The sequence below is a fragment of the Microvirga sp. Mcv34 genome (genome assembly GCF_024519725.1).
Taxonomy (GTDB): Bacteria; Pseudomonadota; Alphaproteobacteria; order Rhizobiales; family Beijerinckiaceae; genus Microvirga.
This window is the reverse complement of the sequence record NZ_JALJRK010000011.1, coordinates 60,700-102,578: the sequence shown is the minus strand read 5'-3', so window position 1 is coordinate 102,578 and position 41,879 is coordinate 60,700. Positions and strand designations below refer to the sequence as shown.

Genomic DNA, 41,879 nt, shown 5'->3' with positions numbered 1-41,879 from the left:
CCTACGCGATCAGACCCCGTGGCAAAACGCTTGACGAAAAACACAGTCGCTGAGGAGCGGAGCGTCTCGAAGGACGAGGGCGCCTCCTGTGCACTCTGGACGGTCCTTCGAGACGGCGCTGCGCGCCTCCTCAGGATGAGGTCAGAGGGTGTTGGTACAGATGGCGAAGATTGCTGGGACTGATCTCGGGATCAAGTCCGGAGAACGGCCATGACGCGGAAGGCGCCGCCCGGGCCGTGATGTGGAGGATGTCATCCCCCCTCCCGGGCGAGAGACGGAAAGCAGTGGCTGTCACGTCACTCTTGCGAAACGTTGCCGACTGGAAAGGCGGCGCAGCTGGCGGCGCAGCCAGATCCAGCTGCCGGTGACCAGGAGGCCCAGGAGCGCCACCGACGTGACGAGGTTCAGGATCGCAAGGGCGAAACCGCCCCAATTGCCCTCGTGGATGAGACGCGGCCAGCTGCGGGCCATGGGAACGGCTCCTTCGCGGCTGAGGGCATAGGTTCTCATCTCCCCGTCTTCGGCCATGCGGGCCGCGAGATTGCGGCCGAGAGGCCGGATCCAGCCCAGAGACGACAGGTCGTGTTCGACCGCGAGCACGCGCACGGCCTCCCGCAGGGGCAGAGGCGGCCCGGAGACGCCGGCAGGCGCCGGAGCGGGCGCCAGGGAGATGCCGAAGGCGAGAAGCAGACCGGTCAGGGGACTGAGGATCACCAGCGGCAGCAAGAACCAGGCCATGCCTTTGTGCCAGCCCGACAGGGTGTTGCGCAGCCTCGGCCAGCCCATGAATATCCCGAGCCCGATGAGCGCCAGCATGGCCACCGTCGAGGCGGTCACCAGCCATCCGGCCCGCAGGAGCAGGTGCTCATGGATCTGACGCGCCGCGCCGAACAGGTCGGAGAGCGATCGTGTCGACGGGTCTGCAGGCTCCCCCGTCCCGAGATCGACCGTCACGGTTCCGCCGGGCTGCACGGCGTTGATCGTCAGCGTGTTCTCGTTCGGGCGCAAAAAGAGCGCGCGCGCCGTGCCCTGGGGGTCGTAGCGCTGGAGCAGCCCTTCGACGGTCTGCACCGAAACGGAGCCAGGCTTGATGGCGCTCTGCACCACGATGGGTTCGAAGGAGAGGATCAGGCCGGTCACGATGACGGCCAGCAATGGCAGGGCGAACATCAAAGCCACCCACCGGTGCAGGCGCAACAAAAGGGATTTGCTCATAGGGGATTCAGCTCCGGGCACGAGAACGCCATGATCGTGCCGACCGGGCCGAAGCTCAAGTTAAGGTTCCGTCATGTCGGCGCCAGCAACGTCAGGATGCACTACGCGAGCGCGGCGTCTGCGCGCCTCAGGCCCGTCCCCGCGCACTCTTCGCCGTCTTGACCCGGTGCTCGATGAAGTTGCGGATCTCCCGGGTGCGTCGCTGGGGGTCGAGGACTTCTGCGTCGATGCCGTGCCGCCAGGCAAGATCGAAGCGGGCGGGATCCTTGTCGAGGGTGCTCAGGTCCTGCGCATAGGCCACGGCATCCTCGGCGGTCCGGCAGAAGCCTTCCCTCACCAGGATCTCGGTCCGGCGGCCCAGGATGACGGCGAGTTCGCTCAAGGAGAATTCGGGGTGATATTGCACGCCCCAGAACACGCCCCCGTCCTGGCGGATTTCGGCGGCCTGGACGGGCGAGACGGCATTGCCGGCGAGCACCGTGCAGTCGCCCGGCAGGGCCGTCACCATGTCGAGGTGGATGGCCGGCGCGTCATAGGCTGCGGGCCGTCCCTCGATCAGGGGATGCTCCCGGCCTGCCTCGGTGGCCGTGATCCTGCGGGCGAGGCCCACCTCGCGCCCGAGCGGATTGGGCCGCACGTCCCCGTCCGCCGCGACGGCCGCCACCTGCAGGCCCCAGCAGGAGCCGAAGGACGGGGTGCGGGACGCATAGACCGCCCGCATCAGGTCGATCTGGCTCAGGATATCAGGGGTGCGGTCGTAGATGTTGAGATGTGACCCGGTCAGCACGATGCCGTCATAGGACTCGAGCCCGGCCGCATCCGGCAGGTTCGCCCCCGGGTCAGCCGGAAAAGCGATGTCGCAGACGGCCTCTCCTTCGATCGTCTGAATCACCGCCGCATACGATTCAGACGGCATAAGTCCATAGGCCTCCCTGTGGGCCTGCCTTGCGCCTCGCGTATTGCCCTCGATCACCAGAAACCTTAAGGCCATGCGTGTCACCCGCTTTCTTTCGTGCCGGTTTAGCCGAACGGCACACGGCCGCAAGCGCAATAAGGTCCATCCTCCGATGAAGGTTCTGCAATCGCTGCGGCAAGGGCTCTGGGGGCAGGCCTATCTGCTTCTGGTCCTGACCACGCTCATGTGGGCGGGCAACGGCATCGCCGGCCGGCTCGCCATCGGCGAGGTCTCGCCTATGGTGCTGACCTGCCTGCGCTGGGTGGTCGTGGTGGCGATCTTGATGCCGCTCGTGGGACGGCAGCTCGTGGCCGAGCGGGCGAAGTTCAGGGAGCGGTGGCTTTTCACGCTCATGATGGGCGTGTCGGGCTTCACCGCCTTCAACGCGCTCTTCTACGCCGCCGCCCACCACACCAGCGCGGTCAATCTCACCATCTTCCAGGGCTCGATCCCCGTCTTCGTGCTGCTGGGCATGATCGTCGTCTTCCGCGCCCGGGCGATCCCGCTGCAGATCATCGGCATGATCGTGACCTTGATCGGCGTGATCACGGTGTCCGTCAAAGCCGATTGGGAGATCCTGAAGACGCTGGCGATCAATATCGGCGACGTGTGGATGCTGATCGCCTGCGTGTTCTATTCCGTCTACACGCTGGGCCTACGCTACCGTCCGGCAATGCCGGGCCTCGTGTTCTTCGCCGCCATGGCCCTCGTGGCCTTCGTCAGCTCCCTGCCCCTGGTCGGCGTGGAGATGCTCCAAGGCACCGCGCAGTTTCCCACGCCGAAGGGCTGGCTCATCCTGCTCTATGTCGCGCTCCTGCCCTCGCTGCTGTCGCAGATCTTCTTCATCCGCGGCGTCGAGCTGATAGGCCCGACCCGGGCCGGGCTCTTCGTCAACCTGGTGCCGGTGTTCGGCGCCCTGCTCGCCGTGGTGCTGCTCGGCGAACCCTTCGCCATCTACCACGCGATCGGACTGGCCCTGGTGCTCGGCGGCATCTGGCTCTCCGAGCGGCGGCGGTAAGTACGCTCCACTGTCATTGTTATAGGTTCCGGGTTCGCCTCCGGCGCCCCGAAAGGACGGTCACGTCTTACTAATCCGCGAACACCACGGTCTTGCGGCCGTTGAGGAGAATGCGGTCCTCCAGGTGATAGCGCACGGCGCGCGCCAGCACGCGGCGTTCGATGTCGCGGCCCTTGCGCACGAGATCCTCCGCCGAGTCGCGATGCGTGATCGGCTCCACGTCCTGCGCGATGATCGGGCCTTCGTCGAGATCGGACGTCACGTAGTGGGCGGTCGCGCCGATCAGCTTCACGCCGCGGGCATGGGCCTGGTGATAGGGCTTGGCACCCTTGAAGCTGGGAAGGAACGAGTGGTGGATGTTGATGCAGCGGCCCGCGAGCTTCGCCGCGAGCCCGTCCGACAACACCTGCATGTAGCGCGCGAGCACCACGAGGTCGGCCTTGGAGTTGCGGATGATCTCCCAGACCTGCGCCTCCTGTTCGAGCTTGGTGTCCTTCGTGACGGGAAGGCAGTGGAACGGCACGTCGCCCAGATCCACATGGCTGTAGGTTTCCGCCGGATGATTGGCGATGACGCCGACGGGCTCGAAGTCGAGCTCGCCGATGCGCCAGCGATAGAGCAGGTCCGCGAGGCAATGGTCGAACTTCGAGACCAGCAGCATGACGCGCTGCTTCCGGTTCTGGTCGCTCATCGTCCACGTCATGCCGAAGCGCTCGGCGAGCGGCGCGAAGCCGCTTCTCAGCGCCTCGATGTCGCTCTCTCCCGTCACCGGGTTGAACACGACACGCATGAAGAAGCGGTCCGTCTGCGTGTCGTCGTATTGCTGCGCGTCGAGGATGTTGAGGCCCGCATCGGACAGGTGACCTGCCACGGCCGCCACGATGCCGGGACGGTTCGCACAGGCGAGCGTCAGGACGAAGCGTTGCGACGGAATCGGTGCCATGATGCGTCCCTTAATCCCTGTGGTTAGAACCGTACCGCGCGGGCGCGCTTGACCTGCGGGATCGCTTCGATCCGGCGCAGGAGCTCGTCCGACACGGGCTCGTCCACCGACACGAAGCAGATGGCATCGCCGCCCGGCTTGTCGCGGCCGAGCGCGAAGGTCGCGACGTTCACGCCGGATTCTCCGAGCAGGGTGCCGAAGCTGCCGATGAAGCCAGGCTTGTCGTCGTTGCGCACGTAGATCATGTTCGGCGCGAACTCGGCATCGACCATGATGTCGCGGATTTCGGTCACGCGCGGCTTGCCGTCCTGGAACACGGTGCCGCCCGCATGGCGCGCCATATCCTCCGCGTCGACGATGATGCGGATGAAGCTCTCGTAGTCACGGGCCGCGCTCTCGCGCTTGACCTCCTCGACCGTGATGCCGCGCTCGCGCGCGACCACGGGCGCCGACACCATGTTGATGTCCTGCAGGAAGGGACGCAGCACCCCGGTCACCGCCGCCGAGGTGAGCGCGCGGGTGTTCATCTCCGCGACCGCGCCCTCGTATTCGATGCGGATGCCCTTGATCGGCGCTTCCGTGAGCTGGCCCAGGAAGGAGCCGAGCTTGTCGGCGAGCGCGACGAACGGCTTCAGGCGCGGCGCTTCCTCGGCCGTGATGGACGGGAAGTTCACGGCGTTCTGAATCGCGCCCTGCAGCAGGTAATCCGACATCTGCTCGGCGACCTGCAGGGCCACGTTCTCCTGCGCTTCCGTCGTGGCCGCGCCGAGATGCGGCGTGCAGACCACGTTCGGATGGCCGAAGAGCGGATTGGAGGTTGCCGGCTCCTCGACGAACACGTCGAAGGCCGCGCCCGCCACATGGCCGGAATCGAGCGCCGCGCGCAGCGCGACCTCGTCCACGAGGCCGCCGCGGGCGCAGTTGACGATACGCACGCCTTTCTTGGTCTTGGCGATGTTCTCGGCCGAGAGCACGTTCTTCGTCTTCTCGGTCATCGGCACGTGCAGGGTGATGATGTCGGCGCGGCGAAGCAGGTCGTCCAGCTCCACCTTCTCGACACCGAGTTCGACCGCGCGCTCCGGCGACAGGAACGGATCGTAGGCGATCACCTTCATGCGCAACCCGATGGCGCGGTCGGCCACGATGGAGCCGATATTGCCGCAGCCGATCACGCCGAGCACCTTGGCGGTCAGTTCCACGCCCATGAAGCGGTTCTTCTCCCACTTGCCGGCCTGCGTCGACGCATCCGCCTGCGGGATCTGGCGCGCGAGGGCGAACATCATGGCGATCGCGTGCTCGGCCGTGGTGATGGAATTGCCGAAGGGCGTGTTCATGACGATGATGCCCTTCGCCGTGGCGGCGGGGATCTCGACATTGTCGACACCGATGCCGGCGCGGCCGATCACCTTCAGGTTCTTCGCCTGTTCGAGGATCTTCGCCGTCACCTTGGTGGCGGACCGGATGGCGAGGCCGTTGTAATCGCCGATGATGGCGGCCAGTTTTTCCTTGTCCTTGCCGAGGTCGGGCTGGAAATCGACCTCGATGCCGCGGTCCTTGAAGATCTGCACGGCGGCGGGGGAGAGAGCGTCGGAAATGAGAACGCGGGGAGCGGGCATGGTGCACCTCAGATGTGCCGCCCCTTCTACCCTCCCCTTGAGGGGGAGGGTCGGCTCGAAGAGCCGGATGGGGTGAACGGCGCAGTCGGTTTGATTAGCTATGCGTTTTGTCCGAAGGCGACGATGACGGGCGGCGCTGCCACCCCACCCCGCCGCCCTTACGGGCGTCGACCCTCCCCCTCAAGGGGAGGGTGAAGAACCTCAAGCCGCTTTCGCGAGCTTCGCCTTTTCCTGCGCGAAGGCCCAGTCGAGCCAGGGCGTCAGGGCTTCGAGATCGGATTGCTCGACCGTCGCGCCGCACCAGATGCGGAGGCCTGGAGGCGCGTCGCGGTAGGCGCCGATGTCGAGGGCCACGCCCTCCTTCTCGAGCGCCGCCGTGATGCCCTTGGCGACCTGCGCGACTGTCTCGGGACCTTGTGCCACCACCTCTGGGTCGGCGATCACGAGGCACACGCTAGTGTTGGAAGCGGTTTCCGGAACCTTGGCGAGGTTGGCGATCCAGGGTGTCTTCGCGACCCAGTCGAGGATGACCTTCGCATTGGCGTCGGCCTTGGCGACGAGCTTTTCTAACCCGCCCATGGACTTCGCCCATTCGAGCGCGTCGATGTAATCCTCGACCGCGAGCATGGACGGCGTGTTGATGGTCTCGCCCTCGAAGATGCCCTCGATAAGCTTGCCGCCCTTGGTCATGCGGAAGATCTTCGGCAGGGGCCAGGCGGGCTTGTAGGTCTCGAGCCGCTCCACCGCGCGGGGCGAGAGGATGAGCATGCCGTGGGCCGCTTCGCCGCCCAGAACCTTCTGCCAGGAGAAGGTGACCACGTCGAGTTTCGAAAAGTCGAGCTTCTGCGCGAAGGCCGCCGAGGTGGCATCGCAGATGGTCAGGCCCTCGCGGTCGGCCGCGATCCAGTCGGCGTTCGGCACGCGTACGCCCGAGGTGGTGCCGTTCCAGGTGAAGACCACGTCGCGGTTCTTCGTGTCGACCTGGGAGAGGTCGGGAAGCTCGCCGTAGGGTGCATTGACGACGCGGGCGTCGGACAGCTTGAGCTGCTTGACCACGTCCGTGACCCAGCCCTCGCCGAAGCTTTCCCAGGCCAGCATGTCGACCGGACGGGCCCCGAGCATCGACCACAGCACCATCTCGACGGCGCCGGTATCGGAGGCGGGCACGATGCCGATGCGGTAATCGGCCGGCACGTCCAGCACCTCGCGGGTGAGGTCGATGGCGAGCTTCAGCCGCGCCTTGCCGAGCTTCGCGCGATGCGAACGGCCGAGGCTGTCGGTTTTCAGGTTTGCTAAGGACCATCCGGGGCGCTTCGCGCAGGGGCCGGACGAAAAGAAAGGCGCGCGCGGACGCGCGGCGGGCAGGTTCGTCATGTAATCCATCCTTACAGATGGGCGCCTCTCGGTGGGGAGAGGTGTCCCGCCAACCGGTATGATGGAACTGACGAGGCGGGTCAAGGCGATTTGGCACCGACTTTAGAGCATGCCGCCGCGCGCCCCAGATTGTCTCCTAAAGGAAGCCCTCTTTCATTCATTGCATTTCGCACAGCATGAAATGCTCACTTCAAGCCGGAGGAAACCAAGCGCGCTCCCGTCGGGCAAACCAAAGGCCGCCGGGATCCTCGTCCTTCGCTCCGTTGGCGAGCCATTCGCGCACAACATTCTCGATGATCTCGTCCGACCGTGAACCATATTGCGGCTGCGCGATCCATTCGTGCTCACCCTCAAGCCCACCGCCGACGACCGGCACGGCGCCGCGCGACAGCAGCTCGGCGATGCAGCGACGGACATAGTCCGTCAACGCCTCGCCTTCGAGACCGAAACCATGCCGGCCATCCGGCACGATCTGCCACATCCCCACTGCATCGATGGGCAATTCGTTGGCCACCATCTTGATCCATTCGCTCATGGAGCGATCGAAATATTTATGCCTGAGTTCCTGTGTCATTGCTGATGCACTTTGTAACCGCTTCTTAGAATGGGATGATTATTCTGAATAACATCGACCGTGATGCCATTCTCTTCACTTCGCCTCACACCAAAAATGGACCCATCTGGCCGCCGATACCAGAGACCTCGATATCCCACGGGAGACTGAACAACCTGCGAGCCCGGCGTAAGGGCCTCAAGTAAGCTGTCGAACTCCGAAGATGTTACGGTACGTGTCCGATCGGATGTACTCCTATACCGCATCCCGACATGCTGCCCGTCGGGCATGAGGATTTCCTCCATTGGTCCACGGACGGGCTCCGGTCTGCGCAATTCCCTCAAGCGAGCCGCAGCCTGCATGGCTGCAGCTTCATTGGCGAGGATGGCCCCCTCGACTCCCTCGTAGATGCTCGGCGTCGGTCGCCAGTTCGGATCATGTCGTTGGACCTCCTGCACCAAAGCCCGCGCACGGGCAGCCGACACGTCGAGGCGCACCTCTTGAGCTGGCGTCGTCTCGTAGGCTCGACCGCGAATGACACGAGTGCTGCCACCTTGTCTGGGACGGTTGGAAACGAAGTCGATACGCGAAGCACCCTCGCTGCCTCCTCCGTCGGTCCAACGCCCGCCGCCGGGATTCCCAGCAGGCACGCGCGGCTGGCTCGGGTTGAACCGCTTGAGCATGAGGAACAGGCGCAGGCGCCGAAGTTCCAATTGAGCGCGCGAGAGCGCGTGACGGGCTGCCTTCCAATCCTCCTCTAAAGTCCACAAATCCATAAAAAATCCGTTCAAAAAATATGAATGGATTCTTAGAACAAATAGTGAACATTGTCAAGCTTGCGGCACCTTGTGAGTCTGGCCAAACTCCTGACCTCGCCTCTAAAAAACATTCAGATTACGAAATCGTAATACAAAACATCGTGTTCGCTGCGTTATGTTCGCAGCGCTTGGCATGTATTATGCTAGGACCACTTCCGACAATTACGACCAAGAAGCCAATAAGGTCGAACGACTGAGTTAGGAGCGAGCATGCGTGTGTCCGGTCAACTCGCTGTCATTGCCGTGCTGGGGGCAGCAGGCTTTGGCGGCTGGTACGCCTACAAGGGCGGCCATCTGGCCAATGTGCCCGTGATCGGCGCGTATGTGAGCCAACCCGCAGGCCAGCAGGCCTCCGCTCCCGGAGGCCGCGGACGCGGCGGACCGACCGGCCCCGCAACCGTGGACGTAGACACGGTCAAGACCGGACGCATCGTCGAGACACGGGAATCCGTCGGCACGGTCCGTGCCTATGAATCGATCACAGTGACCGCCAAGGTGGCAGGCATCGTCGGCGAAATCGGCTTCAACGAGGGCCAGAAGGTCAAGGCCGGCGACATGCTGATCCAGTTCGACGCCGCCGAGCGCCGGGCCGAGATCGAGCAGACCATCGCCGAGGGCGGCCGCGCCGAGGCGCTCCGCAACGAGGTCGCCATCAAGCTCGACCGCGCCCGGGCGCTCAGCCGCACCGGCGCCGGAACCGGAGCGCAGGTTGACGACCTGACGGCCCAGATGAAATCGCTTGAAGGCTCCATCGCGTCGGCCCGCGCCCAGCGCAAGGCTGCGGAAGCCCGGCTCGAGGACCTGATCATCCGCGCGCCCTTCGACGGCCGCGTCGGCACCCGCTCCGTCTCCCTCGGCGCCTATGTGGCCCCGGGCACCCGCATCACCTCCCTCGACGACCTGTCGAAGGTCCGCCTCGACTTCGCCGTGCCGGAGAATCTCCTGGGCCGGCTGAAGCCCGGCCAGACGGTCAACGCCACCTCGGCGGCCTACAAGGGCCGCACCTTCAAGGGCAGCGTGTCGACCATCGATCCCCGGGTGGACCAGACGACCCGCACGGCGCGCCTGACGGCCGGGTTCGACAATCCCGACGAGGCCCTGAAGCCCGGCATGTTCCTGTCGGTGGCCCTGGAGGTCTCGAACAAGGAGGACGCGGTCGTGGTGCCGGAAGAGGCCGTCGTCAGCGAAGGCCTGCGCCACATCGTCTATCCGATCAAGGACAGCAAGGTGGAGCGCCGCGTCATCACCATCGGCCAGCGCCAGGGCGGCAAGGTCGAGGTGGTCGACGGGCTCAAGGCCGGCGAGACCATCGTCGTCCTGGGCGTCCAGCGCGTGCGCCCCGGGGCCGAGGTCGTCGCCCGCCCGGTGGGCTCCGCCGCCCCGGCGGCTCCCGTCCCGGCGGCCAACCGGGAGCAGCCCTCCCGCTCCTCACTGAACGTGCCCCAGGCCATCGGCGCTGCGCAGGCGGCCGAGCGGAAATAACGCGCCCTGCTTCTCTCCCCCTCGTGGGGAGGAGAGTTACGTCGAGTTTCGTTGCAAGTTCCTCGCTATCACCTGAATCGACCAGAGCCATGCAGGTTTCAGACCTCTTCATCCGCCGCCCTGTCTTCGCTGTCGTGGTCAGCCTGTTGCTGATCGTGGGCGGCCTCGCATCGCTCATAAACCTGCCGGTTCGCGAGTACCCGCAGGTCGACCGCCCGGTCGTGTCGGTCTCCACCGTCTATCGGGGGGCCTCGAACGAGGTGATCGAGAGCCGGGTGACGGAGATCATCGAGGGCGCGGTCGCGGGGATCGAAGGCATCCGGCAGATCACGTCGCAGAGTCAGAACGACCGCTCGTCGGTCTCGATCGAGTTCGAGGTCTCCCGCGATCCGGAAGCCGCCACCTCCGACGTGCGCGACGCCATCTCCCGCGTCACCGGACGGCTGCCGGACGGCGCCGACACGCCCGTCGTCCGCAAGGTCGATGCGAACGCCTCGGCCATCCTGTGGGTGGGCGTCACGTCCACCAGCCTCGACGCGCTCGAGCTCAGCGACTTCCTCAAGCGCGTCTATGTGGACCGCCTGTCCACCGTGCCGGGCGTGGCCAACGTGAATCTCAGCGGCGAGCGCCGCTTTGCCATGCGGATCTGGGTCGACCGGCCGGCGCTCGCCGCGCGCGGCCTTACGGTGCAGGACCTCGAAACCGCCATCAAGCGCCAGAACGTGGAGCTGCCGGGTGGCCGGATCGAGTCCAGCCAGCGCGAATTCACCGTCAAGACCGATTCCCGCCTCGCGACGCCCGAGCAGTTCCAGCAGGTGATCGTCACCAGCAAGAACGGCTATCTGGTCCGGCTCGGCGAAGTCGCCCAGGTCGAGGTCGGACCGGAGGACACCCGCTTCGAGTTCTACCAGTCCGGCGAGACCGCCATCGGCCTCGGCGTCGTGCGCCAATCGACCGCCAATACGCTGTCGGTCGTCGACGGCGTGCGCAAGGAGCTGGAGGAGCTCAAGGCCTCCCTGCCGCCCGGCACCACGGCGGAAGTCGCCTATGACGAAAGCCAGTTCATCCGCGCCTCCATCGAGGGCGTGCTGCACACGCTCGTGGAAGGCGTCGCGCTCGTGATCCTGGTGATCCTGCTCTTCCTGCGCGACTGGCGCTCCACCATCGTGGCCATGGTGGCAATCCCGGTCTCGATCACCGCGGCCTTCATGGTCATGGCCTTCTTCGGCGCGTCCATCAACGTGCTGACCCTGCTCGCCATCGTTCTCGCCATCGGCATCGTGGTGGACGACGCCATCGTGGAGATCGAGAACGTGCACCGGCGCATCGAGGAGGGCCAGCCGCCGCTGCTCGCCTCCTTCGACGGCGCGCGCGAAATCGGCTTCGCGGTGATCGCCACCACGGCGACGCTCATGGCCGTGTTCGTGCCGCTCGCCTTCATGACCGGCAATACCGGCAAGCTCTTCCGTGAGTTCGGCATCACGCTCGCGGCCGCGATCTTCTTCTCCGGCGTCGTGGCGCGCACGCTCACCCCGATGATGTGCTCCAAGCTCATGGTTCCCGCCCACGGCCGGATCCAGCGCATGACCGAGCCGCTCTTCGAGAAGATGAACGGCGGCTATCGCTGGCTGCTGTCGCGCGCCCTGCGCGCGCCCGTGATCATTCTCTTCGTCGGCGTCCTGGTGTCCCTATCGGCCTATGGCCTGTTCCAGTCCCTGCCGAAGGAATTCGCCCCGACCGAGGATCGCGGCGCCATCATCGTGCGCCTCCAGGCGCCTGAAGGCGCGAGCCTCGACTATACCCGCGACCGGGTGAAGGAGGTCGAGAGGGCCCTCATGCCCCTGCAGGAGCAGGGCCTCGTCGCCTCGATGCTGAGCCAGGTGGCCCCGGGCTTCGCCCGCCCCTCCCCGGTCAACGAGGGCATCGTGATCGTCCGCCTCGTGCCCTGGGAGGAGCGGACGCAATCCCAGCAGGACATCGTGCGCCAGATGACCCCGAAGGTATCGAGCTTCCCCGGCGCGCGCGTCTCGGTGGTCAACCCGCCCGCCTTCGGTGGCGCCGGCGGCTTCGGCCAGCCGATCCAGTTCGTGCTCGGTGGGCCCGATTACGAGACGATCCGCGGCTGGCGCGACATCGTCATGCAGAAGGCCCAGGAGACCGGCAAGTTCGTCAACATGGACTCCAATTACCGCGAGTCGCAGCCCGACATCCGCGTGCAGATCGACCGCCAGCGCGCCGCCGATCTCGGGGTTTCCGTTCAGGATATCGGCAACACGCTCCAGCTGATGTTCGGCGAGACCGAAGTCTCGACCTTCGTCAGCCGCGGCGACGAATATCCGGTGATCATGCGGGCCCGCGCCCAGGACCGCGCCACGCCCAACGACCTCACCAACACCTTCGTGCGCGCCGCCAACGGCGAGCTCGTTCCGCTCTCCTCCTTCGTGTCCCTGACGGAATCGGCCGCCCCGCAGGCGCTGAACCGGTTCGACCGCCTGCGGTCGATCACGATCCAGTCCTCGCTGACGCCGGGCGTCTCCATCGGCGAGGGCCTGGACATCCTCCAGCAGATCGTGCGCGACAACCTGCCGGCGGAGGTGCGCATCGGCTATACGGGCCAGTCCAAGGACTTCCTGGATTCGACCGGCGCGATCTACCTGACCTTCGCCATGGCGCTCCTGGTGGTGTTCCTGGTGCTGGCCGCGCAGTTCGAGAGCTGGATCAATCCGTTCATTATCATGCTCACGGTGCCGCTCGCGGTGACGGGCGGATTGCTGGCCCTGTTCATCACCGGTCAGACGCTCAACATCTACAGCCAGATCGGCATGATCCTGCTCATCGGCCTCATGACCAAGAACGGCATCCTGATCGTCGAATTCTCGAACCAGCTGCGCGAGCGCGGATATTCGGTGCGGGATGCGGTGATCGAGGCGTCGGTCCTGCGCCTGCGGCCGATCCTGATGACGTCGATCGCCATGATCGGCGGCGCCGTCCCGCTCGCCTGGTCCACCGGCGCCGGCGCCGAGGCGCGCAACGCCATCGGGTCGGTGATCGTCGGCGGCGTCACGGTCTCGACCATGCTGACGATGCTCGTGGTCCCGTCGATCTACCTGCTGCTCGGCGGCTTCACCAAGCCCGCCACCTATGTGAGCGAGCTGCTCGACAGGCTCCGCGCCGAGACGGGCCAAGTCGCCCACGGCGACGACATCCCGTCGCGGAGGAAAGACGTGCCGCCGGCGCAAGCGGCGGAGTGACGCCGGGTCTTTCGGCCTTGCCGGGAAGCCTTAGGCTCTCTCCGCACAGGGCCGGTGATGATTTGGGTAACGAGCCCCGGACGATCCATACAATGAAAAAAGCCCCGGCGATCATCTCGCCGGGGCTTTTGCTTTGAACCAGGAACGGTGTCGTGCCTTAAGCCGCAGCCTTCGACGCCGCCTGGGTGACGGCCTCCACCACGTCGTCGACCACGCTGTTGACGAGGTCCGCGTTGTCGCCCTCGCCCATGACCCGGATGACGGGCTCTGTGCCGGAGGGGCGGATCACGAGGCGGCCGGCATTGCCCAGAATCTCGCGACCGGACTCGATGGCCTTGATGACCGAGGCTTCCTGTAGGGGCTTGCCGGACTTGTAGCGCACGTTCTTGAGCACCTGCGGCAGCGGCTCGAAGCAATGACAGACTTCCGAGACGGGCTTGCCGAGGCTCTTGACCACCGCCAGGAGCTGGAGGGCCGCCACGAGGCCGTCGCCCGTGGTGGTGTAGTCGGACATGATGATGTGCCCCGACTGCTCGCCGCCGAGATTGTAGCCGTTGGCGCGCATGTGCTCGAGCACGTAGCGGTCGCCGACCGCGGTGCGCACGAGGCCGAGGCCCAGGCCGTTCAGGTAGCGTTCCAGGCCGAGATTGGACATGATCGTCGCCACGATGCCGGCCTGCGCCAGGCGGCCGTCCTCCTTCCAGGAGCGGGCGACGACGCCCATGAGCTGGTCGCCGTCGACCTTGTGGCCCTTCTCGTCGACGATCAGCACACGGTCGGCATCGCCGTCGAGAGCGATTCCGACATCCGCGCGCAGCTCGCGCACCTTGTGGATCAGGGCATCCGGCGCTGTGGAGCCGACATCGTGGTTGATGTTGAAGCCATTGGGCTCGACGCCGATGGACACGACCTCGGCGCCCAGCTCCCACAGGGCTTCCGGAGCGACCTTGTAGCCCGCGCCGTTGGCGCAATCGATCACGACGCGCATGCCCTCCAGGTCGATCTGGCGCGGCAGGGTGCGCTTGGCGAACTCGATGTAGCGGGCCTGCACGCTCTCGATGCGCTTGGCGCGGCCGAGGGTGGCGGAATCGGCGAGGCGCCGGGTCAGGTCGGAATCGATCAGGGCTTCAATCTGAAGCTCCATCTCGTCGCTCAGCTTGAACCCGTCGGGGCCGAACAGCTTGATGCCGTTGTCCTCGTAGGGGTTGTGAGAGGCGGAAATCATGACGCCCAGGTCGCAGCGCATGGAACGCGTCAGCATGGCGACCGCCGGGGTCGGGATCGGGCCGAGCAGGAGCACGTCCATGCCGACCGAGGTGAAACCGGCCTGGAGGGCCGATTCGATCATGTAGCCGGACAGGCGCGTATCCTTGCCGATCACGACCCGGTGGCGGTAATCGCCGCGCTGCTGGAACATGAGGCCGGCCGCCTGTCCGACCCTGAGGGCCAGATCCGGTGTGATGATGCCGTTGGCGCGGCCCCGAATTCCGTCCGTCCCGAAGTATTTACGCACGTGCTTTGTCTCCGCATTCCGTAGCGCTAATCCGCGCTTTGGCTTTTTCAAAGCAACCTCCCTGAATTCGGTCAAGGCTTCAGGGCCAATGCGCGCCATCACAAGTGATAAGCGATTGTTACAGCCTTCGGCCCGGCCCTTAGGGAGTATTAGATCTTTGAGGTAAACAAAAAAGAACGCCCGCCGGGCGGCGGACGTTCTGGATTCGACAGATTGACGGACCGTTAGGCCTGCGGCTGGGGCTCCATGCCCCCGTCGCTCTCCCGCGGACGGCCACGGCCGGCGGTCGGCACGGCGGAGCCGCGGCTGGGGGTGATGGCCTCGCCCGTGTCGCGCACCGGCGGCTGGCCATCGAGGAGGTTGCGGATCTCCTCGCCGGTCAGGGTCTCGTATTCGAGCAGTCCGCGAGCCAGGGCCTCGAGGTCGTGTGCCTTCTCGGTCAGGATCCGGCGGGCGTCGTTGAGCCCGTCCTCGACCAGGCGGCGGACCTCCGAGTCGATCTTCTGGGCCGTGGCCTCCGAGACGTTCTGCTGGCGGCCCATCTGCATGCCGAGGAACACCTCGTCCTGGTTCTCGCCATAGGCGACGGTGCCGAGCTCGGGCGAGAAGCCCCAGCGGGTCACCATCATGCGGGCGAGGCGGGTCGCCTGCTCGATGTCGGACTGGGCGCCCGAAGTGACCTTGTCCTTGCCGAAGATCATCTCCTCGGCGATGCGGCCGCCCATCATGATGGCCAGGCGCGAGGTCATCTGCTCGTAGGACATGGACAGCTTGTCCCGCTCGGGCAGCTGCATGACCATGCCGAGCGCGCGGCCGCGCGGGATGATTGTGGCCTTGTGCACTGGGTCGGTGGCCGGGACGTTGAGCGCCACGATGGCATGGCCGGCCTCATGATAGGCGGTCAGGCGCTTCTCGTCGTCGGTCATGACGAGGGTGCGGCGCTCGGCGCCCATCATCACCTTGTCCTTGGCGTCCTCGAACTCGCGCATGGTCACGATGCGCTTGCCCCGGCGTGCGGCCAGGAGAGCCGCCTCGTTGACGAGGTTCATGAGGTCGGCGCCCGAGAAGCCGGGAGTGCCGCGGGCGATGATCTTCAGGTCCACGTCGGGGGCCAGCGGCACCTTGCGCACGTGAACGCGCAGGATCTTCTCGCGGCCGACCACGTCCGGGTTCGGAACGACGATCTGGCGGTCGAAGCGGCCCGGGCGCAGAAGCGCAGGGTCGAGCACGTCCGGACGGTTGGTGGCTGCGATGATGATCACGCCCTCGTTGGCCTCAAAGCCGTCCATCTCCACCAGGAGCTGGTTGAGGGTCTGCTCGCGCTCGTCGTTGCCGCCGCCGAGGCCGGCGCCGCGATGGCGGCCGACCGCGTCGATCTCGTCGATGAAGATGATGCAGGGGGCGTTCTTCTTCGCCTGCTCGAACATGTCGCGCACGCGGGAGGCGCCGACGCCGACGAACATCTCGACGAAGTCCGAGCCCGAGATGGTGAAGAACGGCACATTGGCCTCGCCGGCGACCGCGCGGGCGGTCAGGGTCTTACCGGTGCCGGGGGGGCCGACAAGCAGCACGCCGCGCGGGATGCGGCCGCCGAGGCGCTGGAACTTCTGCGGGTCGCGCAGGAACTCCACGACCTCCTGCAGGTCTTCCTTGGCCTCGTCGATGCCGGCGACGTCGTCGAAGGTGACGCGGCCATGGGCCTCCGTCAGCAGCTTCGCCTTGGACTTGCCGAAGCCCATGGCCCGGCCGGCGCCGCTCTGCATCTGGCGCGACAGGAACACCCAGGCGCCGATGAAGAGCGCGATGGGCAGGATGTTCATGAGAACCGCGATGAACCAGGGGGTCGAATCCGACTGCGGACGGGCGGTGATCTGCACGCCCTTCTGCTGCAGCTTCGTCACCAGCATCGGGTCGCTGGGCGCATAGGTCGTGAAGGTGCGGCCGTCCGTGTAGGTGCCGCTGATCTCCGGACCGGAGATGACGACGCTGGTGATGCGTCCCGCATCGGCCTCGCTGAGGAGCTGGCTATAGGCGATATCGCTGCCGCCGCCCCGTTGGCCAGGGCTCTGGAAAAGGGTCACGAGCGCCAGCACCAGGAGGAAGATGACGACCCACAAAGCGAAGTTGCGGAAATTTGAATTCATCGGATCAGGTTCTGCCCCAGAGGGAGATGATGCGCGAGGAGGTCTCCCCACGCGGTTAAACTCAATGTAGGCACACCGTCTCGCCTTGCCAAGGGAATGCGGCACCTATACGGCGCGATCCGATTACGTTGGCTAAGAGATTTGGCTAACGGCCTCGCCGCCTCGGCGGTTCCGGCCTGATGGTGACCCGGCCCGCGCGGTCCAGCCGAACGAGCGCCCCGGCGACCGTGAAGCTCAGGGGCTCCCCGGCCCCGAGGGCCTCCCTCAGGCGCTCCACGCCGGCTTCGATCCTGTTCAGGCGGCTGTTTTCGAGCCCGAGCCCAGCCCCGATAAGGGCCTGCTCCAGTACCCGCAGGGCGATTTCGAAAGGCTCGCTTGCAAGGATGCTGCCGTCGAACGCCAGGGGGCTGCCCTCGCCGGAGAGCCCTGCCCTCTCCAGGGCCTCCTGGGCCTTGAGGTCGAGAGCCTCCTCCGCCCGGGCGACGCGTTCGGCGAAGCGGGCCAGCCGCGTGGCATCGAGCCCCTCTGCCGCCAGGAGCGGCATGAGTCCGCGCCAGCGCACACGGGCATAGAGCGCATTGGCATTGGACGGATCCTCGACGAAGCGCCAGCCTTGGCTCCGGCAGAGGTCGAGGAGGCGCGCCTTCGGCCATCCGAGCAGCGGCCTCACGTGGACGAGGCCATGACGCTCCGTTTCCCGCCGCATGCCGGCGAGCCCGGACAGGCCCGAGCCCCGGGCAAGGCGCATCATGACCGTCTCGGCCTGATCGTCGAGAGTATGGGCCGTGACCAGATGAGAAGCCCCTGCCGCATGGGCATGGTCGGCGAGGAGCCGATAGCGCGCCTCGCGGGCGGCCTCCTGGATGCCCGTCGCGGGCTTGTCTCCCATCCAGGCGATTGTCCGGTGCGGCAAGCCCAGGGCACCGGCTTCACTGGCGACGAAAGCGGCCTCCTCGACGGCGTCCGGCCGGAGGCCATGGTCGATCGTGGCGACGAGAACGGGGGGCCGGAGGCCGGCCGCGCGCCAGAGGGCGAGCAAGTGCATCAGGGCGGTCGAGTCGGGACCGCCGGAAACGGCCGCGACGATGCCCGAGGCCTGGTTCAGGGAAGCAAAAAGGCGCTCCAGCCCTTCATACGAAAGCGCATCGTCGGGGGGCGGAGGCACGGCCATCGGTCGGCCTTCGTCGAAAATCGTCAGCGGCTCAGCTGCACTTGATGCGCTTCTGCTCGCGGTCGGATGCCTGGCGGACGGGAGCCGAGGCCTGGGGATACTTGCGGTCGAGCTCTGCGAGGACCGCGCAGGCACGGTCCTTGGCACCGAGTCCGTTCAGGGAGATGCCGAGCCGCAGCAGCGAGTCCGGCGCCTTGGCGGCGTCTGGATGCTCAGCCGTGACGTTCAGGAACTGCTCTGCGGCCTCGCGGTAGCGGCCGCGCTGGAGATAGGTCTCTCCGAGCCAGAAGGTCGCCTCGGGCACCAGCTTGTCGCGGGGATTGGACTGGAGGAAACGGCGAAATCCCATTTCGGCCTGGTCGTACTGCTTCTGCGTGAAGGAGGCATAGGCCGCATCGAAATCGGAACGCGGGTTGCCCACGCTCGTCGCCGCGACGCTCGGGCCGGGACGCTCGGCAAGCGCCCCTTGGGGGAGTCCGCCCATGCGGTCATGTCCGCCGCCATCCATCGGCGCACCGTCGAGGCCTTCCTCGTCCTGCTCGATCAACTCGGCCAGCTGCCCGCCGGGCAGCGGCATGGGACGATTCGCGTCCGCCGTCAGGGGGGCGGAGGGAGGCGTTGCGCCGAGCGGACGCGGGGCGCCGGGAGCATCCGGCGCTTCCGAGGGATCGAACACGTCGCTCCGGCGCTGCGGCTGGGCCGGCGCCGGCTGGGCGGGACGCGAGGGCGTCGCGGTCGGCGGCGTCGAGGATCGCGAGCCGCCGCTGCGCTCCTGGAAGCGGAACTCCACGTCCTCCTGGAACTTGCGGAGCTGCTCCTTGAGCTGGCGGTTCTCGTACTGGAGCTGCTCCATCTGGCCGGAGAGCTGGCGGAACTGGCTCTCGAGCCGGTTCAGGCGCACGATCGCGTCGGCCGCATCCTGCGCGGCGGCAGGAAAGACCGAGGTTGTGGCCAGAGCGAGGGCAAAGGCTGAAAAGACAAACAGGCGTTGAAACATGCTGGGATACCGTGAGGGTCCTCGAACGAGGAGGCCGATAACACAAAAGCGCCGCCACGGCGAGAATGTGGCGGCGCTCTGCGAGTTCACGAGGGCTTGAAGTCGAGCATCGGACCCACAAGTGGACACCACTTTTGGGGTCGAATCCGATGTTCTCCCTCTTGGCTGGCGCATCGTTCGGGCACGGAAAACCGGGTCCACTTTTCCGCACGGTGCGCTAGGTGAGGCCTTATGCCCCGGCGCCGCCGCCGAGCACGGTGACCGCGCGGCGGTTCTGCGACCAGCAGGAGATGTCGTTGCAGACCGCCACCGGGCGCTCCTTGCCGTAGGACACGGTGCGGAAGCGGTTGCCTGGGATGCCGCGGGAGATCAGGTAGTCGCGGACGACCTGGGCGCGGCGGGCGGAGAGCGAGTAGTTGTACTCGCGGGTACCGCGCTCGTCCGCATGGCCTTCGAGGATGAAGGTGTATTGCGGGTAGCGCTGCAGCCACTGGGCCTGCTTGTCGAGAGTCGCGACGGCCGTGGGGGTGAGGTCGGTCGAGTCGGTCTCGAAGAACACGCGGTCACCCACGTTGACGACGAAATCCTGGGCGCTGCCCGGGGTGGCGGCGCCACCGGCGCCGAAGCCCCCGGCTCCGTCGGCCATTCCATCTTTGTTGGACGAACACGCCGCCGCCCCGAGGGCGAGGACGATAGCAGCGGCGAACTTGACGGCGCGCAGCGTCATCATTGGCAATACTCCTTACACATACGTTTGCCGAACGTTGTGTCTTTCATATCGGGAGGATGGTTAAGGGAGGGTTCCGTCAACCGCGAAGGGACTCTGGGGGATTAAGGTGAATTATGGCCAAGTTGTGGTAGTTGGAGTTAGGGTTAACCAAGTGTGAACGGTTTCAGGCGTGTCGTTTATTCCTACCCTTAGGTAAGTAAAAACAGGCGGACGAAGCTGGGCTGCTGCCAATTGCCAGTTTCGTGCGTTGAGAGGTCATGAACATCGTGACGACCCAGCCCGGAAGCCATGCGCATCCTTATCGTAAAGCCCTGGACGACCTGCGCCTCGAGCGCGCCTTCTCGCGCATCGCGGACAGCGACCTGCGCCAGGGCAACGCCGTGGCCCTGCTCCGGGACTCGCGCGAAAACTATCCGGCCTGGCTGAAGGCGATCCGGTCGGCCACGAGGGTCGTCCATTTCGAGAACTTCATCATCGCCGACGACGAGACCGGCCGCGAATTCGCCGAGGCGCTGATGGAGCGCGCGTGCGCCGGCGTGAAGGTGCGCGTGCTCTACGACTGGCTCGGCTCCTCGTTCCGCGCCCTGCCCCATTACTGGCGGCGGCTGCGGGAGGCGGGCGTCGAGGCCCGCGTCTTCAACCCGCCCCGCCTGACCGACCCATTCTGGATCCGGCGCAACCATCGCAAGCTGATCACCGTGGACGGGCGCATCGCCTTCGTGTCCGGGCTGTGCATCTCCGACAACTGGGTCGGGCGGAACGGCGCGGAGCCGTGGCGCGACACCGGCCTCTCCCTCGAAGGCCCGGTGGTCGCCGATCTCGATGCGACCTTCGCCGAGAGCTGGGTTCTCGCCGGCATGAGGGCGATCCCGAAATCCGAGCTGCCCCATGCGGACCTGATCGCGCAGGCGGGTTCGGTCGCCGCCCGGGTCATCAGCGGCGAGCCGGGCATGTTCCGAACGTACCGGGTGGACCAGTTCATCGCCGCGACGGCCCAGCGCAACCTCTGGCTCACGGACGCCTATTTCGTCGCCACCACGTCCTACGTGCAGGCCCTGGGCGAAGCGGCCCGCGACGGGGTGGACGTGCGCCTCCTCGTTCCCGGATCGAGCGATGTCCTCGCCCTTCAGCCGGTGGTGCGCGCCGGCTACCGCTCTCTGATCGAGGCCGGGATCAGGGTCTTCGAGTGGAACGGCTCGATGCTCCATGCCAAGACCGCCGTGGTCGACGGCCGCTGGGCGCGCGTCGGCTCCACCAACCTCAACATCGCCAGCTGGGCGACTAATTGGGAACTCGACGTGGTGGTCGAGGATGCTCACTTCGCCGAAGCCATGGAGGCCATGTACCTGGAGGATCTCGCCAATGCGACCGAGATCGTTCCCGGCTGGCAATCCAGGCGCCGCCAGGCCCGGAACATGCGTTCGCGCCGCGGTCATCGCTTCAAGAAAGGTGGCGTCCGCCGGCTGGCTGCCGGCGCCCTCGCCCTGTCGAGCACGGTCGGCAAGGCGGTCGGCTCGCGCTCGCTCACGGCCACCGAGGCGAGCAGCGTCGCGATCATCGGCGGCGCGCTGCTGGCGCTCGCCGTCCTGGTGACGGTCTTTCCCGTCCTGATCGTGTCGCCGATCGTCATCGGCCTCATCTGGCTCGGCCTCGCGCTCCTGATCCGCGCCTTCCGCCTCAAGCGCCGCGTGCGCCTCAGGCGTCGCAAGCTTGCCCTGCGGCGCAAGCTGACCAAGATCAGAGAGAGCGAGACCTCGCCAGGAGAGTAGAAGCCGAAAGAAGAACCGGGAAACCAACGGTCAAGCTTGGCGTTGATCTTGAAGGCGGCATGTCCCTTTTCGAGGAGGACTTCCTATGGCTACAGGCACCACCGGCCCTTTCGAGACCCTTGACCGCACCCACGCCATGAGCCGGATCCTGGCCCAGAACTGGTGGGCCCTGGCGCTCCGGGGCGTCTTCGCGATCATCTTCGCGCTCATCGCCTTCTTCATGCCCGGCGCCACGCTCCTGTCCCTGGTCTGGGTCTTCGCCGCCTACATGCTGGTCGACGGCGTGTTCGGGATCATCGCGGCGGTCAGGGCCGCATCCAACAACCAGCGCTGGGGCCTTCTGGTTCTCGAGGGCATCCTGAACATCCTGGTCGGCGTCATCGCCTTCATGATGCCGGGGCTCACGGTCGTGTTCTTCGTCACCCTGATGGCCGTGTGGTCGCTGATCACCGGCGTCCTGATGATCGTCGCGGCCTTCAAGCTCAATCCGGCCTACGGACGCGGCTGGCTGATCTTCAGCGGCATCGTGTCGGTTCTCTTCGGCGTCGCGCTGCTGGTCGCGCCGCTCGTCGGCGCCGTGGTGCTGACCTGGTGGCTCGGAGCCTACGCGCTCGTGTTCGGCATTTCCCTCCTGGCGCTCGCCTTCAAGCTCAAGGGCTACAAGGACGAACCCAGCAGCGCGGCACCCACGCGCGCCTGAACCCAATAAAAAGGGCCCCAATGGGGCCCTTTTCTCGTCGGATCAGTTGCTCTGCCGGCTTTCGCTCAACAGCGGCGACCAGGTCGGGTCGGATGCGAAGGACGGTGTCGGCACGGGCTGCTCCACGCGGCCTGTGATATCGACCATGTAGAGCTTGCCGCCGGCCTGTCCGCCCGGATCCCGGAAGAACAGGATGTACTGGCCGTTCGGCGCCCAGGTCGGGCTTTCGTTGTGGAAGCCCTCCGTCAGGATGCGCTCGCCCGAGCCGTCGGGCTTCATGATGCCGATGGCGAAGCCGCCCGCGCGCTGCTTGGTGAAGGCGATATAGTCGCCGCGCGGCGACCAGGCCGGCTGCGAATAGGAGCCGTCGCCGAAGGAGATGCGGCGCTGGTTCGAACCGTCCGCGTTCATGGCGTAGATCTGCTGCTTGCCGCCGCGGTCGCTCTCGAACACGATCTGGCTGCCGTCCGGCGAGAACGACGGCGAGGTGTCGATAGCGGCGGTGGAGGTCAGGCGCGTGGTGGCGCGCGATCCTAAGTCCATCATGAAGATGTTGGCGTTGCCGCCCTGCTGCAGGCTCATGACGATTCGCTGTCCGTCCGGCGCGAAGCGCGGCGAGGAGGCCATGTCGGGGAAGTTGCCGAGCACCTGACGCGTGCCGGTCTCCAGGTTGATCACCTGGACGCGCGGCTGCTGGCCCTCGACCTGGGCCGAATAGGTGATGTCCTGCGTGGCCGGCGAATAGCGCGGGGTCACGACAGAGGTGTCGCCCTGCGTCAGGTAGCGCACGTTCGCGCCGTCCTGGTCCATGATCGCGAGACGCTTGCGGCGGTTCTCCTTCGGGCCCGATTCATCGACGAATACGATGCGCGTGTCGAAGAAGCCGCCGAAGCCGGTCACCTTGGTGTAGACCGCATCCGAAATGATGTGGCCGACGCGGCGCCAGAAATTGGCGTCGGTCACGTATTGCTGGCCGGTGAGCTGCTGGCCCGACTCGATGTCCCACAGGCGGAACTCCGCGCGGAGGCGGCCCGAGGGATCGCGCGACACGCGACCCGTCACCAGGGCCTGCGCGCCGGCCATCTTCCAGGCGTCGAAACGCGGTGCGGCGTCGAAGGACGGGCGCTCCGGGAAACGGGACTTGTCGAGCGGCGCGAAATAGCCCGAGCGCTGCAGGTTGCTCGTGATGATGCCCGACACACGCTGGCCGAGATCGCCCTCGCCGGAAAAATCCGCCACGGCGATGGGCATGGGCTGGAACTGCCCGCCGGGGCCGACACGGAACGAGAGCTGGGCCTGGGCGGACGGCGCGAGCGCCGCCATCGGCATGACGACGGCGAGCGCGACGAGAAGACGGGAAACGAAGCGAGTGATCATGGGGTGCTGTCTCAAGCTTGAAGGGCTTTAAGAGAGAGGAGGATCGAACTGGACGTTCAATACTTTCCAATCCGCGTAATACGGGACGAACTTCGCCGGGATCTCGAACTGGCGGCACTTGCGGATAGCCCGGACGGCCGCATCGGCCACCGCCCGGTCGGTCGAGCTGCTTCCCGCCTGGAGGATCCGGGGCTCGGTGCTGAGCGACCCGTCCTGGTTCAGGCGGATATCGAGAATGGGCGCGGTCACTTGGCCGCCCGAGGCGGAAATCGGCGCGCTGTAGCAGCGCTCGATCTGTGAGACCAGGATGCCGATGAGCGCATCGCGCAGACTCGGGGAGAGCTTCGCTGACGATCCCGTCGCGGTGCCGAGCGCGGCGGTCCTCTGGACCTCCGCCCCGGTCGCGCCGGTGGACTGGTTCTTTTCCTTGCTGTCGAGGAACTGCTTCAGGTCGCCCATGTCGAGCTTCTTGGCGAGCTGGGCTTCCTTGCGCGCCTTGGCCTCGGCCTCTTCCTTGGCCTTGGCTTCCGCGAGCTTCTTCTCGGCCTCCGCTTTCGCCTTGGCTTCGGCCTCGGCCTCGGCCTTCGCTTTGGCCTTCGCCTCGGCGACCTTCTTGGCTTCCGCTTCAGCCTTGGCTTTCGCCTCCGCTTCCGCCTTCGCCTTGGCTTGGGCCTCGATCTTGGCCTGCTCGGCGGCCTTGGCCTTCTCGATGGCTTCGGCTTCCGCCTTTTCCTGCAGCTTCTTTTCTTCCTCGGCCTTGGCCTGGGCGGCCTTTTCCTCCTGCGAGCGCGTGGGCGGCGCGGGCGGCGGAGGCTGGGCGGCGACCGGCTCTTCCTTCTCGGCGACCTTCATCTCGGCCGGCCGCTTGGGCGGCGCCGGCGCATCGCGCTTATCCTCGCCCGGATCCTTCAGCTCAGTCTTGTCGGCCACGCGTTCGGCGCGCGGCTTCGGTTGCGGAGCCTTGGCGTTCGTCTCGCCCTTGGTGATCTGCGAAAGCTGGTTGTCGGTGATGATCTCGACCGGGATGCCTTCCTCGGCGGGGGGAAACTCGCTCCCGACCGACAGGCCGATCAGGGCGGCGGCCAACAGCGACGCATGCGTGACGCCCGAGACCCAAAGGCCCGGCTCGGAGGTGTTGAATTTCAGCTTCAACGCCACGTGTGTTTGCCCCTTGTCCTCAATCCCGCTCAGCGCTGATCGACCTCGGTCACGAGGGCGACGCGCTTGTAGCCTGCCGTGGTCACGATCGACATCACCTGCGCGACGCGCCCGTAATCGACCTTCTTGTCGCCACGCACGAAAACGCGCTCATCGAAGCCCGACTTCGACACCTCGGCTAGCTTGCCGACGATCGCCTCGTCCACGAGCTCTGTCTCGCCCAGGAACACCTGGCCGTTCGCCTTGATGGAGAGCGTCACGGGCGTCGCGTCGGAATTCAGCGGCGCGGCCTTGGTCTGCGGCAGGTCGAGCGGCACGCCGGCGGTCATCATGGGCGCCGCCACCATGAAGATGATGAGCAGCACCAGCATGACGTCGATGAACGGCGTCATGTTGATTTCGTTGATCGCTCCCGGAGTCCGGCCGCGCCTGCGCCGCCGTCCGCCTCCCGCTGATCCTGCCATCATGGCCATGCCCGGTCTCCCTTACGCGGCATTGGCGGGGTGGTGACCCGCATGGCCGATGCGCTCGTCGATCTGGCGCGACAGGATGGCCGAGAACTCGTCGGCGAAGCCCTCGAGCCGGGTCTGGAGCTTGCCGACCTCGGATTGCAGCTTGTTGTAGGCGAGCACCGCCGGGATGGCCGCGAACAGGCCGATGGCGGTGGCGAACAGCGCCTCCGCGATGCCCGGCGCCACGACAGCGAGGCTCGTGTTCTTGGACGCCGCGATGGACGTGAAGGAATTCATGATGCCCACCACCGTGCCGAAGAGGCCGATATACGGACCGGCCGAGCCGATGGAGGCCAGCACCGTCAGGCGGGAATTGAGCCGCTCGACCTCGCGCTGGATGGTCACGTCGAGCACCTTGTCGATGCGCTGCGGCAGGCTCTGGAACGAGCGCCCCGAGCCCTCGAAGGACCGTTTCCATTCGCGCATGGCGGCGACGAACACGGCCGCCAGGCCCGTAGCCGGGCGGCTCTGCAGGGAGCGGTACAGCTCCTCGAGCGACTGGCCGGACCAGAACACGTCCTCGAAGCGGTCCATGGCGCGCTTGGAGCGAGAATAAAGCAAGGTCTTGTCGATGATGATGGCCCAGCACCAGACGGAGGCCGCGAGCAGGCCCAGCATCACGAGCTTGACGATGAAATGAGCCTGCCAGAACAGGCCGAAGAAGGACAGTTCGTGGGCCACAGGGACGGCCTGGGCCACATCAGCCGGGTTCATAAGTCTCGTCCTCGCTCTTCGAGCAGCCCTGGAAGAACTCCAGGCCCCACCGCAGAATGGTCTAGGAAAATCTGTTCTTGTATTACTGCTCGTTCGCCCCTGAATCTGTCGAAAATAAGGGCGCAGGGTCACAAGACTCGAGATCGCTCCAGACCGTTACCTGTTAGGCACAGGGTAAGGTTAAGGTCTGGTTTAAGAGCGGCCGCGCAGGAGCGAATACCCTGAAATAAATATGGAAATTCCGGCTGGCATGCATTCGAGGCAGGGCTCCTGCGCGCCCTGCCCATGGGGCAGGATCGGGCCTAGGAATTCACGCTCAGCGTCGTCCGCAGCTCGTCGGGGATCCGGACGGCCCGCCCTCCCCTGACCGCCGCGACCATGACGTCGGCCTTCACGAGCACCTCGTCGCCGCGCCGAACCTCCTGGGAGAGCGTCATGGACGCGCCGCGCAGCTCCTTCGGGCGGGTCACAATGGTCAGCACGTCGTCCATGACGGCGCCGCCGAGAAAGTCGATTGCCATCTTGCGGACCACGAAGGCGAGCCCGTTCATTTCGGCATGAAGGTCGGACTGCGCCACCTCGACGGCCCGCAGAAGCTCCGTGCGTCCGCGCTCCATGAAGCGCAGATAGCTCGCGTGATAGACGCGGGCGGAGAAATCCGTGTCCTCATAATAGACGCGGAGAGGGAGGATGTGGGCACCGTCCTGCATGAAGCCGGAGAGGTGAGAGCCGACAACGGCTTGCTGGTCGCGTTTCTCACTCATCCGCGTCCCCGTTGAACAGCCCGAACTGCGCCGAGGTCTCGCGGGTCGGCTCCGGAATGCCGAGATGCTTGAAGGCGTGGGGCGTGAGGATGCGCCCGCGCGGGGTGCGCTGCACGAAGCCCTTCTGGATGAGATAGGGCTCGATGATGTCCTCGATGGCGTCGCGCGGCTCGGAGAGAGCCGCCGCGATGGTTTCGATGCCGACCGGACCACCGCCGAAGGAACCGGCGATCATGGTCAGGTACTTGCGGTCCATCAGGTCGAGACCGATGGGGTCGACGTCGAGGAGCCGCAGGGACTTGTCTGCGAGGTCGCGTGACACGGTCTGCACACCCTCGACGATGGCGAAGTCGCGCACGCGGCGCAGCAGGCGCCCGGCGATGCGGGGCGTGCCGCGGGAGCGGCGGGCGATCTCGTTCGCCCCCTCCTCGCTCATGCCGAGGCCGAGCACCCGGGCGCCGCGCCGGACGATCAGCTCCAGCTCGTCGACCGTGTAGAATTCGAGCCGGATCGGAATGCCGAATCGGTCACGCAGAGGTGTGGTGAGGAGGCCCGCACGCGTGGTGGCGCCGACCAGGGTGAATTTCGGCAGCTCGATCTTCACCGAGCGGGCGGCCGGGCCTTCGCCGATGATGAGGTCGAGCTGGTAATCCTCCATGGCCGGATAGAGGATTTCCTCGACCGCCGGGTTGAGGCGGTGGATCTCGTCGATGAAGAGCACGTCGCGCTCTTCGAGATTCGTGAGCTGGGCCGCCAGATCGCCCGCCTTGGCGATCACCGGGCCGGAGGTCGAGCGGAAATTGACCCCGAGCTCACGCGCCACGATCTGCGCCAGCGTGGTCTTGCCCAGTCCCGGAGGGCCGACGAAGAGCACGTGATCGAGGGCGTCGCCGCGCGCCTTGGCAGCGTCGATGAAGACCTGGAGATTGGCCCGCGCGGCCTTCTGGCCCGTGAAATCGTCGAGCGAGAGCGGCCGGATCGACGCATCGACATCGTCCTCACGCTTTTCAGGGCTGAGCAGGCGGCGGGAATCGGTCAAAGAGGCTTACCTTCCAGAGGCTTCATATAGGCGATGACGCTCTAATACGCCATTCTTAACAAGATCAAAACAGGAACGTTGATGGATCACGAAGTAGCTGCTTCGGTACCTTGAGCAAGCCGTTTGCTGAGGATCCAGCAAATTAAGGTCGGGATCATGCACGCGGGCCCAAAGACCATGAGAGCTTCTTGCCTGAAATAAGGGACACCCCCTCCCTGCCATCTGCCAACCACTACGCTTATCAGTTTGGCCAGAGCCACCTCGAGGCCGAGACCAATCGCTGCTCCGATCAGGCTGACCCAAAGCCATTCACACGTGACCCTTCTGGCTTGCAGGTCCTTAACAGCGATGGCCGCGACAAGAGCAGGGATTAGACCGAAGACATACGCAAACGGCACGCCAAATATGGCTACGTCCAGCACCTCTCCAGGATATGGATATCCGTCGAATAGAACGTTCCCCGCACAAACAATCACAAATCCGATCAATGGGCCGAGCCCTAGGAAGATAACCCAATGCATGAGGCTACCGCGCCATTTCCCTCAACTCCTGCCGAGCCAGCCTCTTTGCGATCCACCAGCAGATGAGACTCGGGATAAGACCTATAATAGCGGATACCGCAAATTCACCGATGCTGGTGTTGCGCAGGCTCCATCCAAAAAGCACATTGACAAAGCTGATGGAGACCAGCCCGCTCAGAGCACCGACGGCGCAAACCCAAGCTCCTTCGTGAGGGGCGTTCCAGCGCTGTAATTGTCGAGCGATCAAGGCAGTGAGCAGCGCAGGAGCGAGACCGGGAATATACGACAGAAACAATATGTTCTGCAGGAGCAGGTGGGGATTGGGCGGATCACCGGTGAGCATAACTGCGATACATGAGACCAAGCCTCCAAGAGGCGGTCCAAGAACGATGAAGATTAAAAATCTTTTTGGTCGATCCAGCCATGGAAAACCTGCCAACGATCCCAAGAGCAGGGTCCACAGCAAGGGAGGAAGCAAAGCTAAAACCAACCAAGTCAGCATTCACTAATGTAATACTATCGCGCCAATTCCCTCAACCCCAGCCGGATGAGAGTCTTCGCCTCTGCCTCGTCACCGGCCTGCTTCATGGCGGCGGCCACGGCGGCAGACGCCTGGACCTGGGGGTAGCCGAGATTGACGAGCGCCGAGATGGCATCGGCCACCGGGGCGGGCGCGCTCCTCTCCTCGACCGCGCCGGTGAGGCGGATGAGGGCGGGGTCGACCGGGGAGAAGGCCGGGGCCTTGTCCTTGAGCTCGGAGACAATGCGCTGGGCGAGCTTGGGGCCAACGCCGGGGCCACGCGCCACGGAAGCCTTGTCGCCAGTGGCGATAGCGGTGGCGAGGCTGCCGGGGTCGAGCACCGAGAGGATGCCGAGCGCCACCTTGGAGCCCACGCCCTGGACCGACTGGAGCAGGCGGAACCATTCGCGCTCCGAATCCGACCGAAAGCCGAACAGGCGGATCATGTCCTCGCGCACATGGGTCTCAATGGACAGGACCGCCGCCTCCCCGGTGGATGGCAGGTTCTGGAGAGTGCGGGAGGAGCAATGGACCACATAGCCGACTCCATGCACGTCGAGGATCACGAAATCCTCGCCATAAGAATCCACCACGCCTTTGAGTTTGCCGATCACAGAACCCTCTGCTCCTCATGGTCATCCCGGGGCTGCGGAGCAGACCCTGGGATCATGCGCAGGATAAAACACTGTTTCCCCTGAAAGGGAAGTCTTTGGTCGCGCTTTGTTCTCACAACGGGACCGGATCTTCGCTTCCGCTGCGTCCGGGGTGACGCTTCTCAGATGATCTCAGTAGATCGCCGCCAAAGCCCGGGCCTTGCGGTGATGGGCGTGGGCAATGGCGATGGCGAGCGCGTCGGCCGCGTCCGCCTTCTTGAACTCGGCCTTGGGCAGCAGGATCTTGACCATGGCCTGGACCTGGTCCTTCTCGGCGTGGCCCACGCCCACGACAGTCTTCTTGACCTGGTTCGCCCCGTATTCCGCCACCGGCAGGCCATGCAGGGCCGGGACAAGCAGGGACATAGCGCGGGCCTGGCCGAGCTTGAGGGTTGCCTGGGCGTCCTTGTTGACGAATGTTTCCTCAACGGACACCTCGTCGGGGGTCCAGGTCCGGATCACCTCGGTCAACCGGTCGTGGAGCTGCTTGAGGCGAAGCGCCAGGTCGAGGTCTCCGTCCGAGGTCACGACCCCGCAGGCCACATAGGAGAGCTTTGTCCCCTCGACCGTGATGACGCCCCAGCCCGTGTTGCGCAGGCCGGGATCCAGCCCGAGGATTCGGACGCGTTCGGTCACTTTCTTTCTCCATCGTCATGGCCGGGCTCGATCCAGCCATCCACGCCATCAACGGTTAAGAAGACGTGGATGCTCGGGACATGCCCGGGCATGACACACAAAGAATATCACTCCGCCATCTTCTGCATCAGGGCGTCGGAGAGCTCGAAATTGCCGTAGACGCTCTGCACGTCGTCGTGCTCCTCCAGCGACTCCATGAGCTTCATGAGCTTCTCGCCGGTCTCGTCGTCGACCGCGACCGGGGTCTGGGGCTTCCAGACGAGCTTGGAGGCCTTGGGCTCCCTGAACTTGTCCTCGAGAGCCTTGGTCACCTCGTTGAGGGAGCCCTGGTCGCAATAGATCTCGTGGCCGTTCTCGGAGGAGACCACGTCGTCGGCGCCGGCATCGATGGCGGCTTCCAGCATGGCGTCGGCATCCGCCACGTCGGGACCGAACTCGATATAGCCGACCCGGTCGAACATGAAGGACACGGCGCCGGTCTCGGCGAGGTTGCCGCCGCTCTTGGTGAAGTAGGAGCGGATGTCCGAGGCGGTGCGGTTGCGGTTGTCGGTCATCGCCTCGACGATGATGGCGGCGCCGCCAGGGCCGTAGCCCTCGTAGCGGATCTCGTCGTAGTTCTCCGCATCGCCGCCGGAAGCCTTGTTGATGGCGCGCTGGATGTTGTCCTTGGGCATGTTCTCGGCGCGGGCGGCGAGGATCGCGGCGCGCAGGCGCGGGTTCATGTTGGGGTCGGGCATGCCCATCTTGGCCGCCACGGTGATTTCGCGGGCGAGCTTGGAAAACACCTTGGAGCGGACCGCATCGACCTTGCCCTTGCGGTGCATGATGTTCTTGAATTGTGAATGCCCGGCCATCGGGGTCTCCGGAAAGTTGGGCCGAAGGCGGCTTGCAGCCAAGCGCCCGTCAGGCCTGAAAAGTTGACGATGGCAGGCTTATAAGGCGGCGAAGGGTCTGAGGCAAAGGCCCTCTCGCCAGGTTCCTCAAAAACGAGAGCATCGTGCGGAAAAGTGGAATCCACTTTTGGGTCCGATGCTTTAGAACCCGAGCCAGGACGGGAGGTTGTGGATGGTCGCCAGGATCAGGTGGTAGGAGGCGCCCAGCACCGTGGCCGTATAGGCCAGGCCCGCCAGGCCGATGAGGTACCCGACGATCAGCAGATAGCCGTCCTCCTCCATGATGGCGATGGACGCGATGACGAGCGCGATGGACGGCGGGAAATTGGTCCCGGGGAACGGGATCAGCACCGATACGGCAACCAGGAAGGCGAAGAACCCGACCACCCGGTCCCCGAAGGGGCCGAACAGGGGAAGCAGGCGTGGCTTGCAGTAGCTCTCGAGCTTCTGGAGCCTCGGCTCCGCGATATCGATGAGCCGCTTGAATTTCGCCGTGGACACCGTCTGTCGCAGGATGAAGCGAGGCAGCCAGGGCCTCGTGTGACCCAGCATCATCTGGATGCCGAAGATCAGGACCGGCGTGCCGACGAGCCCGGCGATCCCCGGCACGTTCGGCACGCAATTGGGCAGGGAGAACAGGATCAGCACGAAGCCGAAGGCGCGCTCGCCGAAGGCTTCGATGATCTCTCCGATGGAAATCGTCTCGCCTTCGGCCTCGTCGATCACGGCCCGCAGAACCGCGGAGGCGCTCTGGTGCTCGTGGGCGCGATGGAGCTCGCTTTCCTGATGATAAAGGCCTTTTTTCGGCTCTTCCGTCTCGATCTCAGCGTCCACCTTGTCCTCCGTAGCGCCAAGATGGGGACGATGTTGCAGGAGGTAAAGGGTAGTGTCCCCTCTCCCGCGGAGGGGAGAGGGGACAAGGTGCTAATCCCAGAACCGCGGCCAGGTCTCTTCCAGATTCGGGCCGAGCCGCACGGCCGCCACGCGCACCGCCAGGCCGGTGCGGTCGTCCGTCTCGACCGCGATGCCGGAGAGCGTGCCCTCGTTCAGGCCGGGCTCCAGGCGGGTGCCCGGCGTCTTCTGGATGAAGCGGCGGATCGCCTCCTCCTTCTGCATGCCGAGGACTGAATCGTAATCGCCGCACATGCCCGCATCGGACATATAGGCGGTGCCGCCCCTAAGCACCCGGTGATCGGCGGTGGGCACATGGGTGTGAGTGCCGACCACGAGGCTTGCCCGCCCGTCGAGGTAATGGCCCATGGCTTCCTTCTCGCTCGTCGCCTCCGCGTGGAAGTCGACGATGACCGCATCGGCCACCTGTCCCAGGGGACAGGTTTCCAGCTCCCGGTCGACGACCGCGAAGGGATCGTCCAGGGCGTCCATGTAGAGGCGGCCCATCGCCTGCACCACGAGCACGCGGGCCCCCGAGCGGGTGTCGATGAGGTTGGCGCCCCGTCCCGGGGTGCCCGGCGGATAGTTCGCCGGACGGATGAGACGCGGCTGGCGCTCGATGAACACGAGGGTCTCGCGCTGGTCCCAGGAATGGTTGCCGAGCGTGATCGCGTCGGCGCCGGCAGCCAGGATCTCGTCGCAGATCGCCTCCGTGATGCCGAACCCGCCGGCGGAGTTCTCGCCGTTGATGACCACGCAATCGAGCTGCCAGCGGTCGCGTAAGGCAGGCAGGCGCTCGATCACCGCATTGCGGCCGGGCCGCCCGACGATGTCCCCGAGGAAGAGAAGACGCATGGTGAATCCTTGACTAGGATGCGGTCCGAATGAGTTCGGCTTCGGTGATGATAACATCGAGGCGCCGGTCATGGGGCTCGACCGGCACTTTGTCGATCTCCTGAACCGCATAAGCCAGACCGATGGTCAAGACCGGATGCTGCGTTTCGAGCGCCGCGATGGCCCGGTCGAAATGCCCCTTGCCGTAACCGATGCGCCCTCCCCGGCGGTCGAAGGCGACGAGCGGCACGAGGAGGGCCTTGGGAAAGACCTCCGGTGCATCGGGACCGGGCTCGCGCACGCCGAAGCCGCCCTTGACCAGCACATCGCCGGGCCGCCACAGGCGCCAGCTCAGGTGCGGGTGGAGAATCTGGGAGAGGGCCACATCCTGCCCGCGTTCGACCAGCGCGTCCATGAGAGGACGCGGATCGACCTCGCTGCGGATCGGCCAGTACCCTCCGACGGGGGTGACGCCCTTCAGGTCGGAGAAGCCGAGGGCGCTGTCGGCGATGCGCCGGGCGGCCTCATGGCGGACGTCCTTATCGAGAGCGTCGCGGCGCGCGAAAACCTCGCTGCGCAGGCGCTCTTTCAAGGCGGGAGGGGGAGGAGATTGCATAAGGGTGCGGAGCCACAGAAACCGTCGGAGAAGCGATCCCGGGAACCTACAAAGTAGGTGGGCGCCGTATGTCCCGGTCCACGGACCGGGTCAGGGACAGCTCCCTTCAGGATCGATAAGGCCCCGGGGAAAATGAACTCCTAACGCGCCCCGCAGCCCCGCCTTTCCTATGTAGGGACGAGAACGCCCGGGGGAAAGAGGAAAAGTGAGCTTGGCCGGGGATCTTTGCGGCTCGGCTGGCACAAGAGTGACGTTATAGGGAAAATACGGGGTGGCGCACCAGCAGAAATGGGCTCATTCTGTTGTCGTGGGGGATGTGCCATTGCTCGTTGGAGGAAACATGGCCCATCTGAAACGGAACAACTACAAAGAGCTTTATCGCAAGGATTGCACCGTCTCTCCCAGCATCGATTCCATGATGAGGGAGGTGCTGCACATGATTGGCAATATCGATTTCGAGTATCAGGTCGAGTTGGACAAGGTCGAGAAGAACATGTCCGACCAGGAGCTGAAGGATTACATCAGGAGGAAGATTGAGGCTGCCCATCGCGAAAAGCGGGAGCCTTACGTGGAGCTTCTGACCCAGCTCCGGCAACGCCAGTATCGCCTCTCGCTGAATTGAGGGCGTCTCTCCCTTGGGAGAATTGAGATTCGGGGCGGGAGCCAGCAGCGCTCGATCGGTTCCTGCGGCTTCCGCCCCTCTCACGTCATCACCGGTACAAGGCCGTCCATGATGTGGGGGATGGAAGCGGCGTGCCCGAAAAATCTAACCCTGCGCCGCCCCGTTCAGGCTGCGCGCCAGATCCTCGATCCGCTTGGCGGCCATCTGGACGCCCTCGGCGAGCCTCGTCTCGATCCGTTCCAGGCGCTCGTCCCGGGAAGCGTTGATGCTGTTGAGCGCCGCGACCTCGGCCTCCAAAGCGGCGACCCGCTGTTTCGTTTCGTGCAGCTCGTCCGCCTGAGCGATGGCCGCCATGACGTGGAGGCGCAGGTCGCCGATCTCGCCGAAGGCGTCCCGCATCTCCTCGATCCGAGCGTCATAGGACGCCGCCAAGCCTTCGAGATGCCCCTCCTCGCCCTCGGCGCAGGCGACGCGATAGGTCTGCCCGGCAATCGTCACCGTCACCTGAGGCATGGCCTAGCCCTCCTCCGGCTCGAGCTGGCCGGCTTGGGCCAGGACGGTCTGGACGGCCCCGATTGCCTGGCGGACGCGCCGGCTCACGTCGTCGGTCGCCGCCTCGAAGCGGTGGAGCCGGGTGAGCGCGCCATCGAGCTCCACGGCGAGACGGGCCCGGTCGTCCTGCATGAGCTGGAGCTCGGTTTCCAGGGCGCCGCGCCGCCTGTCGGCCTCCAGGCGACGGGACACGGAGGCCTCCAGAAGGCCCAGGGCCATGTCCAGCCGCTTCATCGCTTCCTCGAGTGTGGGCGCCATCATGCCTCCTGAATCGCCCACGACACTAACGCATCGTGCGGAAAAGTGGACCCGGTTTTCCGACCCTACACGATGCGCTCTCCAATGAGAGGAGCATCGGAGCAATCCCAAAAGTGGATCCCACTTTTGGGTCCGATGCTCCGGCATCGTGCGGAAAAGTGGACCCGGTTTTCCGACCCTACACGATGCGTTCCTGGTCATTCGAGCTGGCGTTCCCGGCGGGGATTACACCCCTCCGGTCTTTGACTCGCCTTGGCCGCGTGTTAAGGAGCCCACGCCTTTTCCAGACAGACCGCCCCGTTGCGGGGCCTCAAGCCTTGTGGATCTCGCCGTGCAAGATACCGTCTCCGCCGATCGCGTCACTCATTCCGATCTGGCGAACGCCGTGCGCGTCCTCGCCATGGACGCCGTCGAACAAGCCAAATCCGGCCATCCGGGCCTGCCCATGGGCGCGGCCGACATGGCGACGGTGCTGTTCACCAAGTTCATGAAGTACGACGCCGCCGACCCGACCTGGCCGGACCGCGACCGGTTCATCCTCTCGGCCGGCCACGGCTCGATGCTGCTCTACGCCCTGCTCCACCTGACCGGCGTGAAGGGCATGACCATCGAGGAGCTGAAGAACTTCCGCAAGCTCGATTCCAAGACCCCGGGCCACCCCGAGAACTTCATGACGCCGGGCGTCGAGACCACCACGGGCCCCCTGGGCCAGGGCATCGCCACGGCGGTGGGCTTCGCCCTCGCCGAGCGGATGCTGAACGCCGAATACGGCAGCGACCTCGTCGATCACCACACCTACGTGCTGGCCTCCGACGGCGACCTGATGGAAGGCATCAGCCACGAGGCCATCGCACTCGCCGGCCACCTGAAGCTCAACCGCATGATCGTCCTGTGGGACGACAACGGCATCTCCATCGACGGCCCGCTCTCGATCTCGGACTCGGTCGACCAGGTGAAGCGCTTCCAGGCCTGCGGCTGGAACGCCGTGCGCGTGGACGGCCATGACCCGAAGGCCCTGCAGCGCGCCATTTCCCGCGCCCAGAAGTCCGACAAGCCGACCCTGATCGCGTGCAAGACCACGATCGGCTATGGCGCGCCCAAGAAGGCCGGCACCTCCAAGGCCCACGGCGAGCCGCTGGGCGCCGAGGAGCTGGCAGGCGCCAAGACCGCCTACGGCTGGGGCCACGCTCCCTTCGAGATCCCGGATAACATCCGCGACGCCTGGGCGAAGGCCGGCAAGCGGGGCCGCCGCCAGCGCAAGGCCTGGGAAGACCGCCTGAAGGCTCTCGCGCCCGAGACCCGCGCCGAGTTCGAGCGTCGCGTGAAGGGCGTGCGCCCTGCGGGCCTTGCCGACGCCGTCGCCAAGCTGAAGGACCGGCTGGTCGCCGAGCCGCAGAACGTCGCCACCCGCAAGGCCAGCGAGATCGCCCTCGAGGTGATCACCGAGGCCGTGCCGGAGCTGGTGCTGGGCTCGGCCGACTTGACGCCTTCCAACAACACCAAGACCAAGAACCTGACCGCCATCTCGCCGGGTCACTATGCGGGCCGCTACATCCATTACGGCATCCGCGAGCACGGCATGGCGGCGGCCATGAACGGCATCGCGCTCCATGGCGGCTATGTGCCGGCCGGCGCGACCTTCCTGGTCTTCACCGATTATGCCCGCCCCGCCATGCGCATCGCGTCGCTTGCCGGAATCCCGGCCGTCTACGTGATGACCCACGACTCCATCGGCCTCGGTGAAGACGGCCCGACCCACCAGCCGGTGGAGCATCTGGCCGCCCTGCGGTCCATGCCGAAGATGCGCGTGTTCCGCCCGGCCGACGCCATCGAGACGGCGGAAGCCTGGCAGATGGCCCTCGAGCGCACGGACGGCCCGACGACGCTCGCGCTCACCCGCCAGAACCTGCCCCAGGTCCGCAAGGAAGGCGGCGCGCAGAACCTGTCGGCCACCGGCGCCTACGAGCTGTCGCCGGCCAGCGGCCCGGCCCGTGCGACGATCTTCGCGTCGGGTTCCGAGGTAGAGATCGCTCTCGCCGCCCAGAAGCTGCTGGAGGAACAGAGCTTCGCCGTCCGCGTCGTGTCGGTGCCCTCGCTCGACCTGTTCCTGGCCCAGCCCGAGAAGGTGCGCCGGGAGATCATCGGCGATGCGCCGATCAAGGTCGCGGTCGAGGCCGCCGTGCGCTTTGGCTGGGATTCGGTCATCGGCCCCGACGGAATTTTCGTCGGCATGCATGGGTTTGGCGCCAGCGCGCCCTACAAGGACCTTTACAAGCACTTCGGCATCACAGCCGAGGCTGTGGCTGAAAAGGTTCTCCGGACACACAATCTCTGAGGCACGAGAAACCTGAAGCCTCGTTACACAAGGGAGCTAAGACTATGACGGTGAAGGTCGCGATCAACGGATTCGGTCGCATCGGACGCAACATCCTCCGCGGCATCGTGGAAAGCGGCCGCAAGGACATCGAGGTGGTTGCCATCAACGACCTCGGCCCGGTCGAAACGAACGCTCACCTGCTCCGCTTCGACTCCGTGCATGGCCGCTTCCCGGCGGACGTGAAGGTCGATGGCGAGTTCCTCGTCATCAACGGCCAGAAGATCCGCGTGACGGCGATCAAGGATCCGGCGACCCTGCCGCATCGTGAACTCGGCGTCGACATCGCCATGGAATGCACCGGCATCTTCACCTCGAAGGAGAAGGCCTCGGCGCATCTCACCGCCGGTGCCAAGCGCGTCATCGTGTCGGCTCCCGCCGACGGCGCCGACCTCACGGTCGTCTACGGCGTCAACCACGACAAGCTGACCAAGGACCACGTGGTCATCTCGAACGCCTCCTGTACCACGAACTGCCTCGCCCCCGTGGCGAAGGTGCTTCATGACGCGGTGGGCATCGAGAAGGGCTTCATGACCACGATCCACTCCTACACCAACGACCAGCCGACGCTGGATCAGATGCATAAGGACCTCTACCGCGCCCGCGCGGCGGCCCTGAACATGATCCCGACCTCGACCGGCGCCGCCAAGGCGGTGGGTCTCGTCCTGCCCGACCTCAACGGCAAGTTAGACGGCTCCTCGATCCGCGTGCCGACCCCGAACGTCTCCGTGGTCGACTTCAAGTTCGTGGCTAAGAAGAACACCACAAAGGAAGATATCAACGCGGCGATCAAGGCTGCGGCCGACGGCCCGCTGAAGGGCATCCTCGGATATACCGACCAGCCGAACGTTTCGTCGGACTTCAACCACGACCCGCATTCCTCCGTTTTCCACCTGGACCAGACCAAGGTGATGGAGGGCAACTTCGTGCGCGTGCTGTCCTGGTACGACAACGAGTGGGGCTTCTCGAACCGCATGGCGGACACCGCCGTCGCCATGGCGAAGCTCATCTAAGGGAGGCCGCTTCATGACCGCCTTCCGCACGCTGGACCAGGCCGACGTTAAGGGAAAACGCGTTCTCGTCCGGGTCGACCTCAATGTCCCGATGGAGAATGGCCGGGTGACGGACGCGACGCGCATCGAGCGTGTCCTTCCCACCATCCGGGAGATCGCCGAGAAGGGCGGAAGGGTGATCCTTCTCGCCCATTTCGGACGTCCGAAGGGGCGCGATCTTAAAGAGTCCCTGAAGCACGTCGCGGAAGCGGTCTCGAAGCATCTCGGAAAAACGATCGCTTTCGCCGATGACTGCATCGGCGAAAGCGCCGCCCAGGCTGTCAATGCCCTCAAGGACGGCGATGTGCTTCTTCTCGAAAACACCCGCTTCCACGCGGGCGAGGAGACGAACGACCCGGCCTTCGTCCAGGAACTGGCGAAGCTCGGCGACCTCTACGTCAACGACGCCTTCTCGGCGGCGCACCGCGCCCACGCCTCCACCGAGGGCCTCGCCCGCGTGCTGCCGTCCTATGCGGGCCGCACCATGCAGCAGGAACTCGATGCCCTCACCAAGGGACTCGAGGCGCCCAAGCGCCCGGTCGTCGCCATCGTGGGCGGCGCCAAGGTTTCGACCAAGATCGACCTGCTCGAGAACCTCGTGGCCAAGGTCGACGCCCTCGTGATCGGCGGCGGCATGGCCAACACCTTCGTGCACGCGACGGGCCTCGGCATCGGCAAGTCGCTGGCCGAGAAGGACCTGGCGGCCACCGCCATGCGGATCATCGAGAAGGCGCGCGCCTCCAACTGCGCCATCATCCTGCCCGTGGACGGCGTCTGCGCCTACGAGTTCAAGGCCGGGGCCCTCAACCACACCTACGGCATCGATGCGATCCCCGAGGACCAGATGATCCTGGACGTGGGCTCGCAATCGGTGGAGCGCATCGCGGCCGCGATCAACGACGCGGCGACGCTCGTCTGGAACGGCCCGCTCGGCGCCTTCGAGATCGCCCCCTTCGATCAGGGCACGGTCGCGGCCGCGCGTCACGCGGCCCAGCGCACGAAGGAGGGCAAGCTCGTCTCCGTCGCCGGCGGCGGCGATACGGTGGCAGCCCTCAACCATGCTGGCGTTGCGGACGACTTCACCTATGTATCGACGGCAGGCGGCGCCTTCCTCGAATGGCTCGAAGGCAAGTCGCTGCCCGGCGTGGAAGCGCTGAGGGCCTGAGGCTAGGCTTGGCAGAGCGGCTACCCACTTTGCCAAGCGAAAACGCGGCCTAGTTGGCTTAAGCTGAGGTTCAGCTTCTGCGCTGTTTAAAACCAAAACCAATACGGAGGACTAAATGGCACGCATCACCATGAGGCAGCTTCTGGATCACGCAGCCGAGCAAGGCTATGGCGTGCCTGCCTTCAACATCAACAACATGGAGCAGGCGCTCGCCATCATGGCGGCGGCCAGCGAGGTCGACGCGCCGGTGATCATCCAGGCGAGCCGCGGCGCCCGCTCCTACGCCAACGACGTCATGCTCAAGCACATGATGGACGCGGTGACCGAGATCTATCCGCACATCCCGGTCTGCGTGCATCTCGATCACGGCAACGAGCCCGCCACCTGCATGACGGCGATCCAGGCCGGCTTCACCTCGGTGATGATGGACGGCTCGCTCAAGGCCGACGGCAAGACCCCGGGGGACTGGGACTACAACGTGGCCGTCACCCGCAAGGTGGTCGAGATGGCTCATCTCGGCGGCATCTCGGTGGAAGGCGAACTCGGCGTGCTCGGCTCCCTTGAGACCGGCGAAGGCGAGGCCGAGGATGGCCACGGGGCCGAGGGCAAGCTGTCGCACGACCAGTTGCTGACGAACCCGGACGAGGCGGTGAAATTCGTGGCCGAGACCAAGGTCGACGCGCTCGCGATCGCCATGGGCACCTCGCACGGCGCCTACAAGTTCACCCGCAAGCCCGACGGCGCGATCCTTGCCATGCATGTGATCGAGGAGATCCACAAGAAGCTCCCGAACACCCACCTGGTGATGCACGGCTCGTCCTCGGTGCCGCAGGACCTGCAGGACATCATCAACCAGTACGGCGGCCAGATGAAGCCGACCTGGGGCGTGCCGGTGGAAGAGATCCAGCGCGGCATCAAGCACGGCGTGCGCAAGATCAACATCGACACCGACAACCGGATGGCGATGACCGGCCAGATCCGTAAGGTCCTGACCGAGAACCCGGGCGAGTTCGACCCGCGCAAGTACCTGAAGCCCGCCATGGAGGCCATGACGAAGCTCTGCAAGCAGCGCCTGCAGGAATTCAACACCGCCGGCCAGGCCTCGAAGATCAAGCGCGTGTTCACCCTCGCCGAGATGGCCAAGCGCTACGCCTCGGGCGAGCTCGACCCGACCTTCGGCACGAGCCGTCAGGCGGCGGAGTAATCCGATCAGGCTTTTGCCTCAATCATGATCGACAAGCGGGGCCTCGCAAGATGGCCCCGTTTTCGTTATGGGAACCCTGTCTTTCTTTTTTGTGACCTGTGATCCATGGCCGACACCGCCGCCCGCCTCTACCTCATCACCCCTGTCCTGGAGGATGATTCCTTCGCTCCTCGCCTTGCGGAAGCCTGCGGAGCCGGTTCCGTGGCGGCCGTCCTGCTGCGCCTGGGCGCGGCCGACGAGCGGAGCCTGATCAACCTGGTGAAGGCCCTCGCCCCCGCGGCGCAGGAGCACGGAGCGGCCGTGCTCGTCTCGTCCGACGGCAAGGCGGACCTGGCGAACGTCGCCGCCCGGGGCGGCGCCGACGGCGTCCACGTGCCGGGCGATCCGGCCCTCGTGCGCGAGTTGCGTGAGCGGCTGAAGTCCGAGCGTGCCGTCGGCGTGGGGGCGATCCGCACCAAGGACGACGCCATGTCCCTGGGTGAGGCCGGGGCCGATTACCTGCTCTTCGGCGAACCGCGCCCGGACGGCTCCGTCCCGGCCTTGGAAAGCGTGGTGGAGCGCGCCGCCTGGTGGGCCGAGATCTTCGAGACGCCCTGCGTCGCCTATGCGCCGAGCCTCGACGCGGTCGAGGCCCTGGCGGCCACGAACGCGGAATTCGTCGCCCTCGGCGATGCGGTCTGGACCCATGCGGACGGCCCCGCTGCCGCCGTGAAAACGGCTGCCGGGATCCTGGAGCGGCAGGAGGCCTCGCGCTGATGCGTCGGTCCTGGATCCTCGGCGGAGCCCTTCTGGCGGCATCCGCGATGCCGGGCCAGGCGGCGGAGCCCGATCTCGCCTATGGCGCCTATCAGCGCGGCCTTTATCAGACGGCGTTCCGCGAGGCGAACCTACGGCTGGAAAAGAACAAGAGCGACGCCGCCGCCATGACGCTGCTGGGCGAACTCTACAACCAGGGGCTCGGGGTCGCCATGGACCCGAAGAAGGCCTCCGAGTGGTACCGCTTGGCGGCGGGGCGCGGCGACGCCAACGCGCTCGCCTCCCTCGGCCTTATGGCCCTCGACGGACGCGGCATGCCCAAGAACGCCGCGCAGGGCCGGACATGGCTCGAACAGGCGGCCGCCAAGGGCAATTCCCTGGCCTGCCACAACCTCGCCCTGCTCCTGCTCACCAGCGGCAACGACGAGGACCTGAAGAAGGCCGTCGAGCTGCTGAAGAGGGCGGCGGCGGCCGAGATCCCCGATGCGCAGCATGCCCTCGGGGTGCTCTACCTCAAGG

38 protein-coding genes and 1 other RNA gene are annotated in these 41,879 nt (G+C 65.7%); 12 read left to right on the top strand and 27 right to left on the bottom strand.

The window, feature by feature from the left end:
* Positions 1-291: 291 nt before the first annotated feature.
* Together OC446_RS09105 and OC446_RS09100 are read right to left on the bottom strand one after the other, a co-directional pair.
* Positions 292-1,215 carry a PepSY-associated TM helix domain-containing protein gene (locus OC446_RS09105; protein WP_262028707.1) on the bottom strand — a complete coding sequence of 308 codons (924 nt, stop codon included), beginning with the start codon at positions 1,213-1,215 and terminating at the stop codon, positions 292-294.
* A gap of 127 nt (positions 1,216-1,342) precedes the next feature.
* The gene (locus OC446_RS09100; RefSeq protein ID WP_315986490.1) at positions 1,343-2,131 is read right to left on the bottom strand and encodes a type 1 glutamine amidotransferase; all 789 of its coding nucleotides are present in this window, start codon (positions 2,129-2,131) and stop codon (positions 1,343-1,345) included.
* 151 nt (positions 2,132-2,282) lie between these two features.
* On the opposite strand from OC446_RS09100, the gene OC446_RS09095 reads away from it, so the two are divergent.
* Complete coding sequence (locus tag OC446_RS09095) at positions 2,283-3,188, top strand: DMT family transporter (protein WP_262028705.1); 906 nt, start codon at positions 2,283-2,285, stop codon at positions 3,186-3,188.
* Between the two features lie 70 nt (positions 3,189-3,258).
* On the opposite strand, the gene purU is transcribed toward OC446_RS09095, so the two are convergent.
* The 4 genes from purU to OC446_RS09075 form a co-directional block, all read right to left on the bottom strand.
* Complete coding sequence (purU, locus tag OC446_RS09090; protein ID WP_262028715.1) at positions 3,259-4,122, bottom strand: formyltetrahydrofolate deformylase; 864 nt, start codon at positions 4,120-4,122, stop codon at positions 3,259-3,261.
* 32 nt (positions 4,123-4,154) lie between these two features.
* Positions 4,155-5,747 carry a phosphoglycerate dehydrogenase gene (serA, locus tag OC446_RS09085; protein ID WP_262028704.1) on the bottom strand — a complete coding sequence of 531 codons (1,593 nt, stop codon included), beginning with the start codon at positions 5,745-5,747 and terminating at the stop codon, positions 4,155-4,157.
* A gap of 201 nt (positions 5,748-5,948) precedes the next feature.
* Positions 5,949-7,121 carry a phosphoserine transaminase gene (locus OC446_RS09080; protein ID WP_262028703.1) on the bottom strand — a complete coding sequence of 391 codons (1,173 nt, stop codon included), beginning with the start codon at positions 7,119-7,121 and terminating at the stop codon, positions 5,949-5,951.
* 190 nt (positions 7,122-7,311) lie between these two features.
* Entirely contained in the window at positions 7,312-7,656 is a 345-nt protein-coding gene (locus tag OC446_RS09075) for a hypothetical protein (protein ID WP_262028702.1), read from the bottom strand.
* Positions 7,657-8,702: 1,046 nt separating this feature from the next.
* Between OC446_RS09075 and OC446_RS09070 the strand changes: the two genes are divergently transcribed.
* Both OC446_RS09070 and OC446_RS09065 read left to right on the top strand, forming a co-directional pair.
* Positions 8,703-9,974, top strand: coding sequence for an efflux RND transporter periplasmic adaptor subunit (locus OC446_RS09070; RefSeq protein ID WP_262028701.1), 1,272 nt, complete (start codon positions 8,703-8,705; stop codon positions 9,972-9,974).
* Positions 9,975-10,063: 89 nt separating this feature from the next.
* Positions 10,064-13,225: an efflux RND transporter permease subunit gene (locus OC446_RS09065; RefSeq protein ID WP_262028700.1), complete on the top strand. Its 3,162-nt coding sequence runs from the start codon at positions 10,064-10,066 to the stop codon at positions 13,223-13,225.
* Positions 13,226-13,382: 157 nt separating this feature from the next.
* Here the strand turns inward: OC446_RS09065 and glmM are convergent, their stop codons facing one another.
* From glmM to pal, 5 genes are all read right to left on the bottom strand, one after another.
* Positions 13,383-14,738, bottom strand: coding sequence for a phosphoglucosamine mutase (glmM, locus tag OC446_RS09060; RefSeq protein WP_262028699.1), 1,356 nt, complete (start codon positions 14,736-14,738; stop codon positions 13,383-13,385).
* 224 nt (positions 14,739-14,962) lie between these two features.
* Positions 14,963-16,882, bottom strand: a complete 1,920-nt coding sequence (ftsH, locus tag OC446_RS09055; protein ID WP_262028698.1) for an ATP-dependent zinc metalloprotease FtsH — start codon at positions 16,880-16,882, stop codon at positions 14,963-14,965.
* A gap of 145 nt (positions 16,883-17,027) precedes the next feature.
* On the bottom strand, positions 17,028-18,074 hold the full coding sequence (gene tilS, locus OC446_RS09050; protein WP_410055045.1) for a tRNA lysidine(34) synthetase TilS: 1,047 nt from the start codon (positions 18,072-18,074) through the stop codon (positions 17,028-17,030).
* Positions 18,075-18,084: 10 nt separating this feature from the next.
* Entirely contained in the window at positions 18,085-19,050 is a 966-nt protein-coding gene (gene ybgF / locus OC446_RS09045; protein WP_262028696.1) for a tol-pal system protein YbgF, read from the bottom strand.
* Positions 19,051-19,279: 229 nt separating this feature from the next.
* Positions 19,280-19,780, bottom strand: a complete 501-nt coding sequence (gene pal / locus OC446_RS09040) for a peptidoglycan-associated lipoprotein Pal (RefSeq protein WP_009763444.1) — start codon at positions 19,778-19,780, stop codon at positions 19,280-19,282.
* 257 nt (positions 19,781-20,037) lie between these two features.
* Here pal and OC446_RS09035 point away from each other — a divergent pair, with 257 nt between their 5' ends.
* Positions 20,038-21,549: a phospholipase D-like domain-containing protein gene (locus OC446_RS09035; protein WP_262028695.1), complete on the top strand. Its 1,512-nt coding sequence runs from the start codon at positions 20,038-20,040 to the stop codon at positions 21,547-21,549.
* 85 nt (positions 21,550-21,634) lie between these two features.
* The gene (locus OC446_RS09030) at positions 21,635-22,249 is read left to right on the top strand and encodes an HdeD family acid-resistance protein (protein WP_262028694.1); all 615 of its coding nucleotides are present in this window, start codon (positions 21,635-21,637) and stop codon (positions 22,247-22,249) included.
* A gap of 42 nt (positions 22,250-22,291) precedes the next feature.
* On the opposite strand, the gene tolB is transcribed toward OC446_RS09030, so the two are convergent.
* From tolB to ssrS, 14 genes are all read right to left on the bottom strand, one after another.
* Positions 22,292-23,626 (bottom strand): Tol-Pal system beta propeller repeat protein TolB, encoded by a 1,335-nt coding sequence (gene tolB / locus OC446_RS09025; RefSeq protein WP_410055043.1) that lies wholly within the window; start codon positions 23,624-23,626, stop codon positions 22,292-22,294.
* A gap of 27 nt (positions 23,627-23,653) precedes the next feature.
* On the bottom strand, positions 23,654-24,784 hold the full coding sequence (gene tolA / locus OC446_RS09020) for a cell envelope integrity protein TolA (protein WP_315986489.1): 1,131 nt from the start codon (positions 24,782-24,784) through the stop codon (positions 23,654-23,656).
* Positions 24,785-24,813: 29 nt separating this feature from the next.
* Positions 24,814-25,257 (bottom strand): ExbD/TolR family protein, encoded by a 444-nt coding sequence (locus OC446_RS09015; RefSeq protein ID WP_262028693.1) that lies wholly within the window; start codon positions 25,255-25,257, stop codon positions 24,814-24,816.
* A 12-nt stretch (positions 25,258-25,269) separates the two neighbouring features.
* Positions 25,270-26,010, bottom strand: coding sequence for a protein TolQ (tolQ, locus tag OC446_RS09010; protein WP_262028692.1), 741 nt, complete (start codon positions 26,008-26,010; stop codon positions 25,270-25,272).
* 302 nt (positions 26,011-26,312) lie between these two features.
* On the bottom strand, positions 26,313-26,720 hold the full coding sequence (ybgC, locus tag OC446_RS09005) for a tol-pal system-associated acyl-CoA thioesterase (RefSeq protein WP_262028712.1): 408 nt from the start codon (positions 26,718-26,720) through the stop codon (positions 26,313-26,315).
* A 46-nt stretch (positions 26,721-26,766) separates the two neighbouring features.
* Positions 26,767-27,813, bottom strand: a complete 1,047-nt coding sequence (gene ruvB, locus OC446_RS09000) for a Holliday junction branch migration DNA helicase RuvB (RefSeq protein ID WP_262028691.1) — start codon at positions 27,811-27,813, stop codon at positions 26,767-26,769.
* Positions 27,814-28,338: 525 nt separating this feature from the next.
* Entirely contained in the window at positions 28,339-28,836 is a 498-nt protein-coding gene (locus OC446_RS08995; protein ID WP_262028690.1) for a hypothetical protein, read from the bottom strand.
* Positions 28,837-28,850: 14 nt separating this feature from the next.
* On the bottom strand, positions 28,851-29,468 hold the full coding sequence (ruvA, locus tag OC446_RS08990) for a Holliday junction branch migration protein RuvA (RefSeq protein ID WP_262028689.1): 618 nt from the start codon (positions 29,466-29,468) through the stop codon (positions 28,851-28,853).
* A 171-nt stretch (positions 29,469-29,639) separates the two neighbouring features.
* A complete protein-coding gene (gene ruvC, locus OC446_RS08985; protein WP_262028688.1) occupies positions 29,640-30,143 on the bottom strand; it encodes a crossover junction endodeoxyribonuclease RuvC in 504 nt (167 codons plus the stop codon).
* 107 nt (positions 30,144-30,250) lie between these two features.
* Complete coding sequence (locus tag OC446_RS08980; RefSeq protein ID WP_262028687.1) at positions 30,251-30,997, bottom strand: YebC/PmpR family DNA-binding transcriptional regulator; 747 nt, start codon at positions 30,995-30,997, stop codon at positions 30,251-30,253.
* Between the two features lie 180 nt (positions 30,998-31,177).
* Positions 31,178-31,870, bottom strand: coding sequence for an exopolysaccharide biosynthesis protein (locus OC446_RS08975; protein ID WP_262028686.1), 693 nt, complete (start codon positions 31,868-31,870; stop codon positions 31,178-31,180).
* A 90-nt stretch (positions 31,871-31,960) separates the two neighbouring features.
* Positions 31,961-32,782, bottom strand: a complete 822-nt coding sequence (locus OC446_RS08970) for a TIGR00282 family metallophosphoesterase (RefSeq protein WP_262028685.1) — start codon at positions 32,780-32,782, stop codon at positions 31,961-31,963.
* Between the two features lie 13 nt (positions 32,783-32,795).
* Positions 32,796-33,377, bottom strand: coding sequence for a 5-formyltetrahydrofolate cyclo-ligase (locus tag OC446_RS08965; protein ID WP_262028684.1), 582 nt, complete (start codon positions 33,375-33,377; stop codon positions 32,796-32,798).
* Between the two features lie 5 nt (positions 33,378-33,382).
* A non-coding RNA gene (ssrS, locus tag OC446_RS08960) (6S RNA) lies at positions 33,383-33,539 on the bottom strand.
* Positions 33,540-33,717: 178 nt separating this feature from the next.
* On the opposite strand from ssrS, the gene OC446_RS08955 reads away from it, so the two are divergent.
* Positions 33,718-33,999, top strand: coding sequence for a hypothetical protein (locus tag OC446_RS08955; protein ID WP_262028683.1), 282 nt, complete (start codon positions 33,718-33,720; stop codon positions 33,997-33,999).
* A 144-nt stretch (positions 34,000-34,143) separates the two neighbouring features.
* On the opposite strand, the gene OC446_RS08950 is transcribed toward OC446_RS08955, so the two are convergent.
* The gene (locus tag OC446_RS08950) at positions 34,144-34,512 is read right to left on the bottom strand and encodes a cell division protein ZapA (RefSeq protein WP_262028682.1); all 369 of its coding nucleotides are present in this window, start codon (positions 34,510-34,512) and stop codon (positions 34,144-34,146) included.
* A 3-nt stretch (positions 34,513-34,515) separates the two neighbouring features.
* Positions 34,516-34,812, bottom strand: a complete 297-nt coding sequence (locus OC446_RS08945) for a DUF4164 domain-containing protein (protein ID WP_410055042.1) — start codon at positions 34,810-34,812, stop codon at positions 34,516-34,518.
* Between the two features lie 397 nt (positions 34,813-35,209).
* Between OC446_RS08945 and tkt the strand changes: the two genes are divergently transcribed.
* From tkt to OC446_RS08915, 6 genes are all read left to right on the top strand, one after another.
* Positions 35,210-37,144 carry a transketolase gene (gene tkt, locus OC446_RS08940; RefSeq protein WP_410055044.1) on the top strand — a complete coding sequence of 645 codons (1,935 nt, stop codon included), beginning with the start codon at positions 35,210-35,212 and terminating at the stop codon, positions 37,142-37,144.
* 44 nt (positions 37,145-37,188) lie between these two features.
* Positions 37,189-38,196, top strand: a complete 1,008-nt coding sequence (gap, locus tag OC446_RS08935; RefSeq protein WP_262028680.1) for a type I glyceraldehyde-3-phosphate dehydrogenase — start codon at positions 37,189-37,191, stop codon at positions 38,194-38,196.
* A gap of 13 nt (positions 38,197-38,209) precedes the next feature.
* Positions 38,210-39,400 carry a phosphoglycerate kinase gene (locus OC446_RS08930; RefSeq protein WP_262028679.1) on the top strand — a complete coding sequence of 397 codons (1,191 nt, stop codon included), beginning with the start codon at positions 38,210-38,212 and terminating at the stop codon, positions 39,398-39,400.
* A 115-nt stretch (positions 39,401-39,515) separates the two neighbouring features.
* Positions 39,516-40,604, top strand: coding sequence for a class II fructose-bisphosphate aldolase (gene fba, locus OC446_RS08925; protein ID WP_262028678.1), 1,089 nt, complete (start codon positions 39,516-39,518; stop codon positions 40,602-40,604).
* 105 nt (positions 40,605-40,709) lie between these two features.
* On the top strand, positions 40,710-41,360 hold the full coding sequence (locus OC446_RS08920) for a thiamine phosphate synthase (protein WP_262028677.1): 651 nt from the start codon (positions 40,710-40,712) through the stop codon (positions 41,358-41,360).
* The coding region (locus OC446_RS08915) for a tetratricopeptide repeat protein (RefSeq protein WP_262028676.1) at positions 41,360-41,879 on the top strand (520 nt) is incomplete at its 3' end. The genes OC446_RS08920 and OC446_RS08915, both read left to right, overlap by 1 nt.

Excerpts from the sequence above, each read along its gene's own strand:
- OC446_RS09105 (WP_262028707.1), bottom strand. The coding sequence starts at position 1,215 with ATGAGCAAATCCCTTTTGTTGCGCCTGCACCGGTGGGTGGCTTTGATG.
- OC446_RS09100 (WP_315986490.1), bottom strand. The coding sequence starts at position 2,131 with ATGCCGTCTGAATCGTATGCGGCGGTGATTCAGACGATCGAAGGAGAG.
- OC446_RS09095 (WP_262028705.1), top strand. The coding sequence starts at position 2,283 with ATGAAGGTTCTGCAATCGCTGCGGCAAGGGCTCTGGGGGCAGGCCTAT.
- serA (WP_262028704.1), bottom strand. The coding sequence starts at position 5,747 with ATGCCCGCTCCCCGCGTTCTCATTTCCGACGCTCTCTCCCCCGCCGCC.
- OC446_RS09080 (WP_262028703.1), bottom strand. The coding sequence starts at position 7,121 with ATGACGAACCTGCCCGCCGCGCGTCCGCGCGCGCCTTTCTTTTCGTCC.
- OC446_RS09075 (WP_262028702.1), bottom strand. The coding sequence starts at position 7,656 with ATGAGCGAATGGATCAAGATGGTGGCCAACGAATTGCCCATCGATGCA.
- OC446_RS09070 (WP_262028701.1), top strand. The coding sequence starts at position 8,703 with ATGCGTGTGTCCGGTCAACTCGCTGTCATTGCCGTGCTGGGGGCAGCA.
- OC446_RS09065 (WP_262028700.1), top strand. The coding sequence starts at position 10,064 with ATGCAGGTTTCAGACCTCTTCATCCGCCGCCCTGTCTTCGCTGTCGTG.
- ftsH (WP_262028698.1), bottom strand. The coding sequence starts at position 16,882 with ATGAATTCAAATTTCCGCAACTTCGCTTTGTGGGTCGTCATCTTCCTC.
- ybgF (WP_262028696.1), bottom strand. The coding sequence starts at position 19,050 with ATGTTTCAACGCCTGTTTGTCTTTTCAGCCTTTGCCCTCGCTCTGGCC.
- pal (WP_009763444.1), bottom strand. The coding sequence starts at position 19,780 with ATGATGACGCTGCGCGCCGTCAAGTTCGCCGCTGCTATCGTCCTCGCC.
- OC446_RS09035 (WP_262028695.1), top strand. The coding sequence starts at position 20,038 with ATGAACATCGTGACGACCCAGCCCGGAAGCCATGCGCATCCTTATCGT.
- OC446_RS09030 (WP_262028694.1), top strand. The coding sequence starts at position 21,635 with ATGGCTACAGGCACCACCGGCCCTTTCGAGACCCTTGACCGCACCCAC.
- tolB (WP_410055043.1), bottom strand. The coding sequence starts at position 23,626 with ATGATCACTCGCTTCGTTTCCCGTCTTCTCGTCGCGCTCGCCGTCGTC.
- OC446_RS09015 (WP_262028693.1), bottom strand. The coding sequence starts at position 25,257 with ATGGCCATGATGGCAGGATCAGCGGGAGGCGGACGGCGGCGCAGGCGC.
- tolQ (WP_262028692.1), bottom strand. The coding sequence starts at position 26,010 with ATGAACCCGGCTGATGTGGCCCAGGCCGTCCCTGTGGCCCACGAACTG.
- ybgC (WP_262028712.1), bottom strand. The coding sequence starts at position 26,720 with ATGCAGGACGGTGCCCACATCCTCCCTCTCCGCGTCTATTATGAGGAC.
- OC446_RS08995 (WP_262028690.1), bottom strand. The coding sequence starts at position 28,836 with ATGCTGACTTGGTTGGTTTTAGCTTTGCTTCCTCCCTTGCTGTGGACC.
- OC446_RS08980 (WP_262028687.1), bottom strand. The coding sequence starts at position 30,997 with ATGGCCGGGCATTCACAATTCAAGAACATCATGCACCGCAAGGGCAAG.
- OC446_RS08970 (WP_262028685.1), bottom strand. The coding sequence starts at position 32,782 with ATGCGTCTTCTCTTCCTCGGGGACATCGTCGGGCGGCCCGGCCGCAAT.
- OC446_RS08965 (WP_262028684.1), bottom strand. The coding sequence starts at position 33,377 with ATGCAATCTCCTCCCCCTCCCGCCTTGAAAGAGCGCCTGCGCAGCGAG.
- OC446_RS08955 (WP_262028683.1), top strand. The coding sequence starts at position 33,718 with ATGGCCCATCTGAAACGGAACAACTACAAAGAGCTTTATCGCAAGGAT.
- OC446_RS08950 (WP_262028682.1), bottom strand. The coding sequence starts at position 34,512 with ATGCCTCAGGTGACGGTGACGATTGCCGGGCAGACCTATCGCGTCGCC.
- OC446_RS08945 (WP_410055042.1), bottom strand. The coding sequence starts at position 34,812 with ATGATGGCGCCCACACTCGAGGAAGCGATGAAGCGGCTGGACATGGCC.
- tkt (WP_410055044.1), top strand. The coding sequence starts at position 35,210 with ATGGACGCCGTCGAACAAGCCAAATCCGGCCATCCGGGCCTGCCCATG.
- gap (WP_262028680.1), top strand. The coding sequence starts at position 37,189 with ATGACGGTGAAGGTCGCGATCAACGGATTCGGTCGCATCGGACGCAAC.
- OC446_RS08930 (WP_262028679.1), top strand. The coding sequence starts at position 38,210 with ATGACCGCCTTCCGCACGCTGGACCAGGCCGACGTTAAGGGAAAACGC.
- fba (WP_262028678.1), top strand. The coding sequence starts at position 39,516 with ATGGCACGCATCACCATGAGGCAGCTTCTGGATCACGCAGCCGAGCAA.
- OC446_RS08920 (WP_262028677.1), top strand. The coding sequence starts at position 40,710 with ATGGCCGACACCGCCGCCCGCCTCTACCTCATCACCCCTGTCCTGGAG.